We start from the raw sequence: 56,402 nt of genomic DNA, 5'->3' as shown, positions 1-56,402 counted from the left end.
AGTGCGGGGAACCGGGCGGCACCCCACAACTGCGCCGCACGCAGCCACCGGCCCTCCCGTTCCGCGGCACGCGCCGCCCGCGCCCACACGGGAACCCACGCCCGGGCCCTCGTGCCCCACATCTCGTCGATCCCGTGGCGCGCCTCGGCGACCGTCGCGGCCGGTATGCCCCAGGCCGTGAACTGCCGGGCCCGCTCGGCGAACACGGCCTGCGCGTCGACCTCGAAGGTGAACATGCCCTCTAGAATGTGAGCAATCCTCAGTTACCCGCAACTCGCATTGGACCGGCCGCGTCAGCCATGTCGACACCTCGCAAAAGGCCACGTCAACAGCGATCCCGGGAGACGTACGACGCGATCCTCGAAGCGGCTGCTCAGCTTTTCGAACGGGACGGCTACGCGAGGACGACCACGAACCACATCGCCGAACGGGCAGGCGTGTCCATCGGCTCGCTCTACCAGTACTTCCCGAACAAGGACGCCCTGCTGTACGCGCTCGGCGAGCGCCATGTGCACCACCTCGCCGTCGAACTCGCCCACGTACTGGCGGAGTTGCGACGCAGCGCCCCGCCCCTGGAGGACACCGTCCGCACGGTCGTCACCGCCCTGGCCGCACTGCACCTGCGCGACCCCCGCACCCACCGCCTCCTCTACGACCAGGCACCACGCCCGGCCGCGGCGGCCGGACAACTCCGCGAGAACCAGCGCGCCCTGGCCGCCGAGGTCGAGCACCATCTGCACCGCCTGACCGCCGGCGGCCCCGACCGGCGGCTGACCGCCCTGCTGCTCGTCCAGGCCGTGGAGGCACAGCTGCACGGGGCGCTGCTGGATCCGCCGGACGGGCGCGACCCGCGGGACGTCGTCGAGGGGATCGTCGGCTTCTGCCTGCGGGCGGTCGGTCCGTGCCCGGCACCGGCTCAACCAGCCTGACGCGGCCTCCTCGGCTCCGCTCCTGAGCGACGGGGCACCGGGGCCGCCGAGCGCAGGAGGCGGAGCAGACGGGTGTGGCGCGGGACGCGGTGCCGGACGGTCTTCTCGACCGCCTCGCAGTCCGCCCACGCGGCGTCGGCGGCCGCCGGGTCGGGGGCGCGGCCCGCGTACTCGACCTCGTTGACCAGGGTGGCGAGGGCGGCCAGACGCGCGCCTACGGTGCCGCCCAGATGCTCCGTGCCGAAGGCGGCGATCTCCTGCGCCGTGTGCGCTCCCGTGGCGGCCAGGCCGATCTCGGTGAGGCGTTCGGCGATCTGCTGCCAGGCCCCGAGGACCCTGCGCCGCACGTCCGGGTCGTCGCGGCGGCCGCGGCGCCGGCTGTACGGCAGCCACAGCGCGTACAGCACACAGGCCGTGGCGAGCAGGAGCAGCGCGAGCGGAACCGTGAGCCACGGGGGCGGCAGCACCGGGCCGGCCGCGCCCCCCGCGGTGGGGGCCGCCTCGTCCGGCGCGTGCGGCGGCGTCGTCGGCCGCGCCGGTTCGGTGGACTCCCGGTCCGCCGGCTGACGTTCCTCGGGCTTCTCCGCCGCCACGGCGGAGGAGCCGCCCTGCGCGGCCTCGCCGGGAGTCGGGTGGAACGGCACCCAGCCGACACCGGTGAACCGCACCTCTGGCCAGGCCAGCACGTCCCGTCCCCGGACCTGCCAGGTGCCGGCGCCGGTCCGCGTGCCCGGGCGGAACCCGACGGCCACCCGCGTGGGCAGGCCCAGGGTGCGCGCCAGTACCGCGAACGAGGCGGCGAACTGCTCCGACGTGCCGCTTCCTCCGTCCGCCAGGAAGAACTCCAGGCTCCGGTAGGTGTGGCCGGGCAGTGCACCGGGGTCGAGCCGGTAGGTCGCGCGCAGCCAGTCCGCCAGTCGCACGGCCCGCTCGTACGGGTCGGTGGCACCCTGGGTCACCCGTTCGGCGATCCTCCTGAAGGACCGCACGGAGGGGATCGGCTGCCCGGCCGCGTCGATGTCCGGGAGGTCCACCCGTGCCGGGTCGTCGGCGGCGGCCGCGTGGCGCAGCCGCCCGGCGTCGTACACCGGGAGCTGGGAGGTCGCGGCGTAGGTGAAGCCGCGCGGGACCTCTTCTCCCGTGGAGAGCATTCCGCTGTCCGGGTCGACCGAGAGGGCGGTGCCTTCGGGCGCGCGCACGGACGAGGGGCGGTCGGCGGCGGGGAGCCAGATGCCGGGCAACGACCGCACGGTGAAACGCTGTTCGAGCGTCCTGGTGCGGTCCGGGCCGGCGTCCTTCTCCGCCGGGACGCGGCCACCGGTGCGGGTCAGCCCGGCGCCGCTGCTCCAGGTCGTCCCGTCGTACCGGTCGAGGACCGCGAGCCGGTAGTTCCTGGGTGCCGCGCCCGACGTCCGTACGGTGAAGACCTCCTCGTCGCCGTCGCGCGTCCAGGCCGCGACCTGGTCCAGCGGGCTGGTGGACTCCGGCCGCACGATCGGCGCGGTGACCGTGTCCCGCGGGTCGTAGGGGGCGCCGAGACCGGGAAGGTGCGGGCCGAGCAACGCCGCGACGAGGCCGAGCGCGGCCACCGCCGGCAGCCGGAGCGCCATGGCGCGCAACGGGAGCCGGGCCCGGGAACGGACCAGTGCCAGCAGTGCGGCGGCCCCGGCCAGCGTGCCCACGGCCGGGTACGAGGATCCCGGGCCGTCCGCGCCGAGCACCAGCGGGAAGCCGAGGGCGAGGACCGCGGGGAGGGCCGGGAGCAGCGGGGCGCGGGTGCGCAGGGCGAGTTCGGCGCTGACGGCGGCGGCCGTCCAGACGACGGCGTGCGGCAGCACCAGCAGCTCGGGCTCGCCCGGCGCGGGCGCGATGGTGGAGAGCAGCGTGTGCGGGGCGTCGAGCAGCGCGGACCAGGCGGCGCGCAGCGCGGGCCCGCCGGGCAGGCCGTCGCTCACCTCGTGGAAGAGCGTCGCGCTGACGACGACGGCCCAGGCGACGACGGTCAGCAGCACCGACGGCCAGAGCGGCGTGGCGGGGCGGCGGCCGAGCAGCCCCGACAGCACCGCCGACAGGACGATCGGGACGAACACGGCCACCGCCAGCACCGGAAGCAGGTCGGACGGCCGGAAGACGGGGACGAACCCGTACCCCACGGCGCCGGACAGAGCGGCCACCGGCAGCAGCGACCACAGCCGTCGGGCGCGGTCCGGGTCCGGTACGTGCCGCCGGCCGGACGCGGCGGCCGCGGGGGCGGTGCGGACGGGGGCGATGACGCTCAACGCACGGCCTCCCGGCGCCATCCGGCGAGCAGTTCCTCCAGCGACATGACGCGCGTCTGCGGTACGTCGGAGCCGGGGCCCGCCACTTCGCGGGTGACCGTGCCCGTGGCGTCGGCGCCGACGCGCAGCATGCTCACCCGGTCGAAGTGGTGCCGTACCCGGCCGACGGCACCCAGCCCCCGGGGGTCGCCGGTGCCGGTGACGACGACCAGCGTCCCGCCCCCGCGCCGGCTCTCCAGGCCGTCGAAGGCGGCGGCCACGGACGTCAGGTCCGAGCGGCGCACGACGGCCAGCGCGTCCAGCAGCGCCTCGCCGTCGCTGCCCGAGCCGTCGGTGTGCAGGAGCGGTCCCGCCTCGCCGGCCAGGTGCACGGGGAAGTGGGAGCGGGCGGCCGCGTACGCGACGGAGGCCGCGCAGTCCACGGCCAGCTCGAAGTCGTCCTCCGTGGCGTAGGCCCGCCGCCGGGTGTCCAGCACGATCGTGGTGTGCGGCAGCGACACATCGACCATCTGACGGACCATCAGCGTGCCGGTGCGGGCCGTCGACCGCCAGTGGACCCGTCGCAGGTCGTCGCCGAGCACGTACTCGCGCAGCGCGTGGAAGGTCAGCGAGCCGTCGTCGGCGGCGTCGGAGGCCGGCCCCTCCACATGGTGCGCCTGCCCGGACGGCAGCACGGGCAGCGGGCAGATCCGGGGCCGGACGAGCAGCGTGTCCGAAGTGCCGTACGGGCGCATGCGCCGGGCGAGCCCGAACGGGTCGGTGCGTTCCAGCCGCAGCGGCCCCACCGGCACGCGGCCGCGGCGTGCGGTGGGCAGCGCGTACCGCAGTTCGTGCGCGGCGCCCGGCCGCAACGCCGGTACGTCGACGGGGATGTCCAGCTCGCCGCACCGTTCCACGGCACGCAGACCCCGCCGGGTACGGCCCCCGGTGTTGGTCAGGGTGACCACCCCCTCGGCGGGATCGCCCCGGCTCACCCTGCCCGGCGCGATCCGCCGCTCGGCGCCCAGCACGGGTGCGGGCAGCGCCCACAGGACGGCGACCGCGACGGCGAGCAGACAGGTCACGCCGAGCGCCGCGGCCTCGCCGTACCCGAGCGCGTAGCCGACGGCGGTCAGCACGGCGCCCCCGGCCAGCGTGCCCCACCCGGTGGCCGACAACATCAGCGGCGTGCCCCGCTGTTCAGCTCCACCGTGGCCAGCACTTCGTCGATCACGTCCGTGCCGGTACGGCCGCTCAGCTCGGCCTCCGGGGTGAGGATCAGCCGGTGCGCGAGGACGGGCCCGGCCAGCGCCTTGACGTCCTCGGGGAACGCGTACGGCCGGGACTGCGCGGCGGCCCGCACCCGGACCGCGCGCAGCAGGGCGACGGAGCCGCGCGGCGAGGCACCGAGGCGTACCTCGGGAAGCGAACGGGTAGCCGCCACCACCCGCACCAGGTAGTCGTACAGCGCGTCGGCCACCTGCACCTCGGCGGCGGCCTTCACGAGCTCCGCGATCTCCCGGGCGGTGGCGACCGGGGCCAGCGACTCGGGCGTGGCGCCGGTGTCCGACCCGGCTCCGGTGAGGACCGCGACCTCGGAGGCGTGATCCGGGTAGCCGACGGTGATCCGCATCAGGAAGCGGTCGAGCTGCGCCTCGGGCAGCGGGTAGGTGCCGCCCATGTCCACCGAGTTCTGGGTGGCGAGCACCATGAACGGACGGGGCACCGGGTGAGTGGTGCCGTCGGCGGTGACCCGGCGCTCCTCCATCACCTCCAGCAGCGCGGACTGGGTCTTGGGGGAGGCGCGGTTGATCTCGTCGCCGAGCACGATGTTGGCGAAGACCGGGCCGGGGAGGAACTCGAAGACGCCGGTGTTCTGCCGGTAGACGGTGACGCCGGTGATGTCGGAGGGCAGCAGGTCGGGGGTGAACTGCACCCGCGCGAAGTCGGCCTCGATGGAGGCGGCCAGACAGCGGGCGAGGGTGGTCTTGCCGGTGCCGGGCACGTCCTCGATGAGCAGATGCCCTTCGGCGAACAGGCAGGTCAGGGCCAGCTCGATGGTGTCGCGCTTGCCCTTGACGACACGCTCGACGTTGTCGGCGAGGGCGTGGAAGCACTGGGCGAGGCGGGCGGTGTCGTCCTGGTGGGGGGAGTTCATGTGCAGTCCCAGACGTCGGAGTTGTCGCGGGAGTCGAAGAAGTGGTCGGAGACGTATCCGTTGATGCCCTCGTAGGTGACGCGGGCCCAGATATCGGTGTCCACCGAAGGGGGCTTGGTGCCCTTGGTCTTGCAGTGGACGGTGACCGGGCCCTCCCACATCCCGGGCATGGAACCCGCCCGGCCACCGTGGGTGTGGCTGGGCTCGTTGCGGATGATGAGCCGGTCGGGGTTGTTCATGTTGTTCTTGACGGGCAGCTCCTGGCGAGGCGGGACCAGGTTCAGCGTCCCGAACACCGCCGCGCCCGTCCCGGCGGCGTTGCTCGCGGTCACCGACACCGAGTAGGGGTAGCCGTTCTCCAACTTTCCGTACGCGTAAGCCGGTTCCGTGGTCCGCGCCGTCCCGTCCGGTCCACTGACCATGTACGTCACCGAGCCACCGCCCTCGGGCGCCTGCCAGCTCACCGTGCCGCCATGACCGCCCTGCGCGGGAGTGGCGGTGAGCCCCCGCGGAGCCCCCGGCGCGACACACGGCCGCGCGAACGCCGACGGCGCCGACTCCTTGTCCGGCCTTCCCCCGCCGTACTCCGCGACCACGGTGAAGCTGTACTGCTCCTCGCACGAGCCGCCCCTGACCTCGAAGGCGAACGGGCCGTCGGGGCCGACCCCGTCCGGGGCGACGGTCTGGCCCGGTGCCGCCCCCTTGAGGACATAGCGCTTCGGGGCCGCCCCCAACGCCTTGGCGAAGGTGATGCGGATGGCGCCCGACCGTGACTCCGCCTGCGGTGAGCCCGGCGCCCCGGGCTCGGGTTCCGGCCGCGTCGGCCCGGGCGGCCCGGACGTCTCTCCCGACCCACCGCCGGACGGTCCGCCGGAGGGGGCGCCCGGTGCCGGACCCGTCGCGCCCGGGGCGCCCGCCCGAGGCGGGGCCTCGGCGGCGGGGCCGCCCGTCGGGACGCTGTCCTCGACCGGCTCGTCCCCCGGCCCGCGCGCGGAGGGCGCGTCCGTGCCGTACTTGCCGATGTGCCTGACCTCGCCGTCGGCGTCGATCACCGCCGCGCCGGCCCCGTCCGGGTCGTTCACCCACAACAGGCCGTCGCGTACGAAGAGTTCGAGCTCACCCGGCCCGTCGGTGACCCGCACCGGTGCGGCGGACGCCGAGAGGGCGGTGTCGTACACCAGCAGCCCGCCGGTGGACTCGTCGGGTATGTAGACCCGCTTGCCCAGCAGTTGGGGCGCTCCCGCCTCGTGCCCTCGCATCGGCACGCGGACGCGCAGGGTGTGCCCGCTGCGGACGTCGACCACCACCAGGTCCCCGCTGTCGGAGGCCAGCACCGGCACCGCGGAGCCGTCGGTGCCCGCCGGCACCAGGACGCCGGCCGGGTCCGCCCCGGCGATCGCGTCGCCGAGGTCGAAGGTGCCGCGCACGCCCTTCGCCGTCAGCACCTTCATCGCGGCGGCGGTCCGGTCGGTCACCACGGGGCGGCCGTCGGCCACGGTCAGCGTCAGTTCGTGGCCCGCTTCGGCCACCTTGACCGCCGTACCCTTCCGGCCCCCGGCGAACGGCACCACCGTGCCGCTGCCCGGCAGTGGCACCCACAGCGTGCCTTCGCCGTCCACCACGGCGGGCCCCGGCCGCCCGCCCAGTTCCACGGGCGGGCTCTCGGCCGTCGTCAGCGCCGGGTCGATCCGCTGGACGGTGCCCCTCGCGGGGTCGACGACATACGCGTACGCGCCGCCGGAGACCAGTTGCAGCCCGGCCGCACCGTGGTCCGCGGACTGCGCGGCGGTCAGCTGGGCGGTGTCGATCCGCACGACCCGGCCGGTCCGCTCGTCCAGCACCAGGGTGGTGTCGCCGTCCTGCGCGACCGAGACCGGGTGGCCCGCCGTCCCGGCCGGCAGTACGGCCCGCCCGTCCACGGCACCGGTCAGACCGTGCGCGTGCACGACCTCGCCCTTCTCGCCGGCGGCCAGCCAGGCGCCGATGTCGGCGAGCCGGGGCCGGGCGTCCGACGCACCGGCCCCGACGGCGAGCGAGGTACCGACGAGCGCGCCGACCGCGCAGACCGCGACGTAGCCGGTGACGCGGTTGCCGGTCGGCCGCAGTCTCTCCCAGGCGGCCGCGAGCAGTGCCGCCGCGTAACGCTGTCGGAACCCCGGCATCACTCGTCCCCCTTGAGGCGCACAACTGCTCCCAGGTTCAGGGTAGTTGGGATCAACGAGGGTGTCAGCGAGGAGACGGGACCTGCCAGGCGGCTCGCCGGAGCGCCTGCTGCCTGACGTGCCACACTCCCTCCAGCCGCGTCAGCGTCGTCCCGGGCTGCTGTCGCAGGAAGGCCGTCCGCGCCGCCGCGAGCGCGGCACGCAGACCGCTCTCGGCGTCGCAGCGCCGGTCCGCCGCGGCGGCCGCGCGCTGCCGGCGGTCGAGGGAGGCGGGGTCCGTTGCCTGGTCGGCCTCGTCCTGGAGCGACTGGATCAGGGCCGCGGGGTGCTGCGCCCGGTGCCAGTCCCCGGCCATCTACTTCAACCTGTGGGACGACTGGAACGGCGTCGCCGTCGTCAGCGGCGGCGTCTTCGCGGACTGCGCCTGGGACGAGGCCCGCGAGCTGGCCAACGCCTTCCTGGCCAGGACGAACGACAGTTCGCGGACCTATCTCTGGGACGCGTGGTACGGCTACCGCCCGATCACGAACCGGACCGCCTTCGACAGGTACGGCTTCTCGGAGACGAAGATCCAGACCCGGCCCTCGCTGTCTCCCGTCAGCGGCGGCACGAGGTGGCAGTGAGGGAGGCCACGGTCCGGCCCGGCGCTCAGCCGGGGACGTCGGGCTCGTACTCGTCCCGCCCCCACTCGGAGGAACCCAGCGGATAGTCGTACGAGGGCCGTCCCACGTTCCCGGTCGTCCGGAAGGGCCGGCCGCGGTCGTCGAGGCGTACGGTGCCGTGCTGGTCACCGCTGGACCACTCCAGCTCCAGGTACCAGCTCACGTTGTGCGCCCGCGCGTCCGCGAAGACGTAGAAGACCTCGGGATCCGACTCGCTCACCTTGTACGGGAAGTCCCGCTGACCGGCCTTGGGGGAGAGCGCGGGCCGCCCGGCGTCGAGGTCCACCTTGAATGCCGTGGTCTCCACGCCGCCACCGCACCCGACGCCCATCTCGTAGTCGTTCCAGGCGAGCGGCGCGCTCTTCTCCACCACCCGCACATGCAGTGCGTCCAGGACGACGGTGGCTTTCCCGGTGCCCTGCACGGTCAGCGCGAGCATCTGCTGCCCGGCTGGGACCCCGCCGAGCGCGGTGACCCACCCGCGCGCGTCCTGCTCGCTCGGCGGCGGAGGCATGCGCTCGGGATCCCGGTCGACCAGATAGTGCTGGCCGCACGGGTCTTCCCACTTGTACGGATTCACGGCGACGTTGGGCGCGCCGGCCCCGTCCGGGGCACCGCCGCCCTGGCCCGCCCCGGCACCGCTGCTCCGGGAGGCGGAGGCGGGAGCGGTGGGCGTGCCGTCGCGTGAGGCGGACGGCGAGGCCGACTTCCTTTTCGCGTCGGGCGACTTGGAGGCGCTGGGGCTCGCTTCGACGGAACGGGCGGAGCCGACGGACCGGGACGCGGCCCCCACGGACTCCGTGCCGCCCCGGTCGTCATCCCCCTCGCCGGGTACGAGATGCACCGCGAGCGCGGCCGACACGAGGACGGCGGCCACGGCGGCCCCGGCGAGAACGGCGGTACGCCGCCGAGCCCAGGGAGCCTTCGAAATCGGCCGCCCACCCTCGGAACCGGCCTCGCCCGCGGCGCCTTCGTCCGCCGGTCCCTCGTCCGACGCCGTTTCGGCCCCGGCCTCGTCCGCCCGGGCCCCGGTCTCCGCCGCGGCGGCTCCGCCCGCCTTCTCCCCGCGCCGGGCATCCGCGAGCACCCACCGCCGGTGCAGTTCCACCAGTTCCTCGGGCGTCGCCCTGCACACCCGGGCGAACCGTTCCACGGGCGCGTAGTCCGTCGGTACGGCGTCCCCGTTGACGTACCGGTGAAGCGTGGACGTGCTCGTGTGCAGCCGCTTCCCGAGTACCCCGTAACTGAGCCCGGACCGCTCCTTCAACTGCCCCAGCAGGTCCGCGAACTCGTCCCCCGCCACCGTTCCTCCCTCTCCCCGCGTCCCGGACCCCCGTTCCAGGGGAACCTCATTCCCCCAGGTCAGAGCCAGTGTGAGCGTTCCAGCATCCCGGATGCCCCGGCAGTCGTGGCGGGCGGGACGGATCACCGCACAAGCTTGGGCCATCCAAGCACGCCGCTCCCGGCACGCCGCTTCCGGCACCCGGTCGTACGGCCCGTGCCCACACCCGTACCGCACAAGGGGGATCACATGTCCACTCGCACCCACCGCACCCGCCTGCTCGCCGCCGCCGCACTCACGGCCGTCACGCTGACGTTGACGGCGTGCAACAACGGAGAGGGCGTCAAGGACGAGGGGGCTCCGGCAGGTTCGGCGTCCACGGCCTCCACCTCGCCCTCGCCCAAGGCGAGCGGCGGTACCTCCACCGGGAAGGGCGCGACCGACGCGGGCGGCTCGACCGGCGGCGCGGCGGGGTCGAGCGGCACGAGCGGCTCTACGGGCGCGTCGGGTTCCACCGGATCGTCGGGTTCCACGGGTTCCACGGGTGGCGATGACTCGGGGCCCACCAGGACCGCTTGCTCCCCCGCCTCCACCAGGACGACGGCCACGGAGGTCTCGCGCCCCCTCAACCACCTTCTGCTCACCGTCACCAACACCGGCTCGAAGAACTGCAACCTCGTCGGCTATCCGGCGGTCCGGTTCGGCGAGGCCCAGTCCGTACCGCCGGCCTTCGAGGACTCCAAGCCGCAGGCGGTCGTCACGCTGGCCCCCGGCGAGTCGGGCTATGCGAGCGTCCTCCTCTCGGCCGCCGACGGCAGCGGCTCCAACGGCTACACGGCCAAGTCCCTGGAGGTCTACCTCGACCAGAGCGCGAGCGCCGCCGCCCGCCCGTCCCTCCCCGCGAAGGGCGTGCACGTCGACGACTCGATCCGGGTCTCGTACTGGCAGTCGACCATGGCCGACGCCCTGGCCTGGTGAGGCACCGGCGGCCTCACGGCGTGCGGGAGGGCCGGCCGGCGATCCAGTACGTGCGGGTGTTGGTGAACTCCCGGATGCCCGCACCGGCCAGTTCCCGTCCGTAGCCGCTGCGCTTCGTGCCGCCGAAGGGCAGGCGCGGGTCGGAGGCGACGACGGCGTTGACGAACACCGCACCGGTGGTGACGCGGCGAGCGAGCGCGACGCCCCGTGCGGTGTCGGCCGTCCATACGCTCAGGCCCAGCCCGAAGGACGTGGCGTCGGCCAGCCGGGCGGCGTCGTCGTCATCGCGCGCCACGGCGAGGGCGGCCAAGGGTCCGAAGGTCTCCTCGTCGAAGGCGGCCATTCCGGGAGCGGTGTCGGCCAGGACGGTGGGCGGGAAGAAGTAGCCGTCGCCGGGCAGCGGCTTCCCGCCGGTCAGCAGGCGGGCGCCGGCCGCCACCGATTCCTCCACCTGGCGGGCGATCACCGCTCTCAGGTCGTCCCGGGCGAGCGGGCCCACCTGAGTGGCCGCCTGCCGCGGGTCGCCGACCCGCAGTCGCTCGACGCCCCGGACGAACGCCTCGGTGAAGGGCCCGGCGACCGCCTCGCTCAGGATGAACCGCTTGGCGCACACACAGCTCTGCCCGGAGTTGGTGAAGCGCGCCCGCACCGCGGCCCGGGCGGCCGCTTCGATGTCGGCGTCGTCGAGGACCACGAAGGCGTCCGAACCGCCCAGTTCCAGCACGGACTTCTTGGCCGCTCGTCCGGCCGCGGCGCCGACCGCCGCCCCGGCCCGGTTGCTGCCGGTCAGGGTGACGGCGGCGACGCGGTCGTCCTCGATGAGACGTGCGGTGACGTCGGGGACGTCGGCGTCGGCGACGACCAGGGCGGTCACCAGGCGCTCGGGGAATCCCGCCGCCAGGAAGAGCGCCTCCAGCGCGAGGGCGCTGCCGGTGACGTTCGAGGCGTGCTTGAGCAGGACGCCGTTGCCCGCCACCAGGGACGGGACGGCGAAGCGCATGACCTGCCAGACGGGGAAGTTCCACGGCATCACGGCGAGGACCAGTCCGGCGGGCTCATGGGCGACCCAGGCCTCGGCCCCGTCGACGCGCACGTGCTCGTCGGCGAGGATGCCGGGCCCGCGTTGCGCGTAGTACTCGGCGGTCACGGCGGACTTCTCCACCTCGGCTTCGGCCTCCGCCACCGGCTTGCCCATCTCCGTCGCGGCCAGCTGCGCGAGCCGGGACTTGTGCTCGCGCAGGGTGCGGGCCAGGCGCAGGGCACGCTCGGCCCGTTCGGCGACCGGGACCGCGCCCCATGCGCGGGAGGCGGCGTGGGCGCGCTCGACAGCGGCCTCGATCCGTCCGGCGTCCCAGGCCGCGTAGGAGGCCAGCGCCTGGCCGGTCGAGGGGTCGACGGTCTGGACGGTGCCGCTCATGAGGTGGGTGCCCCTCCCTTGTCGTGCTCCGACAGGTGCGCGAAGGTCTCGCCGGTGGCGGTGATCGTGCGGGTGACGTCCCGGCCGCCGTAGACCCAGTAGATCCGCATGACGCCCTCGCCCCGGTTGAGGAACCGGTGCGGGACGCCGGCCGGTACCCAGGTGGCCTGGCCCGCCTCCAGGTCGAAGAACTCGCCGTCGATCTCGGCCGTCGCCTCGCCTTCGAGGATCAGGACCGACTCCTCGACGTTGTGGCTGTGCAGGGGCAGGCCGGTGCCGGGCTGGAACACGGTCTGACCCGTGGTGATGAGCGCCGTCTCGGAGTTCCACCTGCCGACGTAGGGGAGGGTGGCCACCCCGCCGCCGCGGTCGAAACGTTCGACCTCGTCGGGGCGGATGAGCAGGCTGGGTACGGCGGGACGGTCGGTGCACATGGCGAAGGCGCCCTTCAGGAGTGGTGGAACAGACGGCGGGAGAGGGTGTTCACCTGGCTGCCGGGTACGACGAACCTGGCCGCTGCCTCGCGCCAGACCCTGAAGTGGGGTGCGGCGCGGTGCGCTTCGACCGCGGCCTCGTCGTCGTAGACCTCGTGGAAGACGAAGTGGTGGTCGTCGGCCAGGTCGCAGACGACGTCGAAGTAGCGGCAGCCCGGCTCGTCGGTGAAGGACCGCTCGGCGTTCTCCCCGATGGCCGCGAGGAAGTCGTCCCGGCGGCCCGGTTCGACCTGGAGGGACACGGTCAGAGTGATCACGCGGACGGCTCCTGGGGGGAGGGGACGGGGGCGGGCAGCGCGGTGCCCGTGGTGCGGGCGATGCGGGTGAGGGAGGCCCAGGTGTCGTCGGCGAGCCCGATGCCTTCGGTGCGCAGGCGTTCGGCGGTGCGGGTCTCCGGCTCGCCGGGGACGAGGATCTCGCCGGTGCCCGGGGCGGGCGGCGTGGACTTCGTCTCCTCGATCAGCCTCTCCATCCGCCGGCCGAAGTCGGCGGGTTCGGCCATCGCCCCGATGTCGACGCAGATCAGCAGGTGCCCCACGCCGCTGCGGCCGGTGGCCCGGTAGGGGCCGACGACCTCCGACCCGAAGTGGCTGCCGGTGAGGACGCCCGCGAGGACGTCGAACATGAAGGAGATCGCGTAGCCCTTGTGGCCGGCCATGGGCAGGATGAGCCCCTCGACGGCCCGTCCCGGGTCGGTGGTCGGCGCTCCCTCGGCGTCGGCCGCCCAGCCTTCGGGGATCGGCTCGCCGCGCTCCTTGGCGTGGTAGATCTTCCCGCGCGCCACGGCCGTGTTGGCGATGTCCATGACGACCGTGCCGTGGCGCCCGCCGGGTGCGGCGATCGACCAGGGATTCGTCCCCACGCGCTTCTCCCGGCCGCCCCAGGGCGCCATCGCGGGACTGGCGTTGGTGGCCAGCAGCGCCACACAGCCCTGCTCGGCGGCTTTGCGGGTGAAGTAGGCGGCCGTGCCGAAGTGGCCGGAGTTGCGGACCGCGACCGCGCTGACTCCGTGCCGGCGGGCGCGCTCGACGCCCCAGCCCACGGCGCGGTCGGTGAGCACCTGGCCCAGCCCGTCATGGCCGTCCACGACGAGCACGGCCCCGTTGTCGCTCACGATCTCCGGGGCGGCCACGGCCGCGGTGGCCCCGCTCGCGATACGGCTGAGGTACCAGGGCAGGCGGAGCATCCCGTGCGAGGCGTGTCCCCACAGCTCCGCCGTCACCAAGGTGTCCGCGAGCAGACGGGCGTGAGCGGTCGGAACGCCGTGGGCCTCGGTGGCCGCGGCGGCGAACTCCAGCAGGTCGGCGGCGGCGACGGTATGCGGCATACGGCGGCCTCTCGACGGCAGGCGATGATGTATCCACTCCTGTATACAGCAATTCCCTGCCGGAAGACCAGACCCCGCGGTGCGGCGGGCGGGCGCCCGAGAGTGCGCGGGTCAGCCGGTGACGTCCAGCTGGACGCTCGCCCCGAGCGCGGGATCCTGGCTGGTCAGGCTGTCGATGAGGGCCTGAAGGGTCTGGGCGAGGTGATGACGGCAGGCCGCCTCCGCGGCCTGCGCGTCTGCCTGGGAGATCGCCTTGAGCATGGCGCGGTGCTCGTCGAGCGAGGTCAGCATGCGGCGCGGGCCGCTGTGCGACAGATGGCGCAGCCGGACCGTCTCGCTGCGCAGGTCGCGGATGGTGCGGGCGAGGTAGGGATTGCGGCAGGCCGCGATGACCGCCTGGTCGAAGCTCTCGCTGATGTCGTAGAACTCGGTGTACGAACGGGCCTGCCGGGCCGCGTCCAGCGCGCGGAACGACTCCTCGAAGTCCTCCAGCCGCTCCAGGAGTTCGTGGAACGGGGCCGCCACCCGCTCGTCCGTCGTACCCGCGACGGCGACCGAGGCGGCGGCCCGGGGCTCCAGCAGCATCCGGAAGTCGAACAGGGCGCGCACCCCGCCCAGGGAGATGGGGGCCACCCGCGCCACCTCCCCCGGCACGAAGTCGACCAGTCCCTCCCGGGCCAGCCGGCGAATGGCCTCCCGCACCGGCGTGCGCGAGGCCCCCATCTCCTCGCCCAGCTGCACCTCGCCGAGCCTGGCCCCCGGCCGCAGGGTCAGCGACTCGATGGCACCCTTGAGCTGCTCGTACACGGCTTGGCTCTTACCCGTGGCCCGGACCATCGTGCTCTGTGCCCCTCTCTCCGCACACCGTTCTGTATACAGAGTAGCCGGGGACCGGCGGACGCCCCTTCTCAGCGCAGCGCGCTCTTCTGCCGCCACTCGGCCCACGACAGGTTCCACGCGCCGAAGCCGTTCCCGGGCGCGACCACGCCCTTGGTGTCCTTGCCGGTGATCTCGAACGGGTCGCCCGGCCGCACCTGCCCGTAGAACCAGGCCGCGTTCGCGTCGCTCATCCCTATGCAGCCGGAGCTCTGGTTGGCGTTGCCGAAGTAGCGGGCGTTCCACGGGGCGGCGTGGGCGTACATGCCCGACCAGGTCAGCCGCATCGAGTAGTCGACCATCTTGTCGTAGGCGTCGCCCAGGCCCACGGTCTCGGAGTTCATGTTGATCGTGCCCTCCTTGGCCATCAGCACGGCGGTTCCGCGCCAGGAGCGCTTGTCACCGCCGGGCGTGCCGCCGGAGACCGGTATGCGCCGTACCGTCTCGCCGTCGCGGACGAGGGTGAGCCGGTGGCTGTCGAGGTCGACCTTGACGATCTGCCGGGCACCGATGGTGAAGGTGGTCCTGTAGTCGCGTACGAACCAGCCGCCTCCCCCGCCCGAGTCGGTGCCGTTCAGCTCGGCGTTCAGCGTGACCTTGGTTCCGGGCTTCCAGTACGCCTTGGGCCGCCAGTCGACCCGGTCCCGACCCGTGTAGTCGCGGATCCAGCCCCAGGAGCCCTCGGTGCCGTTCGAGGTGGTGATCCTGAGCTGCTTCTCGACCTCGGCCCGGTTCTTCACCGGACGGTCGAAGACCAGGGAGACCGGCTGGGCGACGCCGACGGTGGAGCCGGTGCCCGGTCGCCAGTCGACCTTGTTGACCTGGTCCGCCTCGGCCGTGGTGAAGGCGGCCTCGGTGCTCTTGGCGGTTCCGCCCCGCGTCCGGGTCGCCGCCGTCACCGCGTACGACGCGCCGGGTACGGCCTTGCGGTCGGAGACCCACGACCGGCCGTCGGCGGCGACCTCGCCGGCGAGCCGGTGGCCCTCGCCGTCGGTGACGGTCACCGAGGTGAGTCTGCCGCCGGAGGCCGTGACCTTCACGGGCTCGCCCGCCGGGACCCGTTCTCCCGCGGGTGTGACGGTGACCGTGACAGGGCGGTCCTCGGCGCTCGGCTTCCCGTCGGTGTCCGGGGTGGTGGGGGAGCCGCTCGACGAGCAGGCGGCGAGCGGCGTCAGCAGGGCGGCCAGGGCGGCGGCCACGACGGCGGCCCGGACGCGGGCATGGGCGAGTACACGGGTGCGCGACAACGGGACCTCCGGGAAGGACGGAAAGGGTGGGTGAGTCGGCGATGTCGTGACTGTAGAGCCGGAAAACCCGAGGTCAGCCGCTATGGGGCAAGGTGACGGCGTCTGGTGCGGAATAGTCATGGTCCGGTCACATTCGCCGGACGGAGCCGTCATGGGCCGCTGTGAGCCTCCTTTGTGTCCCCGCGACAGGGCCGGGGAGAAGGAGAGGCTCAGACTGTGTCAGCGCTGCTCGTGCCGCCCAGCCGCGTGCCCCAGGCACGGAACCGGGACGTGGTCCTGCGAACCATCCCCGCGGAGACCTACCGCGCCTTCCTCGCGTCCCCCGCCGGCGCCGTACTCGGCGCCGGATTCCTCCAACTCCCCTCCTGGGCCGAGGTCAAGGAGGGCTGGCGCGCCCAACTGCTCGGCTGGGGAGCGGATCCGCAGGCGGGCGAACTGACGGGCGTGGCCCTGGTGCTGCTACCGGGATTCATTCGTAGTGCATCGGCCTTCAGGCCGGTGGCAAAGCGAATCCGGACCTGGCGACCCGGAGCGTCGCCGAATCGTTCCAGCGGAGCTGGATTCGGCTGATCCGTCCCGGACTGTCAGTGGCCGGTGTTAGCGTCCGGATCATGCAGCTTCGGTATGCCTTCCGTCTCGACCCGACGCCGGGCCAGCGCATCGCGCTGGCCCGGGCGTTCGGGTGCGCGCGGGTGGTGTACAACGACGCGATCACTGCGCGGGAGCGGGCGCGGGCGGCGGGGGAAGCGTTTCCCGCCGCGGCAGCGCTGTCGAAGACGCTGGTCACCGAGGCGAAGAAGACCCCTGAGCGGCACTGGCTGGGTGAGGTGTCCGCGGTGGTGTTGCAGCAGTCCCTGCGGGATGCCGAGATGGCCTATCGCAACTTCTTCGCCTCCCTGAAGGGGCAGCGCAAGGGCCCGAGGCTGGGCGCGCCGCGTCTGAAGTCCCGCAAGGATTCGAGGCAGTCGGTCCGGTTCACCGCGAACGCCCGCTGGTCCATCACCGCCTCGGGGCGGCTGAACCTGCCGAAGATCGGCGAGGTGCGGGTGAAGTGGTCCCGCACCCTGCCCGCGGTGCCGTCCAGTGTCACCGTGGTCAAGGACGCGGCCGGGCGGTACTTCGCGTCCTTCGCCGTCGACACCGACCCGGCCGCCGACGCCGCCCGAATGCCCGACAGTGACCAGAGCGTGGGCATCGACCTGGGATTGGCCCACTTCGCGGTCCTGTCCGACGGCACGAAGATCGACTCCCCGCGGTTCCTGCGCCGCGCGGAGAAGAAACTCAAGAGGGCCCAGCGGGAGCTGTCCCGCAAGCAGAAGGGATCGAAGAACCGCGAGAAGGCCCGCCTGAAGGTGGCCCGCGCGCATGCCCAGGTCGCCGACGCGCGCCGCGAGTTCCACCACCAGCTTTCCGCACAGCTGATCCGCGAGAACCAAGCGGTCGCCGTGGAGGATCTGGCAGTCAATGGACTCGCGCGCACCCGGCTGGCCAAGAGTGTGCACGATGCGGGCTGGGCGCAGTTCGTGGGCATGCTGGAATACAAGGCGCAGCGGTATGGGCGTACCTTCCTGAAGGTCGGCCGGTTCGAGCCCACCAGCCAGGTGTGCTCCACATGCGGCCACCCAGACGGGCCCAAACCCCTCCATGTGCGGGAGTGGACCTGCGCGGCCTGCGGCACCGTCCACGACCGGGACCACAACGCCGCACTCAACGTCAAACAGGCCGCCGGACTGGCGGTTACAGCCTGTGGAGCGCAGGTAAGACCAGAACCCGTTCTGGCACAGCGCACAGAAGCAGGAAGCCACGGAAGCCCGCCCGATGCCCGCGCCGCGTAGCGGCACAGCAAGGAGCGGGCAGGCCAGAATCTCCCGACTTCAGGAGGGAGAGCGAGTCAATGCCTGCCCCAGTCTTCTCAACGCACGGGGCAGGTTCGGCGCGATGATGTGGGCGCCGGTCCTCAACAACGTCGTCATGACCGTCTTCGGCTGCACCTGGCCCTCGCCTTGGGCGGCGGGGACACACCCACTGCGGGGAACACGCTCACCCCGACCGAGACCGCCGTGCTCGGCTGGGGCACGACCGCCGGAATCGCCGCCCAGGCCCTCGCCCTCGTCCCCGCGCTGCGCGCGGACCGCTTCCGCTGGCGGCCCCGCTTCGACTGGCGCGGCAGCGGACTGACCCGCCCCCTGCGCGCGGCCGGCTGGCTGGTGCTGCTGGTCCTGGCCAACCAGGCCGCCTACTGGGTCACCACCCGGCTGGCCACCACCGCGGGCCTCGACGGCGGCCCCGGCTACGGCGCGTACAACAACGCCTATGCCCTGTGGGTCGTACCGCACGGCATCGTCACGGTCTCCGTGGTGACCGCGCTGCTGCCCCGGATGAGCGCGGCCGCCGCCGACGGGGACACCGCCGCCCTGCGGCGCGACGTCTCGCACGCCCTGCCTTCGACCGCGACCACGAGATGCTGCTCTTCTTCCGTTCGCCCGACGGAGGGCTGACCCCAGTGATCCGCACGACCCGGCCCGAGGGCGGGTTCGGTGAGGGATCCGGCGTGTCGGGTTCCGGGGAGCGGAACTCCGGTGAGACGGACGGTCCGGTGCCGACGGAGAAGGTCGTCATGGCGTTGCTCGACGGCCCGGGGGAGGCAGACCGTGCCGCCGGTCTGGGCACCGCCCTGCCCACTGCCCGCGCCGGCCGGACCGCCGAGGTCGAGCGCGCCGCGGGCGGCGCGGTGACGGTCCGGCTGCCGCTGGCCCTCAAGGGCCTGGACAGCACCGCACTGCGCCAGCTGACCTGCACGATCGCCTACAGCCAGGACGCCGACGGCCAGGTCGCCGTGGAACTGACGGGGCAGGACGGCACGTCGAGGTCCGGCACCTGCGGACTCGCCCTCGGCGACGCCGGGAACACACCCGCCCCGACCGAGCCCTCCGCACAGCCCGCGCCGTCCGGCACGAGCGGCTGAGAACAGGTCGCCGATCACGGGCCATTCGAGTGGCAGGGGCCACTCGTGGTGCGGCACGGCGATGAGTTTCGCGGGCGGGCCGGGTCCATGGATGCGACGGTCGCCGAAGCCCGTCCGGCACGGACCACCGGTCCGTACCGGCACCGATCGCCCGCACCCGAGGGAGAACGCCATGACCGCCACCTACACCTTCGACGTGTTTTCCAGCCTCGACGGCTACGGCGCCGCCGGTGGCGACTGGACCGGCTACTGGGGCAAGCAGGGCCCCGAACTGCTCGACCGCCGCCTCGCCCTGTACGACACGGAGCAGCGGATGGTCTTCGGGGCCAACACCTTTCGGGCGTTCACGCGGATGCTGGCGTCGAGCACCGAGGACTCCGACGTACGCGACCCCTGGGTCACCCGGATGAGGAACCTGCCGACGACGGTGGTGTCGACGACCCTGGAAGGCCCCCTCGACTGGCCGAACGCGACCGTCGTCAGCGGTGACGCCGTCGACGTCGTCGCCCGGCTCAAGGAGGAGTCCGAGGTGCCGTTGCGCTCGCACGGCAGCCTGTCGATGAACCGGTCGCTGATGGCCGCCGGCCTGGTCGACCGTCTGCAGGTGACGCTCTTCCCCGTCATCACCGGACAGACCGGAGTGGACCCGGTCTTCCACGGCGCGGCCGACTTCGACCTGGAACTGGTGGAGAACCGGACGCTCGACGGCCGCGTCCAGGAGCTCGTCTACCGCCCCGTCCTCCACTGAGGGAGTCCAGCCGTGGACCTTCAGGAAGGTCAGGGGTGGCGTGGAAGACCGCCGCCGAATCGTCGGCCGGGGCTCAGTGAACCGGGAAGCCGAAGGAGCGGCCCTGCTCCTTGAGCCGGGGGAGGAGCCGGCGCAGGGCCTCCACGGTCTGGGAGCGGTCGCCTCCCGCGTCGTGGAAGAGGAGCGTCGGCCCGTTCGGCAGCTCCTGCTCGACGGTCGCGACGATGGCGTCCGTGCCCGGCAGCTCGAAGTCCTTGGTGTCCACGTTCCAGCCCAGCGGGCGCATGCCCCGGGAGGCCGCGAGCGTGCGGCTGTAGGGGGTGAAGGCCCCGCCGGGCGCCCGGTAGTACATCGGCCGTACGCCCCCGGACGCCTCGGTGATCATGCGCTCGGCGTCGAGGATCTGCTGCGACTGGTACGCCTGGGACTGCTTGTCCATGGTGGTGTCGTGCGACACCGAGTGGTCGCACAGCCGGTGCCCGGCCGCGACCACCTTCTTCACGAGGTCCGGGTGGGCCTGGGCCTGCGTCCCCACCATGCAGAACGTGGCCTTCACCCCGTACTCCCGCAGCACGTCGAGCACTTGCGGGGTCCACACCGGGTCGGGTCCGTCGTCGATGGTGATGTTGACGCCGCGCGCCCCCGCGTCCGAAGCGTGCACGATGCTCACGTCGACCGGCTTGACGGCACCGCCGGGCGTGGCCGACGCGGTCGCCTTCGGCGACGGGCCGACCACGGCACCGGCCTGCGCGGTCCACACCGCGGCGCCGGCAGCGAGCACCGTCACCCCGAGCGCCGCCCCGACCACCTTGCCGTACCAGCCACGCCCGCCACCGTGCCGTGCCATGTCCGCCCCGCCTTCGCGCAGTTCCGCACCGATCCCCGGCCGCCGTGCGACCAACTGGCAGGACGAGGAACGGCGGTCACCGGATGCGCCCGTTACCGATCACGGACAATCCCGGGGGAGTTCGCGGACAACTCGGCGTGCGGCCGCCGGAAGCAGGCCGGTCAGGTGGGCCCGTCCGGGCTCCGGGAGAAGGCCGTGTCGCCGGCCGTCGCCACGATCGCGTCCCTGACCAGCAGGACGCGTGGCGGGGTGCCCTCCGCCTTGTCTCCGGGGTCGTCCAGGGCGGCGGTGCGCCATTCCTCCGCTCCGGTGCGGCTGTCGAGTGCCAGCAGGCGGCCGAAGCGGTTGGAGAAGTAGACCCGCTTGTACGTCGCCGACACCGCGGGCGCGGACAGGTTCTCCATGTCCGTCATCCTCTGCCAGAGTTCCTTGCCGCTGTCCGCCGACACCGCGGTGACCGACCCGTTGGACCGGACGAAGTAGACGACGCCGTCCACGAGGGTGGCCGCGCCGGTCAGCGGACGTGCCAGCGGTATCCGTCTGACCTGCCCGGTCTCCGGGACCACACGCAGCAGCGCGTTGTACGGCCGCTCGTACCCGGCTTCGTACACGTCCTTCGCCGTCTGCGGGGCGAGGAACAGGGGTTGCCCGTCCACGGCGCCGAGAGCTTGCGCCTTCCGGGGCAGGGTGGCGGTCTCGGTCGTGCTGCCGGGTTTGAGCCTCATCAGGGCGATCGGAGCCTGGCCGAGCTCGATGCCGGCCGAGCACTGGGCGTACGGGACGCCTCCCAGCTCCGACGGGACGCAGATCTCGTCCAGGGAGGGCGCCCGCCACAGTTCCCTGCCGGTGGGGCCGTAGGCGACGAACGACGAGGACTCGGGAGCCAGGGTGAGCAGTCCGCCGTCGAACAGGACCGGGTTCGCGGCCTTGTCGATGTCGCGCTGCCACCGCCGCTGTCCGGTACCGGCGTCGAGGGCCACCACACGCCTGACCGTGTCGTCCGGATCCTCGAACACGTAGACCAGTCCGTCGCGGACGCCGATCGGCCGCACCCCCTGCGGACGGGTGCCGGCCCGCCACAGGACGCGGCCGGAGGCCGGGTCGACCCTGGCGACCGTGAAGCCCGTACCGCCGCAGAACAGGGCGCCTTTGTCCGTCACGCATCCGAGGTTCCCGTAGTCGAGCGGGACACCCTTCACGTCGTGCCGCAGGGCCGTGCGCCACGGCCGCCAGCCGTCGGGCAGGGACGCGGTGCGGGCGGTGGTCGTGGCGGTGGCGTTGGCGGTGGTGGTGGTCGTGTCCGGGCCGGACACGAAGACGCCCAGCCCGACGCTCAGCCCCACGACGGCCAGCGCCGCGCCGAGGCCGGTGAGCGACATCCGGGCACGGCGTCCCTTGCCGGCGCTGGTGCCGGTCGTGCCGCCCGCCGGGGTGGTGACCGCGTCCAGGGGAGCGGGGCGGGGCCGGGGTCTCGCGGGCCCCGCGGCCTTCGGGGGCGCGGCGGTGTCGGAGTCCGGCAGCGCCTGGAACATGCGATGCAGATCCGCGAGTTCCGGCCGCGCCGCCGGGTCCTTGTCGAGGCAGCGCTCGACCATGCGCAGGAGCCCTTCGGGCACCCCGGCGAGGTCCGGGGACTCGTACATCACCTGGTAGCCGGTCAGGTACGGGCTGTCGGCGTCGAACGGTCCGGTGCCGACGGCCGCGAACACCATCAGCGAGCCGAGCGAGAACACGTCCGAGGCCGGGGTGACGTCCCGGGGAGAGGCGAGCTGTTCCGGCGACATGAAGGGCGGAGTGCCGATCACCCGCCCGGTCATGGTGAGGCTCTGGTTGTCGGCGGCGCGCGATATGCCGAAGTCGATGACGCGCGGCCCGTCCTCGGTCATCAGGACGTTGGCCGGCTTGAGGTCCCGGTGCACCAGGCCCGCCCGGTGGATGTCGCGCAGCGCCTCGGTGAGGCCCAGGCCCAGCGCGCGCAGCTGCCGCCCGCTCAGCGGGCCGTCCTTCTTCACGACTTCGGCGAGGCTGAGCCCCGGCACGTAGAGCGTCGCCATCCACGGCCGTTCGGCGTCCGGGTCGGCGTCCACGACAGGCGCGGTGAAGGCGCCGCTCACCCTGCGCGCTGCCGCGATCTCCTGCCGGAAGCGCGTTCGGAACTCCTCCTCCTGCGCGTACGACCCGTGCACGAGCTTGACCGCGACCCGCCGCCCCGAGGCGGAGACTCCCAGATAGACGACCCCCATGCCGCCCGCCCCGAGCCGACCGAGCAGGGTGTACCCGCCTATGGACTCCGGGTCCCCGGTGCTCAGGGACGTCATCACCGATCATCCTTCCCAGCGCCTGCCTGCCTCACGGGGATCAGCGTAGGGCCTGCCGTCCCGGAAACGGAGCCGCTCCTACCCCGAATCGGCGTCCTCCGGGGACGGTCGTGCCGGGCGAACCGGGCGGCTGCCGTCTCGGCCCGGCAGGGCTGCCGGGCCGACGGGTGTGGCGTATGTGACTGGATGCCAGTTTTCGGTCCAGAGTTAACGTTTTCTGGACGGAATTACCTGCCACTCTTTACAGATGTAGTCGACACTGATCGAAAATGATCGGAAGGGTGAGGTCCGTTTCATTGCTCGGTGCGGCTGAGCACACCGCTCACGTTGAGAACCTCGTGACATCCCTGCGCCCTGCGGCCGGTGGCCGGAGTGCCCGGCTTGGCACAGGTCACCTCGATGGTCACGGTGTCGTTCGCGGGGATCTTGATGGGGGTGACCCAGTGGTAGTCCTGGTTGCGGAACGTCTCCAGGGCGATCGTGGTGATCTTGCGGTCGCCGAAGCTGATCGTCATCACCCCTTCGTCACCCTGGAAGTTGGCGACGACGATGTCCGTCACACCGAAGACGCTCTTGTCGGGCACCTTGTAGGTACCGGGCTTGGTCTCCCCGGCGGCGGTCTTCAGGTCGATGGTCGCCGAGCTCTGCTGACCGCCCCCGGCCGAGGTGCCGTCACCGCCCCCTCCGGGACCCTGGCCCTGCCCCTCGCCCGAGCCCTGGCCGTCGGGCGAGGCACTCGCGCCGCCGGAACCGTTGCCGGGTGTCTTCCCCTCGCCGCCCTGCTCTCCGGCGGGCGTGGGACGCGGCTGGACCGCCTCGTTGGCCGCCTCCTTCGCGGCGCTGCGCACCGCCGGGCGGACCAGCGCGAACCAGGCGAGCAGCAGCGCGAGCAGCACCGCGAGCACGGCGAGCAGCCACTTCGGGAAGATGGGGATCTGGACGAACTCCGCGTCCAGCGGCGGCCGGCCGGCGCTCTCGTCCGCGCGGGCCTCGTCCTGGTCACCGGTCTCGGTGGTGGCCAGCGTGAACGGCCACACCACCGGGGAGCCGAACCACACGGGCTTGCCCGTACGGACCCGCAGCCCGACCTCGACCGACTCGCCGGGCTCCAGCTTCGGCTCGGCCGGGTTGAAGGCGAACGCCAGCTCTTCGCCCGCCTGACCGGGGGAGAAGCCCACCTGCACCGGGGTGTTGCCCTCGTTGCGCACCGCCAGCCGATACCGGCCCCGCAGCCAGCCGCGCCGACGGCGCGGCTGCAGCTCGGTGCGCAGCTCGTGGAACTCCTCCACGTGCACGGTGGTCTCGGGAACCCGTACCGCGTCGGGATGCTCGGTCGGCAGGACCCGTACCGCGAGGGGCAGCTCGCCGGCCCGGATCTCCGGGGAGCGCGGCGGCTCCAGACGGATCGTCACCGTCTCGGAGGTGCCGGGGTAGAGGGAGACCCGCGCGGGTTCCACGGTGGTCCAGGAAGCACAGTCCCCGACGACCTCAAGGCTGTAGGCCTCGACGATGTCGCTGTCGTTGCGGACGGTCAGACTGGTCGTGGCGGTGCCGCCCGGGGCCACTGTCACGACCGGGATGTCGAGTCCGGGCGCACCGGGACCGGAAGAGGCTGGAGAAGGCGTCACACCACCACGGTAGAAACGCCCGCAGGGGTGCGCAGAGAGGTGCGAGGGCAACACCCGGGCAGTCGTGGTGCCCGCGCGGCCACCGCCAACCCGCCCGTGCAAGTGGGTGGTTGATGTCACCCGACGGCCCCCGCGCGCCGCCTTCCGGTGTTCGTCCCGCCCCAGCGATCCTCCCCCACGAACTCATGAACAGGTAGCCCCCATGTCCTGCGCAGAGGAGAACACCCCGGCCATGTCTGCCTCCACGTCTCACGTGCCCGCCGCCGTCGGTTCCGGGCACCGGGTCTCGCCCACCGGATGGCCGGAGCGGGTGACCGTGGCCGTCTACGCCGCCGATCCGATCCTGCGCGTCGGCGTCGTCCAGCAGTTACGCCAGCGTCCCGAGGTCGACCTGCTCGCCGAGGCCGACGCGGAGGGCGCCCAGGTGTCGCTGGTCGTCGTGGACCACGTCGAGGACGACGTGACCGCCCTGCTGCACCGGCTGCGGCTCAACTCCGCCACCCGCGTCGGCCTCGTGGTCGGCACCCTCGGCTCCGGCGCGCTGCAACGCGTCATCGAGTGCGGCGTCCCGGCGGTGCTGCGGCGCGCCGACGCCGACCAGGACCGGCTCGTCCACCTGGTCCTCGCGACGGCCAACGGCGAGGGGGTGCTCCCCGGCGACCTGCTCGGCAAACTGCTCTCCCACGTCGGCAGCCTCCAGCGCTCGGCGCTGGATCCACAGGGCCTGTCCCTGTCCACGCTGACCACCCGGGAGGCGGACATGCTGCGGCTGGTGTCGGAGGGCCTGGACACCGCGGAGATAGCCCGCAAGACCGCGTACTCCGAACGGACCGTGAAGAACGTCCTGCACGAGATCATCAACCGCCTCCAACTGCGCAACCGGGCCCATGCGGTGGGCTACGCGCTGCGGAACGGGCTCATCTGAACGACGGTCGGGTACGCCGGTGCTGCCCGAAAGCACACCGCACGCTTCCCCCGGGTACGGCCCCGCCGCCCTGCCGCGTCGTGCGCGGTCGTCGCAGGGTGGCAGGGGCACATCCACGTGCCGCACCAGACCGCGAGGGGGACCTCCATGGGAACCGCTGGCCGAGGCGGGCGGTACCGCCCCGGGAGACTCGGCATGTCGTTGCTGCTGCTGATCCCGCTGCTCGGGGTGACGGCGGCCTCCGGGCAGAGCGGCGCCGAGTCCGCGCCGCGGGCCGCGGCCGTGGGCAGCACGGACACCCGGATCGCCTACGCCGGCACCCGGCACCGCAGTCTCGGCAAGGTGGCCACCACGACCTCCAGCACCCCGCTGTTCGGCGAGGGCCCGGCCCACCAGGACGTCCAGCCGTCCGCTCTCGGCGACCAGATGGTCTTCGCGAGCCTGCGCGACGAGGCGACCGAGCAGATCTACCTCCGGTCCGCCGACGGTTCCGTACGGCGTCTGACCAGCGGCATGGACGCCGCCCACCCCAGGCTGACCCCGGACGGTGCCTCCGTGGTGTTCGACGCGGCCGAGTCCGGCCCGGGCAGCGCCGCGCAACGCGACCTGTGGCTGGTGCGCACCGACGGCACCGGCCTGACCCGGCTCACCGACACCCCCGCGAACGAGGAGGGCCCGACCGTCTCGCCCGACGGGCAGCGGCTGGCGTACGCGAGCGACAGCGATGCGGCGGCCGGGGAGCAGATCTACGTACGGCCCCTGAACGGCGGCACCGCCACCCGCGTCACCTCCCCCGCGAACGGAACGGCCGGCGAACCGGTGTGGAACCCGGTGAACGACGACGAGAACCGGGACTGGATCGCGTACACCGCCACGACCACCGTCGACGGGCAGAGCACGCCCCGGCTGCGGGTGGCGAACGCGAACGGCACCGGTGACGAGCCGCTGCTCGGGGGCGACCGGGCACAGTGGCGTGCCCACGGGGCAGCGTGGCTGCCCGACGGGGACCAGGTGCTGTTCCTGAGCCCCGAGATCACGTGTGAGTGCGAGGGCGACTGGGACCATGTGTTCAAGGCGACCGCCCACGACGCCGACCAGGTCCCCCCGCTCGTGCTGAACGAGGACCGCGAGGTCACCTCGGTCACCTGGTCCGGTTCGCTCGACGGCGGCGGCGCGGTGGTCGAGCGCACCTCGGCGCCGGCCCCGGACAAGGAGCACTCCGGCGCGCACGTGGTGACGCTCCAGGACGTCCGGGCGGACGGGTCCGACCCCCGCGATCTGGGGCTGCCGATCCTCAACGAGGATCCGCAGGCCGACACCAACACCGATCCCGCCAAGGACCCGCTGTTCCGGCCCGCGGCCGAGTACGACCCGTGGACCGAGCGGCAGAAATACACGCCCGACGGCCGCCGGATCGTGCTGACCCGCTTCGAGGACGGCTCCCAGGGCCGGATCGAGCGGATCTGGATCGCGGACGCCGACGGAACGAACGCCCGGCCCATGCCGCTCGCGGGACGCGGCGCGACGGACTGGGACACCGACCCGACGTTCTCCCCGGACGGCAAGTACCTCGCCTTCACCCGGACTTCGCCGGGCGGCGTCGGCGGGCCCAGCCGCATCCTCGTCGCGGACGCGGCCACCGGCGCGATCACCGGGCGGATCACCCCGCCGGCCGGGCAGCAGACGGGCGGCGACGCCCAGCCCACCTGGTCCTCCGACGGCACCACCCTCGCGTTCACCCGCAACACGGTGATCGACGGCAACGGCGGCAACAAGCACATCTGGACCGTGCCCGTCGACCGCCTGGACCAGCAGCGCGACCTGAGCGCCACGAACTGCCCCGGCGCCTGCGAGGTCATCGACGACAGCCCGGCGTTCTCGCCGGACGGCACCACCATCGCCTTCAACCGCAAGAGCGGCGGCGGCCAGGTGGACCAGGGCGGCGGCATCCTGCTCACCTCCCTCACGGGCGACGACTGCCGGGTGCTGACGCCCGCCACCGTCCTCGACCTGCCCGGGGCCTGCGGCCGGCAGCTGCCGGACCCCTCGGCCACCGGCCCGTTCCAGCCGCGTGACGCCGCCTGGACGGCCGACGGCGAGAGCCTGGTGATCAGCTCGCGGGCCGAGGCGGCGGTCAACAGCCCGGAGAAGCTGGGCGTGCTGGACGTCGACTCCGGCGACCTCACCCCGCTCACCGGCTCGCTGCCGGGCCGGCAGAAGGAGCCCAGCGTCCAGCAGTCCGTGAACCTCGCGGTCGACGCGCCCGGCACCACCCCCGAGGTCACGGTCGGCGAGTCCACCACCGTCCGGGTCGGCCTGGTGAACAACGGCCCCGCAGCCTCCCCGGGCACCACCCTGACCATCGCCCCGCCGGCCGGCGCGCAGGTCACCGAGGTGACCCACCCCGGCGGCACCTGCGACGCGGCCACCCTCCAGTGCGACGTCGGCGTGGTGCGGCCCGGCAGCACCGTCACGGTGAACGTCACCCTCACCGGCCTCACCGCCGGTGACCAGCCCGTCGACTGGTCGGTCACCGGCACGGTCATCGATCCGGAGCCCAGCGACAACGCCGGCCGGACCGTGGTCCCGGTGCGCGAGGCGACACCGCCGCCGACCCCGAACCCGCCGACCCCGACCCCGACGCCCACCGTGCCCGCCGAGCCGCCCGCGCCCGACGCCGGACCCGGCGTGCAGGTCACCGCCCAGCCCAACCCGGGCTACGTCGGCGGACGCGTCGTGGTCACCTACACCGTCCGCAACGGCCGCAACGCACTCGCGACCGGGCTGCGGCTGCGCATCGGCCTGCCCCAGGGCATCCCGAACAACGGGCGGCCGCAGGGCTGCGACAGCTCCTGGGTGTGCGCGCTGCCGGACCTGAAGCCGCGCGCGAGCACCGTCGTGCGGGTCGTCCTCAGCCCGGACAAGGCGCTGACCGGCCGAGTCACGGGTGAGCTCACCACGACCGGCACCGACGCCGACAAGGGCGACAACACCGCACGGCAGCGGCTGCGCATCCTCCAGCCGCGCATCGTCGCGGTGCCGGACATCGGCAAGCCCGGCTTCGTCACCTCCGTGCGCGGCAAGGACTTCCCGCCGGGAGTGCCGGTGCGGTTCACCTGGAAGCCGGGGATCACCGCGGCGGCGGCGCCGACCGTTCCGCTGCCGGACGGCACCTTCATCGGCCAGCTGCTCATCCTCGCCAAGGACCAGACCGGGCCGCGCGTCATCACCGCCAAGGGCCGCGGGTTCTCGCCGGTGACGACCGACTTCCTGGTGGTCAGCGGCACCTTCCAGCCGCCCGACGAGGTGACCCGCCGGTGATCCACGAAGTCGACGAGGGCCTGCGCCGGCTGCTCGGCGAGTCCGGCCTGGAGGCGTCGGGCGTCGAGGTGGCCTTCGACGCCCCCACCCGGGACTGGGCGGCGCGCCGCAGCGCCCCCACCGTCTGCGTCTTCCTCTACGACATCCGGGAGGACGCCACCCGGCGCGGCAGCGGCGCCGGGGAGGTCTACGACGCCGACGGGCATCTGGTGGCGCGGCGCACCCCGCCGCGCTGGTTCGAGCTGACGTACCTGGTCACGGCGTGGGCGAGCCGCCCGCAGGACGAACACCGGCTGCTCGCGCAGGTGCTGGCGACCCTGATCAGCGCCGACACCCTGCCCGCCCGGCTGCTCACCGGCACGCTCGCCGACCTCGGACTGACGGTGGGACTGGACGCCGGCGGAGTCGGACTCGACGCTCCGGCCGCCGCCGACGTGTGGTCGGCGCTCGGCGGCGAGCTGAAGGCGTCCCTCCAGGTCCGGGCGCGGGCGCCGCTCGCCGGTGTGACCACCGAGACCGCGCCGCCGGTCACCGAGGGCCTCGTCGTACGCTCCGCCACCCGGAGCGAGGGCGGAGAGACGACACCGGGCCGCCGCCTGCGCTACACGGAGGCCACCGACCCGGGCCCGGACGGCGGCTTCGCGGGCCCGCGCGAACGGGGCCCCGCCCCCGCCCGTCGCCGTCGCAGGGGAGACCGCCAGCCGTGACGCACACCGTCGAACCCGACACGACATCCCAGGACGTCGGCGCTCCGGCCGAGGTCCGGCCCGACGCGGAACCCGTCCTCGCCGACGTGGAACACCTCTGGGCCCGGCTCCAGTTGGTCGAGGACCGGGTGCGGCACGCCGTCGCCGTGCGGCGCGCCGCCGACCCCGACCCCGACGACCCGTACCGCGGCCAGTACCTCACCCCCGACGCGGTCGCCCGCATCCTGGACGAGCCGGGCGGACTGGGCGTGCCCGCCCACGAGCCGTGGCAGCCGGCGGCCGGTTCCGTGCTCGACGGACTCGCCCGGCGGTTCGGCCTCTCCCCGCTGGACCTGGACCTGCTCCTGGTCGCGCTGGCACCGGACCTCGACGCACGGTTCGAGCGGCTCTACGGCTTCCTCAACGACGACCTGACCCGCCGCCGGCCCACGGTCGGGCTCGCCCTGGAGCTGTGCGGGCTGCCCGGGGCGGCGTCCGCCCGGTTCCGGATCGCTCCCGGCGCGCCGCTGGTCGCGGGCGGCCTGGTGGAGGTCACCGAACCCGAACGGCCGCCGCTGTCACGGGTGTTGGCGGTGCCGGACCGGGTCACCGGTCACCTGCTGGGCAGCGCCCGCCCCGACGCCCGGCTCGCCGGAGTGCTCGGTGCCGTCCGCGAGGACCCGACCGCCGAGGAGGCGGACGTCCGGCGGACGGCGGCCGCGGCCGGCACCGGCGTCGGCCTCGTCCATCTGCGCACCCGGGGCGGCGACGCGGCGGGGCTGGCCACCGCGGCCCTGCACGCGGCCGGGCTGCGCCCGCTCGTCCTGGACGCGGCGGCGCTCGCCCGGCGCGCGGGCGACATACCGGAACTCGCCCGGGTCGCCGCCCTCGAAGCCCGCCTCACCGGCGCCGGAGTCGTCCTCGGCCCTCTGGAGGCGCTCCCCGGCGAACCCGCCGAACGCGCCCGCACGCTCGGGGCGTTGTGCGCGGCGCTGCGGGGCATCGCCCTGATCACGCACGGCACGGTCGGCTGGGCCCCGGAGTGGGCGGCCGACACGCCCGTCGCCCTGACCGTCGCGGCGCCGTCGCCCGAGCGGCAGGCCGCGCGCTGGCGGCACGCCCTCGAACGGGCCGCCGCCGACAACCGCGACGACGGCCTCGCGATCGGCGAGGTCGAGGCGCTCGCCGAGGCGGTCGCCGCGCATCGCCTGGACTCCGGGCAGGTGCGCCGCGCAGCCGACGTGGCGGTGCGCACGGCCGCCCTCGCGGGCCGTCCGGTCGGCCCCGACGACCTGCGCACCGCCGTACGGGCCCAGAACGGCGCGGGGCTCGACCGGCTAGCCCGCCGGGTGGAGCCGGGCGTCGGCTGGGACGACCTGGTGCTGCCGCCGGCCACGCACCGGCGGCTGCGCGAACTGGCGCTGCGGGCCCGCCATCGCGAGCAGGTGCTCGGGCAGTGGGGGATGCGGCCCGGCGGCGGCCGGGGGCGCGGTGTGATCGCGCTGTTCGCCGGCGAGTCGGGCACCGGCAAGACCATGTCCGCCGAGGTCGTCGCCGCCGACCTGGGCATGGACCTGTATGTCGTGGATCTGTCCACAGTTGTGGACAAGTACATCGGGGAGACCGAGAAGAACCTGGAGCGGATCTTCACCGAGGCCTCCGCGGTCAACGCGGTACTGCTCTTCGACGAGGCCGACGCGATCTTCGGCAAGCGCTCGGCGGTGAAGGACGCGCACGACCGGCACGCCAACATCGAGTCGGCGTATCTGCTCCAGCGCATGGAGTCGTTCGACGGGATCGCGGTCCTGACCACCAACCTGCGGGCCAACCTCGACGAGGCGTTCACCCGACGGCTCGACGTGGTCGCCGACTTCCCGGTGCCCGACTCCGGCCAGCGCCTCGCCCTGTGGGAGCGCTGCCTGGGCGGCCGGCTGCCCCGCGCCGACGACCTGGACCTCGCCTTCTGCGCCGACCGCTTCGAACTCGCCGGCGGCTCCATCCGCGCCTGCGCGGTGACCGCGGCCTACCTCGCCGCGGAGGCCGGCGGTCCGCTCACCATGCGGCAGTTGGTGACGGCGGTCGCCCAGGAGTACCGGAAGCTGGGGCGGCTGGTGCTGGAGGGGGAGTTCGGGGTGTATCTGGCGGAGGTCACCGGCGCGTGAGGGGCGGGCCGTGCGCCAGGTCGATTACTCGGCCGAGGCTGCGTGACGAGCCACTGGTTCAGACGCAGCGGCAACCGCACAGAAGGTGCACCAGGGACTTCGCAAGGAAGGACTCATTGCACCGAGCCCGGCCTCGGCTCGTTTGTCGCCGAGCGACCTGAGAAGTCCGCCGCCGCAGAGGACGCGTAGACGACAGGGGGCGTCAGCGTTGGTTCAGCGCGCGCCGAGCTCCGTTGATCACGTTGTGGGCGTCGGCCCCGTATGCCGCGGACTCCTGGAGCGTCCCCCATACCCGCATGTAGTTGGCGATGCTGTCCGCGTCATCCAGCCACAGCTCCGCATGCCAGTCCTCAGTGATCACAAGCCTGTCGTCCAGGACGCAGAAGCCGTTTGCGGTGGGGATCTTGAGTGATGCCCCGAGGGGGATGATCCCGAGTTCCACGGTGTCCATCCCGATGGTGCCTGCCAGGCGGTCGAGTTGGGCGGCGAGGACGGAGGGCGGGCAAACAAGTGCGTGAAGCGCGGCCTCCCAGACAAGCGCGTGGATCTTCCTGCCCGGCTGATACAGCCATTCTTGGCGTTTCATCCGCGCGCGGACCGCGGCATCGGTATCACGCACCGAGCTCTGGAGTTCCGCATAGCGCAGGAATATGTGCCGTGCGTAGCCGGCCGTCTGCAACATGCCTGGGACGACGGCCTCTTCCCATGCGTAGATGACCGCCGACCGGGCGACCTCCACGTTCCAGCTGTCCTGTACCGGCCGGTGTCCTGCGGCTAGTTGGCGGCGCCACGAGCGGATGTGAGACTCGAAGCCCTTGAGCCGCGCGTCCAGTTCATCGAAGGCGCGGGGCTGATCGACACCATCCGCCCAGGCCCGCAGGTCTTCGGTCGTCGCGGTCTGCCGGCCGTTCTCCAGCTTGTAGATCTTGGAATGTGGCCAGCTGAGCCGCTGAGCGAGTTGCGGACCGGTGAGCCGACCTCCAGGGGCCGAAAGCCGCAGTTCACGGAGACGGGCTCCAAGAGCTTCCCTCGCCTGCTGAAAGTCTGTGCTCACCGGTTCCGCTCACTGGCTGTTCGCGGCCAACTGCCCCGCGAACTGGTCGTATGGGATGGCGTGATGCACCGCCGCGTCGCGTACCTGGCAGTACCGCAGGACCTCTACGGGCTCTGTGATCACCTCGACATCGAGCAGGTTGTCGGCTTCGTCGAAGTGGAGCACAGCGACCAGGCGACTGTCGAAGATCCAGAAATCCTCGGCAGGCAGGTGCAGCCGTTCTGCCTCCTCCCGCCACAGGTTGCGCGCATCCTCACCCGTGGCGGCATTGCACTTCGCATAGTCGAGCAGGAAGAGTTGTCCTGTGGTCGGCGGGTCGTCGACAACGCGGACACGGCCGACGTACTTGCCCCCTGACGTCTGGTGGCGGATGTTCATGCACCACTCGCTGTCGAGATCCATGATGGTTGTGCCGGACTCGACGAACGCCGTGTAAGAAGGGTCCTCTCGGTCCGACGCGTAACCGCCTCGTGTCTCCAGATGCCATGCCGAGTGTTCGAAGGTCTCGAAGAGCCGCCTGAACTCATCCAGGCCAATCGACTTGGGCACGCGAGTGACCTCCTTGGGGCCATGGTTGACCAGTAGTTCGCGCGGGACGACCACTGCTGCGTCTCCCGGTCCGAAGTGCTGTAGCCGGGCGAGGTCTTGGGGGTCGGCGAGCGGTGTCCCCTGTACGACGATCTCACCTGTGTCCAGGTCTTCGTGCACGGCAGGGCAGTTTCCGTTCTTGCTGTCTGTGCCGTTGAAGCGAAGTCGTCGCGCCATGGCTGTCTCCCTCATTGCACGGGGTCGTGTGACTCAAGCATCACCAGGCCTGATGTCCCGTACTACAAAGTGCACCCCATCGCGTGAGACCACATAAGAACATTCAGCCAGACAGCAAGAACATTTGAGAACATCACGTAGCGTGTGTCAACCGTGCCTCTCTAGCCTCCAGTTCATGGCTACGACGGAACCGCGGGATGTCTCCCCACAAACGTCAGCGGCGCACGGCGCCCTGGTCGTCGACACGAAAACAAACAGCATCGGCTACGTCATGGGGACCGAGGGCCCCCACCTCCAGCTCCGGCCCCCCGGCGGTGGACGCGCGTGGGATGCGGACCCCAGCGAAGTCCGACACGCCACGGACACCGAGGTACTCCGTGCACGGGTGACCGAGCTGAACCGGGCGGGACGAATCGGATGACTGCGCCCCACACCGAGAGCCTCCTCCTGTCAGCCGAGTGCGCGCTCACCGTTCGGCCCGGCTATAGGCACCTGCACCGCCAGTGACGCCGGACCAAGGACATTCCGCTGCCCCACGCCGTCGGCATCTGGCTCGTCCGCCGTTGCGGCTGCCCCCACCACGCTGACAACCGCCGACAGCCTGCGGCCGCCCCGAAGCCCACCAGCACGGCACGACACCTCCCAGAAAGGGAACGTCCATGACCGTCCTGCTCGACACCTCTTCCAGCACCCGCACCAGGGATCCGAAGGAACTCCTCAACACCGTCCAGCCGCACATCAGGCACCTGACCGTGAACGTCCTCGACAGTGGTATGAGCCTGTGGGACCGAGAGGTCGCCCTGCTGCTGCGCGACCACACCATGGTCCGCGACATGGCCGAACGCGTCCTCGGCAACGCCGTCATGTACACCATCGGCTGTATGGAGCATCCCGAAGTGCACCTGGGCGTCGGCAAGCTCGTCGACGTCGGCGTGCACCAGCTCATCCTCGACACGCCAGTGTGGTGGGCCCTCTGCGACGCCTACAACGAGGGCCGCTACAAGCACCACGCGCCGTTCGTCGAGCGCCGCCGCGACGGCCTGTGCCTGCGTACCGCGGACTTCCTCAAGTCCATCGGCTTCGCCATCGACGAGGAACTGTGGGCCATCGACGGCACGGACTGCTCGCCGTGCGACAACAAGGTCCCCGACAGCCACTGAGCCGCCCTACGCTGGGCCTGTCCTCAACCCACGTGAGGGCAGCGCCGCCCTTCCCTCGCAGAGGAACGCGTACCGTGCCCGTACCGCACGACATCCCCGCCGAGACCGCACTGTGGGACGCCTACGCCGAGTCCGCCTTCAAGGACGACGCCGAGCCGGTGTTCCACTGGACGCAGTACACCGGGCACGGTCCCGGCCCCGAACTGCTCGGCGATCCACGCAGCGTGCTGGAGATCGGCTGCGGCACCGGTCGTGCCCTCGCCTGCCTCGCCCAGCGCGGCATCACCGCGCATGGCGTCGACCTCTCCCCGGTCATGGTGAAGAGGAGCACCGAACGGTGGGGCGAGACCGGCGCCGCCTTCGCTTGCGGGGAGGTCCTGGAGTGGCTGGCCGCCTGCGAGGACACCTACGACGCCGTCTACTCGGTCTTCGGTGCGGCCTGGTTCGCCGACCCTGGCCGTCTCTTCCCGCTCGTGCAGGCACGGCTGAACCCGGGCGGTGTGTTCGTGTTCTCCCAGCCCCCGGCGATCCCGGGCGCGTACGGCCCGCAGGGTATGTACAAGGGCGGCTTCGCAGGCAAGGCCATGTTCACCTACCGCTACAGCTACCGCCCCACGGTCTGGGAGCGCCTGCTGACCCGGGCCGGTTTCGCCTCGGTCGAGGCGCGCGTGCTCGCCGCCCCGAAGCCCGGCCACATCGGGACACTGATCGTCCGCGCGGAGGTCTCGGCGCACCCCGTGTGACACCGCCGACGCGGTCTTCCAGGCGCAGACGGCCGCTTCCCCCTGGCGGATGGGCGCGGCGAGGGGTGTGCCGGCCGCGCGCAGCACCTCGTGCACTCAGGGATCCGGCTGCTCCACGGCGGGTGCGGGGCGGGCGCGGCGGGCGATCATCGCGGTCACCTCGGCGTTGCCCGCGTCGCTGGCGGATGTCTCCCGTCGGGCGGCGGCCCGGTCGCGCACCGGCTGCCGGGTCTCGGTCCGCTCCGTGCGGGGCCTGGACGTCTGCACCCGCTGCCTCCTCGTCACCGAACCCTGCTGCGTCCCTCGAACGCACCCCTGCTACGACCGGCAAGTCGACCGCGCGGGCGAACGGGGCGTCCAGGTCCGTGCGGGCAGTGCGCGGGCAGAAAGGATGCGCACGACCGGCACACCGACATCGAGTCGGCGTATCTGCTCCAGCGCATGGAGTCGTTCGACGGGATCGCGGTGCTGACCACCAACCTGCGGGCCAACCTGGACGAGGCGTTCACCCGACGCCGCGACCGTGGTGGCCGACTTCCTGGTGCCCGGCTCCGGCCGGCGCCTGGCCCTGTGGGAGCGCTGCCTGGGCGACCGGCTGCCGCGCGCCGGCGACCTGGACCTCGTCAAGACGCAACAACCTGCAACCGAGTTGGCAGCGGAGGGGACCGTGAATCTAGAGTTCGTCGGAATCGATCCGGAGACGCAGGGCGGCGGCTCGCCGACGGTTTGGGTCGAGGGGGAGACAGCGGACCTGGTGCTCCAGGGCATCAGGGCCGAGGATGCGCTGGAGGCACTGATCAGTGGAACGAAGTGGGTTGCCGGACACGACACGGGAATTCCCGCGCACGAGACGGTCATCCGCATCCCGGCCCGTATGGTGCCGATCTTGAGAAGGGCTTGCGATGTCGCAGAACGACGTGCCGGACTTTGCTGAACTGCTGCGCTCAGCCAACCGTTCAGCCGTCCATCTGGAGATGCGCGACGTCTACGGCGTCAAGGACGAGGCCGCCGACTTCGCCGCGTTCCTCAAGACCGGAGTACATCCCGATCTCGACCCCGGCTCCCCCGGCTGGTCCGGGTGGGTCCCCCTCGTCCGCGAAACCGTCAGCAGGGGTGTGAAGATGCGGCGGGCGCGGATCGTCTCCGAGCCGGTCACCGACTACATCCGCTTCGAACACGCCGGGACGGTCGTCAACATCGCGGTGGGGGAGGAGGTCCGTTGGCTTCCCCGCCGCCTCGCCTCCGACATCGCGCTTCCGGGGAACGACCTGTGGCTGATCGACGGCGAGCGTGTGATGTTTCACTGGTTCACCGGAGACGGCGACTGGGCCGGGCACGAGTTCAACGAAGACCCCGCCGTGGTGAAGATGGTCGCCACCGGGTTCGAGGCGGTGTGGCAGCGCGCCATCCCGCACGAGCAGTACGCCGTCTGACCTGGCTCGGCAATGCCCGCATCCCCCTCATCCAGTCCCCTCTACGACGGGGCACCGGCCTCAGCGAGAAGGCCCTCGGATGTGGGTATCCGCGCATGGTGCACCGCGTGCGGAGTCGAGGGATCAGGCGCCCGACGTCCTACGGCCTTGTGTTGGCGTGAGGGGACTTCACTGACTCGATGAAGCGGGTGAAGGCTCCGGCCGGGAAGGTGAGGGTTGCCCGGGCCGGGGTCTTTGAGTCGCGGATGGCTATGTGGGTGGTGGAGTGCGCAATTTCTACGCAGGAGTTGCCGTCCCCGGCGCCGGAGTAGGACGACTTCCGCCAATTGCTGGGGATGTTCATGGGGTGCCTCACAGCTCGTTGGCCAGCTTGTGGATGAGGTCGCGCGACCGCTCGGGTTCGAGTGACGCCGCTTCTACTCTACGGAAGAGTGTTCGAATAACGCCCAGCTGGGCCTCGGAGTCGATGAACGCTGCGGAGTGCGGCGCGTCGCGAACGGCGGTGTCCAGTCTGGGTACGGCTCCGCCGGCCAGCATCATGGCTGTCCAGGATCCGCCGAAGCCGTCCAGGTCGAAGGGGATGACCCGCACGGTGATGTGGTCCGCTTCGGAGGCGTCGAGAAGGGCAGCGAGCTGGGTTCGGGAGGCGGCGCGGTCGCCGATGCGGATACGCAGCGCCGCCTCGTGGATCACCGCTTCGTACGGTGTGGGGTCCGGGCCTTCGAGAATTGCCTTGCGCTGCATGCGGTGGCTTACCCGCAACTCCAGTTCACTGCTGGGTAGTTCGGGAATTCGGTCGGAGAAGATCGAGCGGGCGTAGCCCTCTGTCTGGAGCGGGCCGGGGATGTGCAGGAACTGGATCTCTTGCAGGAACGTGGCGTGGTGCTCCAACTCGGCCAGGTCGAGGAAGGGGGTCGGCAGTGCGCCTCGGAACTCCTCCCACCAACCCTTGGTCCGGCTTGTCGCCATGGCTGCCAGCGCCGAGATCAGTTCCTCATCGGTGCAGGCGTAATTGGCGGCGAGGCGGCGAAGACGTTCCTCGCTCACACCGGTGAGGCCTGACTCGATGTGATTGATCTGGGAGGAGCTCACTCCAAGTGAAGCTGCCGCTTCTCGGCCTGTGAGGCCTGCCGCGTCACGAAGTCTTCGTAGTTCGACGCCCAGGCGAAGCTGACGTGCTGTTGGTTCGGGCCTCAACCCCGCCATGTGCTGCTCCCCGGCTCAACGCGCTTGCAGGCGCGACTCGTTCCGGGTCAGATTACGCGATCGGCTTGCACGACGTATAAATTGAGGTCTACCTTCAGTGACGCGACGCACACGCTGCGGAACACCGGGACCCCGGAAGCGCACCGCCCCGTCCTGCCACGACGGCTGCGGCACTGCCACCGCCCGCTCAACCTCAACTCCCCACTATTCAAATGGAGTTCACTGTGCTCGAAACGGAACCCTGGGAGTACACGCTCTACATCCCGAACGACGTCCGAGCCGTCACCGTCTCCCGCCGCACCCTCCGGCTGATCCTCACCATGCACGGCCTCATCGGCCTCATGGACACCGCCGAGCTGCTCGCGACCGAGCTGGTCGCCAATGCCGTACGGCATACCAAGGGGCCCGCCGCGCTACGGGTCCGGTGGGCGGCCGGTGTGCTGCGGATCGGGGCGTGGGACGCGGATCCCGAGCCACCGCGGCCGCCGGGGGATCTGGAGGTGCTCGGGGCGGCGGAGGAGGGGCGGGGGCTGGCGTTGGTGCGGGCGTGTGCCGATCTATGGGGGTGGCAGCCGCTGACGAGGGAGGGGAACCGCGGGAAGTATGTGTGGTGTGAGCTGGCCGCGGCCTAGCCAGACCGGCACCCCGCTGCCCCGGGCCTTGGCAGATCAACCCGTACGCACCTCCGCGCCAGAGCCCGTACGCCGACAAGGCGTGACTACTTCGAGTTGTTGCGGATGGTCTTCTCCGGGACGTTCCCCAGGAAAACGCCGATGGCCTTGGCCGAGTACCGGCCCTTCATCTGGCTGAACACGGCCTCCAGGGCCGGTCCGAACTTCGGACGCGCTCCGGGGGTGCCACCGCCCCGCACGGCGTCCCGCCACTCGGCGAACGCGGGGGTCAGGGCGCCGAGCAGCAGTTGCTCGCCGGCCGCGTCCAGCGGGCCTCCGAGGGTCCGCGTAGCCGCCTTCGCCTTCTTGGGCGCCGACGACGAGGCCGCCTCGCTCTCGTCCGCCTGCTGGTTCCTGAAACCGGCGGTGCGGCGGTTCACCGTGTCCGTGAGGCGGTTCGAGGCGACGCCGAGATGTCCGGCGATACTGAACGTCGACACGTCTTCCTCGTCGTGCAGCCTGACGATCTCCTCCAACAGGGGCTGCGGGTAGTTCAGCGCGGCGTTGGTCTTGTTCTGCTTACGCGCCTCCAGGACCTGTTTGAACTCCGGCCCCATGGCGTCGTCCAGCCTCTTGCGCAGCGCCTCGTGCTGCTTGTCGTTGATGTTCTTCGTCCGGCCCCGCTTGACCCCGCGCCGCACCGCCTCCGAGTCGGAGGCCTCGCTCGCCAGGCCCTTGATGCCGCTCAGGTCCAGGTCGGCGAACGTACTGGTCAGCGTGCCGTCGCTCTCCTCGACCACATCGGAGTCGGAGGGCGTCTCATGGCCGCCGGTGCCGTGCTCGGCGTGGGTGTAGGCGGTCCTGCCGTCCCGCGTCGTCACCTCCTTGGCCGTGACCCGCTTCTGCTTCCCGCCGCCCGGGCCCGTCTGCGCGTCGGCGGGGGCGCGTTCCGACGAGTACGCGGAGACGCGGGTGCCCTGCGTCTGGGCCTTCGTGGTGATCTGCTCGGACATCCAGTTGCCCTCGCCCTGTCCGCCGGGCGGCTGGGTCACGTGCGGCAGGTGCTGTCCGATGGTGGCGGGCGACTCCTGGAAGAACGGGCCGAACCCGTCGTTGAAGCCCAGCGGGAAGCCACGCTGCCGGTAGTGCTCCAGCATCGCCCAGCACGCCTTGCAGGGCCGCTTCACACCGCGGACCACGATCTTCTCGCCCCGCTCCGCCTCGGACAGGCCGGCCGAGTCCAGCGCGAGCATCAACTTCTGCTCGGCGTGCATCGACTCCTTGCCGTCCGGGTTCTCCTTCGGCCCCGTGGAGTGCTTGAGCAGGATCACCGCGCCCTTGTACTTGTCCGAGGTGAGCATCTCGCGCAGCTCGGCCAGCTCAGCCTCACCCGCGGGCTGCGCCTGCAACTGATAGACAGGACCCTTGCGTTGCATCGCCTCGGCGGTGTCGCTGGCCCGCTGGCCCCGGTAGACCTGCTGGATCTTCAGCCTGGCACGCCGGTTGACGGCGACCACGTCGTCCGCCTCCTTGCCCGGCCGGCCCGTGCGCAGCTCCTTCTCCGACGGCTCGCGGTTCATCAGGTGGGTCAGGTCCAGCCCCTGTACGCCGTCCGGATGCCCCGCGGACTGGGCCTGGAGCCACTCCATCAACAGCGTGACGGAACGGTTCCGGTTGGTCGCGAACACCAGCCGCCCGTTGATCAGCATGCCCTGGACCTCGGACTCCCGGGGCGGGCCCGCCTTCTTCTTCGCGGTCCCGGCCGTCTCGGCCTTCGCCCTGCCCTTGCCCTTCGCGCCCTTGCCGGCGGGTGCGGACGACGACTCGGCCATGACGGCGTCGCCGTCCGCGTCCACGGCGGGCGCCTCGCCCTGCGCGGTCTGAGCGTTCTGCATCGCGACGTCGTGCAGATAGCGGATGCAGTTGAAGAGCCGGATGGAGATGTGCCGCAGGGTCTGTTCGGTCCGCTCGCCCTTCTGGTCGCGGGGGTACCTGACCACCGCGTCCTTGGTGGAGCGCCCCTCCTGCTGCAGCCGCGGCTCGCAGGTGCAGGCCCGTACGTCCTGGATGAGCTGCTGGAGGACATCGCCGTCCTCCAGGGTCTCGGCGATGTCGGACTCGTCGTCGCCGAGGTACTCCTCCTCCATGTCGCCGGAGTGCGTCCGCTGCACCGCGACCGCTCCCGGCGCGGGGGCCGAGCGCTGCCGCGCGGCACCGGGCTCCGCCGCGCGCTGCACGGGCGCCGGCCCGCTCATCACCCGCCGTGCCTGCTTCTCCGCCGCCACCTCCCAGCGGTCACCGGGATCGGAGACCGCGAGGCCCCGCTCGTCGACCGTGCCGCCGACCGGACCTTCCTGCTGCTGCAGGTAGTGGCCCAACTCATGGGCCAGGGTGTGCTTGTCACCGCCGCCGGCACCGATGACCACATTCCGGCCGGAGGTCAGCGCACGGGCGCCCACCTCGGCGGTGGAGGCACGGGCGAGCCGCCCGGTGTGCATCCGCACGCCGGAGAAGTCCGCACCGTCGAAGCGGGCCTCCATCTCCGTCCGCAGCCCCTCGGCCATCGGTTTCCCGGGACGCCGCAGCACCTCGTGGACCAGGGAGGAGCGCTGCACGGGGGCGGCCCCGTGCCCGCAGCCGGGGCCGTGTTCGTGAGTCTCCTCCTGCTGCTGCCGTGCTCTCTGCACGATCCGCGACACCGCCGCGTTGCCCAGCGACCGCTGTAGCGCTGCTGCCTGCCGCGGGCTCGGCGGCGCCTGGGGCACCGGTCCGGCGGGCCCGGCCTCCCGGCGCGGTACCGGCCGGGAAGGCTCGGTCGTGCTCTGTGGCCGAGCCCGGTCAGCGGCGGAATCACGCAAGGGACGGCCTCCCTGGTCCAGGAACGTCGGCGGCGGGGCATGGGTGCACCAAAGCTGTCATGCGACCGTCTCAGCCCCGCCCGCGTCCCTTCCACGGCGGCGCGGACCGAAGCGGGGCGGTCCGGCTGCCCGAAAGGGAAGGCCCGGCTGCCCTCCGGGCAGTGCCAGGACGGTCCCGTTCGGGCGTCCGTAAAGGCAGCGGTCCTGCCCCTGATCATGCCCCCGCGTCCCTGTCGCCCCCGCGGACCCCCGCGCAGACTCGACCTGGACACAGGTGACTGACCCGTAGGACGCGAAGGAGCGAGTATGCCGACGTACCTCACCCCGGGCGTGTACGTGGAGGAGGTGCAGTCCGGTGCCCGACCGATCGAAGGGGTCGGCACCGCCGTCGCCGCGTTCGTAGGGTTCGCCGAGAGCGGGCCGTTCCACGCACCGACACTGGTCACCAGCTGGGACCAGTACACCCAGACGTTCGGCGGCTTCACCGAGGGCGCCTACCTGCCCCTCTCGGTCCACGGCTACTTCGCCAACGGCGGCGGCGCCGCGTACATCGTGCGGATCGGCGGCCGGGCCGAGGACGCCTCCGCCCCGTCGGCCGACGGCGGCCGGCGCGCGCCCAGGGCGGCGGAGCCGGTGGCCCTCGGCGGCTTCCTCGTCGCCGCCAGGCAGGGCGTCACCGGCGTGTCGGTCGAGGTCGCCGACGCGGACGGCGAGAACCCGCCGGAGGACCGCTTCAAGGTCCTGGTCCGCCAGGGCGAGCAGGTCGTGGAGACCTACGATGCCTCCACCCGCAAGAACGTCAAGGGATACCTGGTCAACCAGGCCCGCGCCTCCAAGCTGATCCAGGTCACCGAGCAGCAGGGCGCCGCCCAGACCAGGCCCGCCGCCCAGACCCTGGCCGTCCCCGACGCCCCGGCCGCGCCCGCGCCGAGCGGCTCGGGTGAGGTGGCCCGCCTCAACCCGGCGGAGTACGTCGGCGACGCCGCCGCCCGCACCGGGTTCGGCGGCCTGGAGACCATCGACGAGATCACCATGGTCGCCGTGCCGGACCTGATGAGCGCCTACCAGCGCGGCGACATCGACGCCGAGGGCGTACGCACCGTGCAGCTCGCGGTGATCTCGCACTGCGAGCAGATGGGCGACCGCGTCGCCGTCCTGGACGCCCCGCCCGGCCTGGGCGCCCAGCAGGTGCGCGCCTGGCGCAACGACGAGGCCGGCTACGACTCCCGGTACGCCACCCTCTACTACCCCTGGGTCCGCGTCTTCGACCCGGCCACCGGACGCAACACCACCGTCCCGCCGAGCGGCCACATCGCCGGCGTGTGGGCGCGCAGCGACGGCGAGCGCGGTGTGCACAAGGCGCCGGCCAACGAGGTCATCCGCGGCGCGGTCGACCTGGAGCTGCGGCTCAGCAAGGGCGAGCAGGACCTGCTCAACCCGATCGGCGTCAACTGCGTACGGGCCTTCCCCGGCCGCGGCATCCGCATCTGGGGCGCCCGCACCCTGTCCTCCGACCCGGCCTGGCGCTACCTGAACGTGCGCCGCCTGTTCAACTACCTCGAAGAGTCCATCCTGTTGGGCACCCAGTGGGTGGTCTTCGAGCCGAACGACGACCGGCTGTGGTCCAGCATCCGGCGCAACGTCACCGCGTTCCTCACCGAGGAGTGGCGCCGGGGCGCGCTGTTCGGCCGTACGGCCGAGGAGGCGTTCTACGTCAAGTGCGACCGCGACAACAACCCGCCGGAGTCCATCGACCAGGGCCGCGTCATCTGCGAGATCGGCGTCTCGCCGGTCAAGCCCGCCGAGTTCGTGGTGTTCCGGCTGGCCCAGTTCTCCGACAGCACCAGCCTCATCGACGAGTGACCCCGGGTCAGCACAAACAACAGCTCCGCAAGGGAAGGTGACACACAGTCATGGCAACGGGCGATGCTCTTTCCACCCATGTCTTCGGCGTGCAGCTCGGCGGCTACCTGGTCGAGTCGATCCAGGAGATCAGCGGGCTGACCGTCGAGGAGGAGGTCGTCGAGGTACGCCAGGTCAGCGCGGAGGGCAAGCAGATCATCCGCAAGCAGCCCGGCGCCCGGCAGGCCGGTGAGATCACGATCACCCGGGGACTCGACCAGAGCAGTGAGTTCACCAACTGGATCAAGGAGACCCTGAACAACGGGGCCGTGAACTCCGCGCGGCAGAACCTCACCATCGAGATCAAGGACACCGAGGGCAACACGGTCCGCCGTATCCAGCTGATGCAGGGCTGGGCCTCCAAGTGGGAGGGCCCCTCCCTGAAGGCGGGCGAGTCCGCCGCGGCCACCGAGTCCGTGACGATCGTGTTCGAAGAGATCATCGTCGAATGAGGCGCCGTACCGTGACGGCGGGCAACCTGGAGGAGATCCTCCAGGCCACCGCGCCCGCCCCGGCGCCGGAGCAGACGGCGGCACCCCCCGCCCCCGCCGCTCCGGCGCCGCCCCGGGAGGAGAACGGGCTGCGCACCGAGTTCGAGTTCGAGCTGCCGCGCGGCTACGTGGACGAGGCGGGCACGGTGCACCGGCACGGCGCGATGCGCCTGGCCACCGCCCGTGACGAGCTGCGTCCGCAGATCGACCTCAGGGTCAAGGAGAACCCGGCGTATCTGAGCGTGGTGCTGCTGAGCCAGGTGATCACCCGGATCGGCACCGTCACCGATGTGCACGCCGGGGTCGTGGAGCGGATGTACGCCACCGACGTCGCCTTCCTCCAGGACTTCTACCGCCGGGTCAACAGCGAGGGCCACACCCGCGCCGCGGTGACCTGCCCGCACTGCGAGGGCGGCTTCGAGGTCGACCTCTCGGGTGGGCGCCTGGGGGAATCGTGACGTACGCCCTTCCCCGGCTCCGGGAGGAGATCGCGTACATCGCCTATCACTTCCACTGGCAACGCGAGGAGATCCTCGACCTGACCCACGGCGAACGGCAGCAGTGGGTGGCCGAGATCGCCCGTATCAACACCCGCGTGAACGAAGGCGGTTGAGCACATGGGATGGCGGGACAGGCTGCGCCGCCGGGCCGCGACGCCGTCTGCCGCGGCCCCGGACCGGGAGGCGCCCGGCACTGCGGGTGCCGCCGCGCCCGACGCTCCGGGCCCTTCCGTGCCCGGCGACTGGGACGGGGGCTGGCGCCGCACCGCCGCGCCGGAACTCACCGTGTCCCGCGCCCCGCTGGGCGTCAGCGACGGCCTCGCCTTCCGCGCGGGACTGGCCGCCTGGCAGAACCCGTCGTTCGACAGCGGCCTCGGGCACGCGCTGCTGCCCGCCGCTCCGGCCGGCCTGGTGCGCGGCGTCACCCGCCCGGCGGCTCCGCGGGCCACGTACACCGCCGGGGGGCCGCTGCTGCTGAGGGCCCTGCGGCCGGAGGGGGCGGACGGTGCGGAAGCCGTGGCCTCGGACGGGGCGAGGGCCGACGGGACACCGGCGATCGCCCGGCGGCCGGTTCCGGGGGAGCGGACGTCAGGGTCGACGGGATCCCGTTCGGGTTCGTCCGCCGTAAGGCCTCCCGGCGGCGACGCCGGTGGTGACACCCGTGCGGGGAAGGCGGGTTCGGGCGCCGCGGCTCCTCGGACCCGTGGCCTGACGGCCACGGATTCCCCCGCCGTCCTCTCCGCGTCACCTGCCGCCGTCCAACGGGCCGTCGAGCCGGGCACCAGCCCGGTCGTGGCCCCCGCCGACACCGGCCGCCCGCCGGTCGCCGCCAGGACTCCGCTCGTACGACGGGTGGCGGTCGTGCCGTCCGCGGCCGCGGACGGGACCGCGACCCGACCCGCTGCTGAACCGAACCCAGGGCGCACGTCCGCGACTCGGGGCGCTTCCGGGGGCCGTACGCCTTCGGGCCCGGCAGTCCGACGCGCCGCTACGCAGGCGACCGGGCCGCACCCGGAACCCGCCCGTACTTCCGGCGCCGACGGGCCCCCCGCAGCCGTCCGGCCCAGCCCGTCGGGGCCCCGCCTGACCGTCGCCCGACGCCCGGCCGGACCCGTGCGCCGCGTCACCGCGGTGCGTTCCGCAGCCCCTCCGGCGCCCACGCCCGACGCCTCCGGCACCACCACGCCGGCCGGCCCGAGCACGGACTCCACCGCCCCCGTACAGCGCGCCGCCACGCCCCCGCGCGGTCGCGCTCCGCTCGGCGCCCCGTTGAGTGAACTGCCGTCCACCGCAACGCCGTTGGGGCGCGACGCCCCCGCGCCCGGCGCCGGGTCCGCGCCCGGTCCGACCCTGCCCGTCGTCCAGCGCCAGGGCGACACATCGATGCCGTACGACAGCGGCACGAGCGCCACCAAGGGAACGGCATCCGCGGGCCCGGCCGACGCCCCGCGCCGGACCCCGGCCGCGGACGGCTCGGGCGCCCGCGCGCGCGGTGGCCTGGGCGCTCCGCTGCCCGAGCTGCCGGCGAGCGCCGCCCTGCCCGGTTCCGCCGCGTCCCCCGCTCCTCGTGCCTCCCATACGGGACCCGGCCCGGACGTCCAGCGCGCTCCGGGAGCGGACGCCCCGCTGCTGGGGACGGCGAACGTCCGGCGCAGCCCCCCGGAGCACTCCACCGGCACCGGGGGCACTCCCATGGAGCACGGAAACGGGCCCGCCACGCCGCTGGTGACGCCCTCCCCGGCCCACGCCCCCGACCGCCCGGAGACGGCGAACACCGTAGCCACGGGCGGCGCGGGAGGCTCGGCAGCGGCAGGAGAGGCGCGACGCCCCGGCTCGGGCGGATCGCGCGCCGACGCGCCGACCTCCGGCAGCTCCCGGGCGGACGGCCCGCGCTCCGGCGGGCGAACGCCCCGACGCCCCGCCGTTCCGGGCCCGGTCGTCGTGGCCAGGGCCGTGGCCCCAGGCACCGCGGACACCCGGCCCACCGCCGTGGCGGACCCGCGCCCCCTCACCGTGACCGGCTCCGCGGCACACTCCGCCACGGCGGCGGCTCCCCGCACCCTCTCGCTGCTGGCCGCCCGCCCGCTCACCCTGAGCACCAGAACCCCGGAAGGGGCGGCGCCGCCCACCGCCGCCCGCTCCGGCAGCCGCCCCGTGGTGGCGGCGCGCTGGCCCGGCGCACCGAGCGGGGCGCCCGCGCACCGGGCCGGCCCGTCGGCCGTCTCCCCGGCCGCCTCCCCCGGCGGTTCCGGGGCACCCGCACGCCCGCTGCCCGCCCCGTCCACGTCCGCGCCCACGTCCGCGCCCGCCCCGGCCGCACCGCGGCTCCAGCGAGCCGCGACCGCGCACTCCGGAGCGGAGGGCACGCGGGGCACGCGGGGCACACCGGGCACACCGGGCCAGGAAGCGGGCGGGCGAACGTCCGGCTCCCCGGCCCCGGTCCAGCGCGTCCCGGTCGTCCGTCCCACGCCGCCCCGCCCCGTGACCGCCGGCGCGGCCACCGCCGTACCGGCGAAGCCCCTGCCGGTGACCGCCCCGCAGGCGCCGCCGCTCGCCGACCGCCCGGCGGGCGTCACGGCACCGGTGGGACCCGTGCCCGTGGTCCGGCCGCGGACGGTCGCGGCGGGCCCGGCCACCCCGGTGCAGCGCGACGCCGCCGCCTTTGCCGGTGCCGACCCGCTCAAGGGCGTACAGGTCAAGGAGGTACCGGCGCGCGGCCGTCAGCGATCGTCGTCCGCGCCCCCCGCCCCCACCTCCGCCGCGACCTCCACCTCGGGCAGGGCAGCCGCACGCCGCCGTCCCGAGCGCGCCCAGGACGACCCCGGCCTCGACCTCGACGACCTCGCGCGCCGCCTGATCGACCCCGTGGCGCGGCTGCTGCGCACCGAGTTGCGGCGCGGTCGCGAACGCACCGGCCGCCCCTACGACGGACGCCGCTGAGGGCGCGCCATGGACGATGACCGACCGGACGACGAACGACTGACTGGCGAGTGACGGACCGATGACCGACAGCATCTTCGCGACGAGCGTGTACTTCCGGCTCGCGATCGGCGGCAACGACCTGGGCGCCTTCCACACGTGCTCCGGCATGGGCGCCGAGGTCGAGATGGAGACGTACGCCGAGGGCGGCAACAACGGCTTCACCTGGCAGCTGCCCAGCCGGGTGACCTGGTCCAACATCACGCTCACCCGGCCCGTCACCGCCGACACGGCGAAGATCGCCCGCTGGCTCGACGAGACGCTGAAGCGGGTGGAGCCCAAGGACGGCGAGATCGTGGCGCTGAAACCGGACCTGACGCCGATCATCAGTTGGCAGGTGTCCGGGATCGTCCCGGTGCGCTGGCAGGGTCCGTCCTTCGACCCCGCCGACTCCCAGGCGGCGGTGGAGACCCTGGAGATCGCCCACCAGGGCCTGCGCCCGTCCTGACCCGCCCGCACGCATACCGCCCTCGATCACCGCCCTCGACAGCCGTCCCAGGAAAGGAGGTCCCGCCGTGTCCCCAGCACGCTCCAGCCGGGCCAGGGCCCAGCTGACCCTGAAGGAGCCCCCCACCTCCGTGGGCGCCAAGCCCGGCGGGACCATCGCGCGGCTGAACCTCCAGTTCAACCCCTCCACCCTGGAGCTGAGCAAGAGCACCGAGTGGCGGCGCACCCCGTCCCGGATGGCGGGGCAGTCGGCGCTGCCGGAGTTCGTCGGCAGCGGCCCGCGCACGCTCAGCCTGGAGGTGTTCCTGGACGCCACCGCCACCCACGACAACTCCGTGGAGCTGGCGGTGGAGAAGCTGATGAAGGGGTGCGTGCCGACCCCGGCCAGCCTGGGCCGCAAGAAGCCGGCCAGCCCGTGGGTGCGGTTCGAGTGGGGCACGGCGCGGACGACGTCGTTCGACGGGGTGCTCTCCAGCCTGTCGGTGAGCTACACGCTGTTCGACGTGGACGGCAAACCGCTGCGGGCCACCTGCGCGCTGTCCATCGAGGAGGCGAGCGTCGACCCGGCGGGCCAGAACCCGACGTCCGGCGCGCGCACCGCCCGCAGCACGCACACCGTGGTGGCGGGCGACAGCCTGGCCCTGCTGGCCTGGCGGGAGTACGGCGACCCGACGGCCTGGCGGGTCATCGCGGAGGCCAACGACATCGACGACCCGATGGCTCTCGTACCCGGCACCGAACTGGTGGTGCCGGGACTGCGCGACGCGGGCGCTGAGGAGGACCAGTGAGCACATCCGAGGCGCGGGGCGGCCGGTCGTTCGCGGCCGACCCCGTCATCGAGACGCCCGCCGAACTCCCGCGGATCTGGGCCGCCCAGCTGGTGAACTGCGTGGTCGACGAGAACGTGGGCCTGCCGGACGCGGCCGTCCTCACCTTCCGCGACCCCGACCACGAGTTCCTCCAGAAGACCGGCATCACCATCGGCACCCCGCTGAAGGTGTCGGTGGTGACCGTCTCCGGGCAGGCGCGCGAGCGGCTGTTCAGCGGCGAGGTGACCGCCCTGGAGCTGGACCGGGACCGCACGGGCTCGTTCACGGTGGTGCGCGCCTACTCCAAGGCGCACCGCCTCCAGCGGGGCCGCAAGGTCGTGGCCTACCGGAACATGACGGCGGCCGCGATCGTCCGCAAGGTGGCCGCCGGGGCCGGGCTGGCCTGCGGGAAGGTCGAGGCCGAGCCGGTCACCTACCAGCAGCTGTCGCAGGCGAACGTGTCCGACTGGGACTTCCTGCAGTTCCTGGCGGGGGAGAGCGGCGCGCAGGTGCGGGTCGACGACAAGGGGCTGCTCCAGTTCACCAAGCCGCAGAAGGCGTCCGGCGCGCCCGCCCCGTCGACCCCGGCCACCCGCAGCCCGATGGTGCTGGAGTACGGGCGCAACCTGCTGGCGCTGCGGGCCTCCCTGTCGGCCGCGGACGGCGCGCAGCAGGTGGAGGTGCGCGGCTGGGACGTCGCCAACAAGCGGCCGCTGGTGGCCCGCAAGCCGTCGGTGGACAGCGACACGGTGGTGCCGGGACTGAGCCCGGCGTTCGCCGCCCGGTTCGGCAAGTCGTCGAAGCTGACCGTCACGGACACCCCGTACCGCACCCACGCCGAGACGAAGGCGGTCGCGGACGCCACGGCCGCCGAAGTCAGCGCCGGGTTCGGCGAGCTGGAGGCGCTGGTCGAGGGCAACCCCAAGCTGCGGGCGGGCAAGCCCGTGGCGCTCGGCAACGTCGGGCAGGCGTTCTCCGGGAAGTACACGGCGACGGCGGTGCAGCACGTCCTCGAACCGCACGGCGGATACCGGACGACGGTGTGGGTCAGCGCCAGCCCGGACCGCTCCCTGACCGGCCTGGTGACCGGTGCGAACGCGCCCGGCCGCGGCCCCCGCATGCCCGGTCTGGCGATCGGCGTGGTGACCGACGTGCGCGAGGCGGGCGGCGCCGAGTCCGGCGGCGTACGGCTGAAGTTCCCCTGGCTGGACGACACCTACGTCACCGACTGGGTGCGCAGCGTGCAGTGGGGCGGCAAGGGCGGTGGCGGCGTGTTCAGCCCCGAGGTCAACGACGAGGTCCTGGTCGGCTTCGAACAGGGCCTGCTGGACAGCCCGTACGTCATCGGCGGGCTCTACAACGGAGTGGACAAGCCCTCGCCGCACAAGGTCCCGCTGATCGACAAGACCACCGGGAAGGTCAACCGGCGTTCCCTCGTGTCGCGTTCGGGGCACCGGGTGGAGCTGCTGGACGCGCGGGCGCCGGGCCTGTCCGGACTCAGGCTCGTGAGCGCGGACGAGCGCCTCGAAGTACGCGTCGACCAACGGCGGGGCCAGATCGAGCTGACGGTGTACTCCGGGAAGGGCGTACGGCCTCTCAGCTCCGTCCTGCTCGACAAGAAGGGCATCACCCTGGACGCGGGCCGGGGCAACGTGAGCGTGTCGGGCCGCAACGTGGACATCCAGGGCCGGGTCGGGGTGAAGATCGGCGGCCGCAACGTGGACGTCAGCGGCAGCTCGGGCGTCACCGTCGACGGCGGCCTGCTCGGCATCCTCAAGGCCAAGCTCATCCGGATCAACTGACCTCTGTCCAGCCGACGTTCCCCGAGGAGATGCCATGCCGGCTGCAGCCCGTACCGGTGACCCCACCAACCACGGCGGCGTGATCGCCCTGCCGACCGGTCCCGCCGCCCAGGTGGTGCTGCGCGTGCTGATCGGCGGCCGCCCCGCGGCCGTGACCACGGGCCTCCCCGGCCCCCCGGGCAGTGTGCACACCTGCGCGATGCCCCCGCACCTGGCCCTGGGACCGGGCAACGTGGTCATGCCCGACCCGGCCGCGCTCGCCCGGGGCCAGGTCCTCATCGGCGGGCTGCCGGCCGCGAAGATGCGCGACAAGACCACGTGCGGCGCGATGATCTCGGGCGGTGCCCCGAACGTCCTGATCGGGGGCGTGTGATGAGCGACCGGTTCATCGGCCGCGGCTGGGGGTTCCCGCTGCGGGTGGGGCCGACCGGCGGGATCGGCATGGTCGAACGGGAGCGGGAGATCGAGGAGGCCATCCGCCTGGTCCTCGGCACCGCGCCCGGCGAGCGGCCCATGCGCCCCGAGTTCGGCTGCGGCATCCACGACTACGTCTTCGCGCCCGGCGACGGCGCCACCGCCGGACGGATCGCGCAGCAGGTGCGCGAGGCCCTGGAGCGGTGGGAGCCGCGCATCGCGGTCGACGACGTGGTGGTGGCCTTCGACGCGATCGAGGACGGCACCCTCTACATCGACGTGCACTACACCCTGCGTTCCACCAACGACCGGCGCAACCTGGTCTTTCCCTTCTACACGATCCCCTCCGAGGAGGGGGCCGAGGAATGGGGCGCCGCCTGATGGCCCTGCCCTCCCCCAACCTGGACGACCGGCGCTTCCAGCAGCTCGTCGACGAGGCGAAGCGGTATGTGCAGCAGCGGGCCCCGGAGTGGACCGACCACAACGTCTCCGACCCGGGCGTCACCCTGATCGAGACGTTCGCCTACCTCGTGGACCAGCTGCTGTACCGGCTGAACCGGGTCCCCGACAAGAACTACACGGCCTTCCTGGACCTGCTCGGCATCCGTCTGTTCCCGCCGGCGGCGGCCGTGGCCGAGGTCGACTTCTGGCTGTCGGCGCCGCAGCCCGACACGGTGACACTGACCCCGGGCACCGAGGTGGCCACCGCGGGCGGCGAGGCCGACGAGGCCGTGGTGTTCACCACCACCGACGAACTGCGCATCGTGCCCAGCGAGTTGATCCGCCTGGTGACCGCGTCCCGCGCCGGTGAGCAGACCGACCGGACCGGTGAGCTCGCCGAGGGCCGCGACATCCCCGCCTTCCAGGCGGCACCCCGGCCCGGCGACGCGCTGCTGTTCGGCCTGCCGACGGCGGTGCCGCGCTGCGTGGTCGCGGTGAACCTGGACAGCCGCGTGGAGGGCATCGGCGTCGACCCGCGCCAGCCCCCGCTGGTGTGGGAGGCGTGGGACGGCGGCGGCTGGCAGGTGTGCGAGACCGGCGAGGACTCCACCGGCGGCCTGAACCGCCCCGGCGAGGTCATCGTGTACGTACCGGCCGGGCACACCGCGTCGGTGATCGGCGGGACCCGGGCCGGCTGGCTGCGCTGCCGGGTCACCGAGGCGGAGCCGGGCCAGCCGTTCTACTCGGAGTCCCCGACGGTGCGCGAGGCGTCCGTGTTCACCGTGGGCGGCACCATGACCGTCGAGCACGCCGAGAGCGAGAGAGACGTGCCGCTCGGCACCTCGGAGGGCGTCGCCGGGCAGACGTTCCGGCTCGGCCGCCCGCCGGTCCTCCTCGACCGCGAGCCCCCCGTGGTGGAGGTGTCCTCGGCCGAGGGCTGGCAGCGCTGGGACGTGGTCGAGCACTTCGGCCGCTCCGGCCCGGCCGACCGCCATGTCCAGGTCGACGCCACCACCGGCGAGTTCACCTTCCCGCCGGCGCTGCGCGAACCGGACGGCACCCTGCGCCAGTGCGGCGCGGTGCCGCCCAAGGGCGCCCAGATCCGGGTGGCCCGCTACCGCACCGGCGGCGGCCCCGCGGGCAACGTGGCCCGCGGCGCGATCTCCGTACTGCGCAGCTCCGTCCCCTACGTCGCACGGGTCGTCAACCGGGAGTCGGCCGGCGGCGGCGTCGCCGGCGAGACCCTCGCCAACGCCCGGCTGCGGGCGCCGGACGCCTTGCGCATGCAGGAACGCGCCGTCACCGCCGGGGACTACGAGATCATCGCCGGCCAGGCCGCGCCCTCGGTGCGCCGGGTCCGCTGCCTGCCCGCCGCCGAAGGAGCGGGCGCGGTACGGGTGCTGGTGGTCCCGGACGCGGTGGCCGACGAGGGAGACGACCGCCTCCGCTTCGAGCAGCTCATCCCCTCCGACCAGGTCCTGCGGACGATCACCACGAGCCTCGACGAACGCCGTCTGATCGGCACCCGTCTGGTCGTCGAGCCGCCGGTCTACCAGGGCGTCACCGTGGTCGCCAGGCTCGCGGCGGCCCCCGCCGACACCGACCGCGTCCGCGACGCGGCCCTGGCCGCCCTGTTCCGCCACCTCAACCCGCTGGTCGGCGGCCCGGACGGCACCGGCTGGCCCTTCGGACGACCGGTCCAGTACGGCGACGTCTTCGGCGTCCTCCAACGCGCCACCGGCAACGCGCTGATCGAGGAGATCCTGCTGTTCCCGGCCGACCCGATCACCGGGCGGCGCGGCGCGCCGACGGACCGCGTCGACGTGGCCGCGGGCGCGCTGGTCTTCTCGTACCAGCACCAGGTGGTCGTCACGGCCGTGGAGCCGGAGGCGCGGGGATGAGCCGCGCCGCGATACCCGGTCTGCCGAGCCGGCACCCGATCGGTGGGCAACTGCCCGCGCTGTACGCCGACGACGACTTCGCGCAGCGTTTCACCGCCGGACTGGACACCGTCCTCGCCCCGGTGTTCGCGACCCTCGACAACCTGCCCGCCTATCTCGACCCCCGGGTGGCCCCGGCCGACTTCCTGACCTGGCTGGCGTCCTGGGTGGGCGCAGCCGACGACCCGCAGTGGCCGGTGGAGCGGCGCCGCGAGGCGGTCGCCCGCGCCGTGGAGCTGCACCGGTGGCGCGGTACCCGGCGCGGCCTGGCCGAGGCGCTGCGGCTCGCGCTCGGCGTGCACGCCGAGGTCACCGGGGACGGTGGCGCGGTGTGGTCGAGCACTCCCGGCGCCGACCTGCCGCCGGAGCCCTTGGCCGAGGTCCTGGTCCGGGTGTGGCCGGACCACGGGGCCTGGGCGGACCCGGCCAGGGTCCACGAGGTCGTCAGGGCCATGTGCCCGGTGCACACCGTCTGCCGGGTGGAAGTCCTGCCCGGCCCGCCCATCGACGAAGGGAGGTGACGCCATGCGCGCCTGTCCCGCGTGCGGGGCGTCCAACGGCTCCACGGACGACTTCTGCGGCAACTGCGGGGCGTACCTGGGGTGGTCGGACCGTCCGGCGGCTTCGGGTACGCCGTCGGAGCCACCGCCGTCGAGTACGCCCGCGGAGCCCGCAGCCCCCGGCACGTCCTCGGCGCCGTCGGCCCCGGGCGCACCCGGCCCCACGCCCTCGGAGCCGCCGGCCCCGGGCCCACCCGCCGAGCCCCCGGCCGCACCGCGGACCACGCCGCCCGCCGCGGGTTCACACAGCAACGACGGCGGCGGCGACAGCGCAGGCTCCGGGGCCGGTTCCGGTCGAGACGGGACGCCGAGCCCCGTACCCCGGCCCGGCCCCGACGGTGCCGGCTCCGCGCCCTCCGCTCCCGCCTCCCGCCCGACCACCGGCGAGGCGTCCCGCGCCGACGAACCCGCCGCCACAGGCGGGGCGCCCACGGCCCCCGCCCCCCACCCCGCTCCGGCTTCCCCACCCGCTCCGGCCGCTCCGGCCCCCGGGAACTCGCCGGGCCCCCGGCCCCCGGCCGCCCCCACCCGGGACACGTCGGCTCCCGCCCCCATCCAGCCCGTACGCCCCGCGAAGCCGGTGGCGCCCCGCCCGGTCGTGCGCCCCGCGGAGGCCCCCGACGAAGTGGCGGGCGCGCCCTGCCCCTCCTGCGGCACCGCCAACCCGCCCGGCCGCCGGTTCTGCCGACGCTGCGCGACCGCGCTGAACCCCGCCGCGAAGCCCGAACCGCTGCCGTGGTGGCGGACGGTGTGGCCGTTCCGCCGCCGGGTGCGGGCGAGTTCGGGCCGGGCGGTGCGGTTCCTGGTGATCCTGGCCGTGCTGGTGGCGCTGTGCGCCGGCGCCCTCCTGCTGTTCCCCGCCGGACGCGCCCTGTTCGAGGACACCCGGGACAAGCTGGGCAAGGCCAAGACCATCACCCCGGTGGACATCGAGGCGAGCGCCGCATCGCCCCGGCACCCGGCGAAGAACACCACGGACGGCCTGAGCAACAGCTACTGGGGCGCCCCCGCGCCGGGCGCCTCGGTGACGTACACCTTCCGCAAGCCGTTCCGGCTGGTCGACCTGATCATCACCAACGGCCCGTCCAAGGACCCGCAGGACTACACCGGCCAGGCACGCGCACTGCGGATCGACCTGGAGGTGACGACGCAGGACGGCGAGCAGCGGCACAAGGAACTCACCCTCAGCGACAAGCCGGGCCCGCAGACGATCCACACCGCGCTCAGCGACGTGAAGACGGTACGCCTGGTCCTGCGCGAGCCCGTGGGACTGACCCCGGGACGTCAACTGGCCCTGGCGGAGGTGGAGTTCTTCCAGCGCGGCTGACCCGGCCCGGGCCCCGACCCCGGCCCAGACCCGGACCCGTCCTATGACGGCTGACCCGACTGACCCGGCTGGTCCTCCGATCCGCCCGCGGGGCGGCGGGCGCGGCTCCGGCGGTCGTACGCCGCCTGGGCCGCCGCCCGCAGCCGTACGTAGAAGGGGTTGTCCTGGCCGGTCTGCCACATGTGCAGGTAGATCAGCATCTGGTTCAGCACGGTGTCGTACTCGACCAGGGTGCCGGAGGCGTTTCCGGCCGCCTTGCCCCAGCCGACCAGCCGCTCCTTCTGCGCGGCGGTGATCTTGCCCGCCTTCTCGAAGGAACTCGCGTACTGCTCCAGCTTCTGCGGCTGGGCGCCGTAGACCAGCTTCTCCTCCAGCATGCTCTGCTGGAAGTCGTCGAACTCGGCGTTCCCGGCCAGGGCCGCCTTCAGATCGGCGAGCGCCTGCTTGCGCTCCGCCGCCAGCGCCGCGACCTCCGCGTCGGTCGCCCCGGACCGCACCAGCTCCATCACCGGGCTGCTGCCGAACGCCTGATGGGCCGCGACATGGGTCAGCTCATGGGCGATGTGCCCCAGCAGGAAGGAGGTGCCGCCCCTGGCCTGGGTGTCGACGTTGAACGTGAACGCCGGGTCGCCCTCGGCGGCGGCCGGGTCGAGCTTCATGCCGCCCATGCCGCCGCGCGGGTACTGCATCACGGTCACCAGCGGCACCACGGCCATCAGCTCCCCGATGACGGCGCGCGTCTCCTCGGGCAGCGCCCCGTCCTCGCGCAGCGCCCCCAGCTTCTGGACGAAGTCACCCATCATCGTGTGGAACCTGTCCGCGGGGATGGCCTGGGCCGCCTTCTGGGCCTCACCGGCCGGCATGCGCAGGTCGAGGTCCGGGTTCCTCCCCTCGTCCATCACCTGGTCGATCTCGGTCAGCAGGTCCCGGAAGACCGCCTCGGGATCCAACTGCCCCTGCGCCGCCTGGGCCTGTTCGCCGAGCCGCTGGGTGCCCCCGACCCGCGAGCCCGCGTCGCCCTTGTGAGCCACGTAGTCGCCGCACGCCCTGACGATGTCCTTGAGGGCGAGCAGCCGGGCCCCCTGTCTGGCGTCCGGCAGCGCGTAGAACGCCTTGAGCGCCCGGTCCACCTTGGTGATCTCGGAGCGGCCGCGCAGTGCGGTGCCCCCCGTGCCCTGCTTGAACTCGTCCTCGGTCATCATCCGGGACACCGTGACCATCTGGGAGGCGACCGTGTTGCCGGCGGTGCTCTGGAACGCCCCGGGGGTGCGAGGGCCACGGCTGCTCCGCGCGGGCGTCACCTGCGGCGTGCCGTGTGTCTGCCCGGGGACTTCATCGGATTCCTCCGTGGATACCCCGGCCTTCAGGCCGGGGAGGAAACGGACTCCTGCGGAGCAGGGCAAGGGGCCGCGATTCGCCGCCAGGGCGGATCGCGGTGCTCTGACCAGCGGGTTTGATGCTAAGCCTGAGCCTCACTAGTTTGTGAGCGTGACCACGACGTGCGTGAAGCGGGCGTTCAAGTACCGCTTCCATCCGACCGACGCGCAGGCAGCCGAGCTGTCGCGCACGT

At 72.8% G+C, this 56,402-nt stretch carries 51 protein-coding genes and 3 pseudogenes (1 of these 54 running past the window's edge); 31 read left to right on the top strand and 23 right to left on the bottom strand.

The genetic code is table 11. The features are described 5' to 3' along the window. A protein-coding gene (locus ACFU95_RS38160; RefSeq protein WP_383838089.1) for an alpha/beta hydrolase crosses the window boundary here: on the bottom strand, window positions 1-236 show its start. Its footprint begins 913 nt before the window's first position; the window shows 236 of its 1,149 coding nt (coding positions 1-236); it begins with the start codon at window positions 234-236; the stop codon falls past the left edge of the window. 63 nt (window positions 237-299) lie between these two features. Between ACFU95_RS38160 and ACFU95_RS38155 the strand changes: the two genes are divergently transcribed. Further along, a complete protein-coding gene (locus ACFU95_RS38155) occupies window positions 300-929 on the top strand; it encodes a TetR/AcrR family transcriptional regulator (protein ID WP_383838087.1) in 630 nt (209 codons plus the stop codon). On the opposite strand, the gene ACFU95_RS38150 is transcribed toward ACFU95_RS38155, so the two are convergent. From ACFU95_RS38150 to ACFU95_RS38125, 6 genes are all read right to left on the bottom strand, one after another. Then, window positions 917-3,208 carry a DUF3488 and transglutaminase-like domain-containing protein gene (locus tag ACFU95_RS38150; RefSeq protein ID WP_383838084.1) on the bottom strand — a complete coding sequence of 764 codons (2,292 nt, stop codon included), beginning with the start codon at window positions 3,206-3,208 and terminating at the stop codon, window positions 917-919. The two genes, ACFU95_RS38155 and ACFU95_RS38150, sit on opposite strands and share 13 nt — an antisense overlap. Continuing rightward, window positions 3,205-4,368, bottom strand: coding sequence for a DUF58 domain-containing protein (locus ACFU95_RS38145; protein ID WP_383838082.1), 1,164 nt, complete (start codon window positions 4,366-4,368; stop codon window positions 3,205-3,207). The genes ACFU95_RS38150 and ACFU95_RS38145 overlap by 4 nt, the downstream gene beginning before the upstream one ends. After that, entirely contained in the window at window positions 4,368-5,345 is a 978-nt protein-coding gene (locus ACFU95_RS38140; RefSeq protein WP_383838079.1) for an AAA family ATPase, read from the bottom strand. Before ACFU95_RS38140 ends, ACFU95_RS38145 begins: the two co-directional genes overlap by 1 nt. After that, a complete protein-coding gene (locus tag ACFU95_RS38135) occupies window positions 5,342-7,507 on the bottom strand; it encodes a hypothetical protein (RefSeq protein ID WP_383838076.1) in 2,166 nt (721 codons plus the stop codon). The genes ACFU95_RS38140 and ACFU95_RS38135 overlap by 4 nt, the downstream gene beginning before the upstream one ends. Window positions 7,508-7,571: 64 nt before the next feature. Next, complete coding sequence (locus tag ACFU95_RS38130) at window positions 7,572-7,862, bottom strand: hypothetical protein (RefSeq protein ID WP_383838073.1); 291 nt, start codon at window positions 7,860-7,862, stop codon at window positions 7,572-7,574. A 293-nt stretch (window positions 7,863-8,155) separates the two neighbouring features. After that, window positions 8,156-9,472, bottom strand: a complete 1,317-nt coding sequence (locus ACFU95_RS38125) for a helix-turn-helix domain-containing protein (RefSeq protein ID WP_383838070.1) — start codon at window positions 9,470-9,472, stop codon at window positions 8,156-8,158. A 228-nt stretch (window positions 9,473-9,700) separates the two neighbouring features. Here ACFU95_RS38125 and ACFU95_RS38120 point away from each other — a divergent pair, with 228 nt between their 5' ends. Then, a complete protein-coding gene (locus ACFU95_RS38120) occupies window positions 9,701-10,429 on the top strand; it encodes a DUF4232 domain-containing protein (RefSeq protein ID WP_383838067.1) in 729 nt (242 codons plus the stop codon). Between the two features lie 13 nt (window positions 10,430-10,442). Here the strand turns inward: ACFU95_RS38120 and ACFU95_RS38115 are convergent, their stop codons facing one another. The 6 genes from ACFU95_RS38115 to ACFU95_RS38090 form a co-directional block, all read right to left on the bottom strand. Continuing rightward, window positions 10,443-11,846 carry an aldehyde dehydrogenase family protein gene (locus ACFU95_RS38115; protein ID WP_383838064.1) on the bottom strand — a complete coding sequence of 468 codons (1,404 nt, stop codon included), beginning with the start codon at window positions 11,844-11,846 and terminating at the stop codon, window positions 10,443-10,445. Further along, on the bottom strand, window positions 11,843-12,280 hold the full coding sequence (locus ACFU95_RS38110) for a cupin domain-containing protein (protein ID WP_383838061.1): 438 nt from the start codon (window positions 12,278-12,280) through the stop codon (window positions 11,843-11,845). The genes ACFU95_RS38115 and ACFU95_RS38110 overlap by 4 nt, the downstream gene beginning before the upstream one ends. Before the next feature lie 14 nt (window positions 12,281-12,294). Continuing rightward, entirely contained in the window at window positions 12,295-12,597 is a 303-nt protein-coding gene (locus ACFU95_RS38105) for a putative quinol monooxygenase (protein ID WP_383838058.1), read from the bottom strand. Beyond that, window positions 12,594-13,667, bottom strand: coding sequence for an Ldh family oxidoreductase (locus ACFU95_RS38100; protein ID WP_383838055.1), 1,074 nt, complete (start codon window positions 13,665-13,667; stop codon window positions 12,594-12,596). Before ACFU95_RS38100 ends, ACFU95_RS38105 begins: the two co-directional genes overlap by 4 nt. A gap of 111 nt (window positions 13,668-13,778) precedes the next feature. Further along, window positions 13,779-14,474 carry a GntR family transcriptional regulator gene (locus tag ACFU95_RS38095; protein ID WP_383838052.1) on the bottom strand — a complete coding sequence of 232 codons (696 nt, stop codon included), beginning with the start codon at window positions 14,472-14,474 and terminating at the stop codon, window positions 13,779-13,781. Between the two features lie 101 nt (window positions 14,475-14,575). After that, on the bottom strand, window positions 14,576-15,790 hold the full coding sequence (locus tag ACFU95_RS38090) for an Ig-like domain-containing protein (protein ID WP_383838049.1): 1,215 nt from the start codon (window positions 15,788-15,790) through the stop codon (window positions 14,576-14,578). 216 nt (window positions 15,791-16,006) lie between these two features. Here ACFU95_RS38090 and ACFU95_RS38085 point away from each other — a divergent pair. The 5 genes and pseudogenes from ACFU95_RS38085 to ACFU95_RS38065 form a co-directional block, all read left to right on the top strand. Further along, window positions 16,007-16,261, top strand: a pseudogene (locus ACFU95_RS38085) (peptidoglycan bridge formation protein FemAB); the annotation flags it as partial. Window positions 16,262-16,401: 140 nt separating this feature from the next. Next, on the top strand, window positions 16,402-17,625 hold the full coding sequence (locus ACFU95_RS38080; RefSeq protein ID WP_383838046.1) for an RNA-guided endonuclease InsQ/TnpB family protein: 1,224 nt from the start codon (window positions 16,402-16,404) through the stop codon (window positions 17,623-17,625). A gap of 73 nt (window positions 17,626-17,698) precedes the next feature. After that, window positions 17,699-18,243 (top strand): annotated as a pseudogene (locus ACFU95_RS38075) (lipid II flippase MurJ); the annotation flags it as partial. 50 nt (window positions 18,244-18,293) lie between these two features. Next, entirely contained in the window at window positions 18,294-18,755 is a 462-nt protein-coding gene (locus tag ACFU95_RS38070; protein WP_383838043.1) for a hypothetical protein, read from the top strand. Window positions 18,756-18,927: 172 nt separating this feature from the next. Beyond that, entirely contained in the window at window positions 18,928-19,503 is a 576-nt protein-coding gene (locus ACFU95_RS38065) for a dihydrofolate reductase family protein (RefSeq protein WP_383838040.1), read from the top strand. Between the two features lie 73 nt (window positions 19,504-19,576). Here the strand turns inward: ACFU95_RS38065 and ACFU95_RS38060 are convergent, their stop codons facing one another. The 3 genes from ACFU95_RS38060 to ACFU95_RS38050 form a co-directional block, all read right to left on the bottom strand. Further along, window positions 19,577-20,350 (bottom strand): polysaccharide deacetylase family protein, encoded by a 774-nt coding sequence (locus ACFU95_RS38060; protein ID WP_383838038.1) that lies wholly within the window; start codon window positions 20,348-20,350, stop codon window positions 19,577-19,579. 161 nt (window positions 20,351-20,511) lie between these two features. Further along, window positions 20,512-22,668 carry a protein kinase gene (locus ACFU95_RS38055; protein WP_383838035.1) on the bottom strand — a complete coding sequence of 719 codons (2,157 nt, stop codon included), beginning with the start codon at window positions 22,666-22,668 and terminating at the stop codon, window positions 20,512-20,514. A 293-nt stretch (window positions 22,669-22,961) separates the two neighbouring features. Continuing rightward, on the bottom strand, window positions 22,962-24,296 hold the full coding sequence (locus ACFU95_RS38050; RefSeq protein ID WP_383838032.1) for a hydrolytic protein: 1,335 nt from the start codon (window positions 24,294-24,296) through the stop codon (window positions 22,962-22,964). A 232-nt stretch (window positions 24,297-24,528) separates the two neighbouring features. On the opposite strand from ACFU95_RS38050, the gene ACFU95_RS38045 reads away from it, so the two are divergent. From ACFU95_RS38045 to ACFU95_RS38030, 4 genes are all read left to right on the top strand, one after another. Continuing rightward, the gene (locus tag ACFU95_RS38045) at window positions 24,529-25,221 is read left to right on the top strand and encodes a LuxR C-terminal-related transcriptional regulator (protein ID WP_383838029.1); all 693 of its coding nucleotides are present in this window, start codon (window positions 24,529-24,531) and stop codon (window positions 25,219-25,221) included. Window positions 25,222-25,416: 195 nt separating this feature from the next. Continuing rightward, window positions 25,417-28,542: a hypothetical protein gene (locus tag ACFU95_RS38040; protein WP_383838026.1), complete on the top strand. Its 3,126-nt coding sequence runs from the start codon at window positions 25,417-25,419 to the stop codon at window positions 28,540-28,542. Further along, the gene (locus ACFU95_RS38035) at window positions 28,539-29,249 is read left to right on the top strand and encodes a DUF4255 domain-containing protein (RefSeq protein WP_383838023.1); all 711 of its coding nucleotides are present in this window, start codon (window positions 28,539-28,541) and stop codon (window positions 29,247-29,249) included. The genes ACFU95_RS38040 and ACFU95_RS38035 overlap by 4 nt, the downstream gene beginning before the upstream one ends. 86 nt (window positions 29,250-29,335) lie before the next feature. Next, complete coding sequence (locus ACFU95_RS38030) at window positions 29,336-31,390, top strand: AAA family ATPase (RefSeq protein WP_383838123.1); 2,055 nt, start codon at window positions 29,336-29,338, stop codon at window positions 31,388-31,390. A 202-nt stretch (window positions 31,391-31,592) separates the two neighbouring features. On the opposite strand, the gene ACFU95_RS38025 is transcribed toward ACFU95_RS38030, so the two are convergent. Both ACFU95_RS38025 and ACFU95_RS38020 read right to left on the bottom strand, forming a co-directional pair. After that, complete coding sequence (locus ACFU95_RS38025; protein WP_383838021.1) at window positions 31,593-32,444, bottom strand: helix-turn-helix domain-containing protein; 852 nt, start codon at window positions 32,442-32,444, stop codon at window positions 31,593-31,595. A gap of 9 nt (window positions 32,445-32,453) precedes the next feature. Further along, entirely contained in the window at window positions 32,454-33,209 is a 756-nt protein-coding gene (locus tag ACFU95_RS38020; protein WP_383838018.1) for a DUF6879 family protein, read from the bottom strand. A 659-nt stretch (window positions 33,210-33,868) separates the two neighbouring features. On the opposite strand from ACFU95_RS38020, the gene ACFU95_RS38015 reads away from it, so the two are divergent. Next, complete coding sequence (locus ACFU95_RS38015; RefSeq protein ID WP_383838015.1) at window positions 33,869-34,369, top strand: hypothetical protein; 501 nt, start codon at window positions 33,869-33,871, stop codon at window positions 34,367-34,369. Between the two features lie 74 nt (window positions 34,370-34,443). Next, a complete protein-coding gene (locus ACFU95_RS38010) occupies window positions 34,444-35,112 on the top strand; it encodes a class I SAM-dependent DNA methyltransferase (RefSeq protein ID WP_383838012.1) in 669 nt (222 codons plus the stop codon). 96 nt (window positions 35,113-35,208) lie between these two features. Here the strand turns inward: ACFU95_RS38010 and ACFU95_RS38005 are convergent, their stop codons facing one another. Further along, window positions 35,209-35,379 carry a hypothetical protein gene (locus ACFU95_RS38005; protein ID WP_383838132.1) on the bottom strand — a complete coding sequence of 57 codons (171 nt, stop codon included), beginning with the start codon at window positions 35,377-35,379 and terminating at the stop codon, window positions 35,209-35,211. A 120-nt stretch (window positions 35,380-35,499) separates the two neighbouring features. On the opposite strand from ACFU95_RS38005, the pseudogene ACFU95_RS38000 reads away from it, so the two are divergent. The 3 genes and pseudogenes from ACFU95_RS38000 to ACFU95_RS37990 all read left to right on the top strand — a co-directional run. Then, a pseudogene (locus ACFU95_RS38000) lies at window positions 35,500-35,734 on the top strand (ATP-binding protein); the annotation flags it as partial. A gap of 45 nt (window positions 35,735-35,779) precedes the next feature. Beyond that, window positions 35,780-36,046 (top strand): hypothetical protein, encoded by a 267-nt coding sequence (locus ACFU95_RS37995; RefSeq protein WP_383838121.1) that lies wholly within the window; start codon window positions 35,780-35,782, stop codon window positions 36,044-36,046. After that, window positions 36,015-36,545, top strand: coding sequence for a DUF6879 family protein (locus ACFU95_RS37990; RefSeq protein ID WP_383838009.1), 531 nt, complete (start codon window positions 36,015-36,017; stop codon window positions 36,543-36,545). The genes ACFU95_RS37995 and ACFU95_RS37990 overlap by 32 nt, the downstream gene beginning before the upstream one ends. Before the next feature lie 139 nt (window positions 36,546-36,684). On the opposite strand, the gene ACFU95_RS37985 is transcribed toward ACFU95_RS37990, so the two are convergent. Beyond that, window positions 36,685-36,888 carry a DUF397 domain-containing protein gene (locus tag ACFU95_RS37985; protein ID WP_383838006.1) on the bottom strand — a complete coding sequence of 68 codons (204 nt, stop codon included), beginning with the start codon at window positions 36,886-36,888 and terminating at the stop codon, window positions 36,685-36,687. An 8-nt stretch (window positions 36,889-36,896) separates the two neighbouring features. Then, a complete protein-coding gene (locus tag ACFU95_RS37980; protein ID WP_383838003.1) occupies window positions 36,897-37,751 on the bottom strand; it encodes a helix-turn-helix domain-containing protein in 855 nt (284 codons plus the stop codon). 212 nt (window positions 37,752-37,963) lie between these two features. Between ACFU95_RS37980 and ACFU95_RS37975 the strand changes: the two genes are divergently transcribed. Continuing rightward, complete coding sequence (locus ACFU95_RS37975; RefSeq protein WP_383838000.1) at window positions 37,964-38,383, top strand: ATP-binding protein; 420 nt, start codon at window positions 37,964-37,966, stop codon at window positions 38,381-38,383. Window positions 38,384-38,469: 86 nt separating this feature from the next. Here ACFU95_RS37975 and ACFU95_RS37970 read toward each other — a convergent pair whose 3' ends face one another. Beyond that, on the bottom strand, window positions 38,470-41,049 hold the full coding sequence (locus tag ACFU95_RS37970; RefSeq protein WP_383837997.1) for a DUF4157 domain-containing protein: 2,580 nt from the start codon (window positions 41,047-41,049) through the stop codon (window positions 38,470-38,472). Between the two features lie 477 nt (window positions 41,050-41,526). Between ACFU95_RS37970 and ACFU95_RS37965 the strand changes: the two genes are divergently transcribed. From ACFU95_RS37965 to ACFU95_RS37905, 13 genes are all read left to right on the top strand, one after another. Next, complete coding sequence (locus ACFU95_RS37965) at window positions 41,527-43,083, top strand: phage tail sheath family protein (protein WP_383837994.1); 1,557 nt, start codon at window positions 41,527-41,529, stop codon at window positions 43,081-43,083. A 50-nt stretch (window positions 43,084-43,133) separates the two neighbouring features. Then, on the top strand, window positions 43,134-43,574 hold the full coding sequence (locus tag ACFU95_RS37960; RefSeq protein WP_215185200.1) for a phage tail protein: 441 nt from the start codon (window positions 43,134-43,136) through the stop codon (window positions 43,572-43,574). Beyond that, window positions 43,571-44,071, top strand: coding sequence for a hypothetical protein (locus tag ACFU95_RS37955; protein ID WP_383837990.1), 501 nt, complete (start codon window positions 43,571-43,573; stop codon window positions 44,069-44,071). The genes ACFU95_RS37960 and ACFU95_RS37955 overlap by 4 nt, the downstream gene beginning before the upstream one ends. Then, on the top strand, window positions 44,068-44,226 hold the full coding sequence (locus tag ACFU95_RS37950) for a DUF6760 family protein (protein ID WP_164992666.1): 159 nt from the start codon (window positions 44,068-44,070) through the stop codon (window positions 44,224-44,226). The genes ACFU95_RS37955 and ACFU95_RS37950 overlap by 4 nt, the downstream gene beginning before the upstream one ends. A gap of 4 nt (window positions 44,227-44,230) precedes the next feature. After that, window positions 44,231-47,053 carry a hypothetical protein gene (locus ACFU95_RS37945; RefSeq protein WP_383837987.1) on the top strand — a complete coding sequence of 941 codons (2,823 nt, stop codon included), beginning with the start codon at window positions 44,231-44,233 and terminating at the stop codon, window positions 47,051-47,053. A gap of 61 nt (window positions 47,054-47,114) precedes the next feature. Continuing rightward, window positions 47,115-47,540: a phage tail protein gene (locus ACFU95_RS37940; protein WP_383837984.1), complete on the top strand. Its 426-nt coding sequence runs from the start codon at window positions 47,115-47,117 to the stop codon at window positions 47,538-47,540. A gap of 67 nt (window positions 47,541-47,607) precedes the next feature. After that, on the top strand, window positions 47,608-48,327 hold the full coding sequence (locus ACFU95_RS37935; protein ID WP_383837981.1) for a LysM peptidoglycan-binding domain-containing protein: 720 nt from the start codon (window positions 47,608-47,610) through the stop codon (window positions 48,325-48,327). Next, window positions 48,324-50,150: a VgrG-related protein gene (locus ACFU95_RS37930; protein WP_383837978.1), complete on the top strand. Its 1,827-nt coding sequence runs from the start codon at window positions 48,324-48,326 to the stop codon at window positions 50,148-50,150. The genes ACFU95_RS37935 and ACFU95_RS37930 overlap by 4 nt, the downstream gene beginning before the upstream one ends. Before the next feature lie 34 nt (window positions 50,151-50,184). Further along, window positions 50,185-50,523: a PAAR domain-containing protein gene (locus ACFU95_RS37925; RefSeq protein ID WP_383837975.1), complete on the top strand. Its 339-nt coding sequence runs from the start codon at window positions 50,185-50,187 to the stop codon at window positions 50,521-50,523. Beyond that, window positions 50,523-50,945 (top strand): GPW/gp25 family protein, encoded by a 423-nt coding sequence (locus tag ACFU95_RS37920; protein ID WP_383837972.1) that lies wholly within the window; start codon window positions 50,523-50,525, stop codon window positions 50,943-50,945. The genes ACFU95_RS37925 and ACFU95_RS37920 overlap by 1 nt, the downstream gene beginning before the upstream one ends. After that, the gene (locus ACFU95_RS37915) at window positions 50,945-52,906 is read left to right on the top strand and encodes a putative baseplate assembly protein (protein WP_383838118.1); all 1,962 of its coding nucleotides are present in this window, start codon (window positions 50,945-50,947) and stop codon (window positions 52,904-52,906) included. The genes ACFU95_RS37920 and ACFU95_RS37915 overlap by 1 nt, the downstream gene beginning before the upstream one ends. Next, a complete protein-coding gene (locus ACFU95_RS37910; RefSeq protein WP_383837970.1) occupies window positions 52,903-53,466 on the top strand; it encodes a phage tail protein in 564 nt (187 codons plus the stop codon). The genes ACFU95_RS37915 and ACFU95_RS37910 overlap by 4 nt, the downstream gene beginning before the upstream one ends. A gap of 4 nt (window positions 53,467-53,470) precedes the next feature. Continuing rightward, a complete protein-coding gene (locus tag ACFU95_RS37905; RefSeq protein ID WP_383837967.1) occupies window positions 53,471-54,832 on the top strand; it encodes an NADase-type glycan-binding domain-containing protein in 1,362 nt (453 codons plus the stop codon). A 41-nt stretch (window positions 54,833-54,873) separates the two neighbouring features. Here the strand turns inward: ACFU95_RS37905 and ACFU95_RS37900 are convergent, their stop codons facing one another. Continuing rightward, window positions 54,874-56,034 carry a hypothetical protein gene (locus ACFU95_RS37900; RefSeq protein WP_383837963.1) on the bottom strand — a complete coding sequence of 387 codons (1,161 nt, stop codon included), beginning with the start codon at window positions 56,032-56,034 and terminating at the stop codon, window positions 54,874-54,876. A gap of 280 nt (window positions 56,035-56,314) precedes the next feature. Between ACFU95_RS37900 and ACFU95_RS37895 the strand changes: the two genes are divergently transcribed. Next, window positions 56,315-56,402, top strand: an 88-nt coding sequence (locus ACFU95_RS37895) for a helix-turn-helix domain-containing protein (protein ID WP_383838115.1), incomplete at its 3' end; no start/stop codon positions are given.

The sequence above is a fragment of the Streptomyces sp. NPDC057623 genome (assembly GCF_042800355.1).
Lineage (GTDB): Bacteria > Actinomycetota > Actinomycetes > Streptomycetales > Streptomycetaceae > Streptomyces.
Note: the sequence above shows the minus strand (reverse complement) of the source record. Positions and strands in the feature narration are given on the sequence as shown.

What these genes read in the sequence shown, in the direction of transcription:
- ACFU95_RS38155 (WP_383838087.1), top strand. Translation starts at nt 300, where the DNA reads ATGTCGACACCTCGCAAAAGGCCACGTCAACAGCGATCCCGGGAGACG.
- ACFU95_RS38145 (WP_383838082.1), bottom strand. Translation starts at nt 4,368, where the DNA reads ATGTTGTCGGCCACCGGGTGGGGCACGCTGGCCGGGGGCGCCGTGCTG.
- ACFU95_RS38140 (WP_383838079.1), bottom strand. Translation starts at nt 5,345, where the DNA reads ATGAACTCCCCCCACCAGGACGACACCGCCCGCCTCGCCCAGTGCTTC.
- ACFU95_RS38135 (WP_383838076.1), bottom strand. Translation starts at nt 7,507, where the DNA reads ATGCCGGGGTTCCGACAGCGTTACGCGGCGGCACTGCTCGCGGCCGCC.
- ACFU95_RS38130 (WP_383838073.1), bottom strand. Translation starts at nt 7,862, where the DNA reads ATGGCCGGGGACTGGCACCGGGCGCAGCACCCCGCGGCCCTGATCCAG.
- ACFU95_RS38120 (WP_383838067.1), top strand. Translation starts at nt 9,701, where the DNA reads ATGTCCACTCGCACCCACCGCACCCGCCTGCTCGCCGCCGCCGCACTC.
- ACFU95_RS38115 (WP_383838064.1), bottom strand. Translation starts at nt 11,846, where the DNA reads ATGAGCGGCACCGTCCAGACCGTCGACCCCTCGACCGGCCAGGCGCTG.
- ACFU95_RS38110 (WP_383838061.1), bottom strand. Translation starts at nt 12,280, where the DNA reads ATGTGCACCGACCGTCCCGCCGTACCCAGCCTGCTCATCCGCCCCGAC.
- ACFU95_RS38100 (WP_383838055.1), bottom strand. Translation starts at nt 13,667, where the DNA reads ATGCCGCATACCGTCGCCGCCGCCGACCTGCTGGAGTTCGCCGCCGCG.
- ACFU95_RS38080 (WP_383838046.1), top strand. Translation starts at nt 16,402, where the DNA reads ATGCAGCTTCGGTATGCCTTCCGTCTCGACCCGACGCCGGGCCAGCGC.
- ACFU95_RS38065 (WP_383838040.1), top strand. Translation starts at nt 18,928, where the DNA reads ATGACCGCCACCTACACCTTCGACGTGTTTTCCAGCCTCGACGGCTAC.
- ACFU95_RS38060 (WP_383838038.1), bottom strand. Translation starts at nt 20,350, where the DNA reads ATGGCACGGCACGGTGGCGGGCGTGGCTGGTACGGCAAGGTGGTCGGG.
- ACFU95_RS38055 (WP_383838035.1), bottom strand. Translation starts at nt 22,668, where the DNA reads ATGACGTCCCTGAGCACCGGGGACCCGGAGTCCATAGGCGGGTACACC.
- ACFU95_RS38045 (WP_383838029.1), top strand. Translation starts at nt 24,529, where the DNA reads ATGTCTGCCTCCACGTCTCACGTGCCCGCCGCCGTCGGTTCCGGGCAC.
- ACFU95_RS38040 (WP_383838026.1), top strand. Translation starts at nt 25,417, where the DNA reads ATGTCGTTGCTGCTGCTGATCCCGCTGCTCGGGGTGACGGCGGCCTCC.
- ACFU95_RS38020 (WP_383838018.1), bottom strand. Translation starts at nt 33,209, where the DNA reads ATGGCGCGACGACTTCGCTTCAACGGCACAGACAGCAAGAACGGAAAC.
- ACFU95_RS38015 (WP_383838015.1), top strand. Translation starts at nt 33,869, where the DNA reads ATGACCGTCCTGCTCGACACCTCTTCCAGCACCCGCACCAGGGATCCG.
- ACFU95_RS37990 (WP_383838009.1), top strand. Translation starts at nt 36,015, where the DNA reads ATGTCGCAGAACGACGTGCCGGACTTTGCTGAACTGCTGCGCTCAGCC.
- ACFU95_RS37985 (WP_383838006.1), bottom strand. Translation starts at nt 36,888, where the DNA reads ATGAACATCCCCAGCAATTGGCGGAAGTCGTCCTACTCCGGCGCCGGG.
- ACFU95_RS37980 (WP_383838003.1), bottom strand. Translation starts at nt 37,751, where the DNA reads ATGGCGGGGTTGAGGCCCGAACCAACAGCACGTCAGCTTCGCCTGGGC.
- ACFU95_RS37975 (WP_383838000.1), top strand. Translation starts at nt 37,964, where the DNA reads ATGGAGTTCACTGTGCTCGAAACGGAACCCTGGGAGTACACGCTCTAC.
- ACFU95_RS37965 (WP_383837994.1), top strand. Translation starts at nt 41,527, where the DNA reads ATGCCGACGTACCTCACCCCGGGCGTGTACGTGGAGGAGGTGCAGTCC.
- ACFU95_RS37960 (WP_215185200.1), top strand. Translation starts at nt 43,134, where the DNA reads ATGGCAACGGGCGATGCTCTTTCCACCCATGTCTTCGGCGTGCAGCTC.
- ACFU95_RS37955 (WP_383837990.1), top strand. Translation starts at nt 43,571, where the DNA reads ATGAGGCGCCGTACCGTGACGGCGGGCAACCTGGAGGAGATCCTCCAG.
- ACFU95_RS37945 (WP_383837987.1), top strand. Translation starts at nt 44,231, where the DNA reads ATGGGATGGCGGGACAGGCTGCGCCGCCGGGCCGCGACGCCGTCTGCC.
- ACFU95_RS37940 (WP_383837984.1), top strand. Translation starts at nt 47,115, where the DNA reads ATGACCGACAGCATCTTCGCGACGAGCGTGTACTTCCGGCTCGCGATC.
- ACFU95_RS37925 (WP_383837975.1), top strand. Translation starts at nt 50,185, where the DNA reads ATGCCGGCTGCAGCCCGTACCGGTGACCCCACCAACCACGGCGGCGTG.
- ACFU95_RS37920 (WP_383837972.1), top strand. Translation starts at nt 50,523, where the DNA reads ATGAGCGACCGGTTCATCGGCCGCGGCTGGGGGTTCCCGCTGCGGGTG.
- ACFU95_RS37915 (WP_383838118.1), top strand. Translation starts at nt 50,945, where the DNA reads ATGGCCCTGCCCTCCCCCAACCTGGACGACCGGCGCTTCCAGCAGCTC.
- ACFU95_RS37910 (WP_383837970.1), top strand. Translation starts at nt 52,903, where the DNA reads ATGAGCCGCGCCGCGATACCCGGTCTGCCGAGCCGGCACCCGATCGGT.
- ACFU95_RS37905 (WP_383837967.1), top strand. Translation starts at nt 53,471, where the DNA reads ATGCGCGCCTGTCCCGCGTGCGGGGCGTCCAACGGCTCCACGGACGAC.
- ACFU95_RS37900 (WP_383837963.1), bottom strand. Translation starts at nt 56,034, where the DNA reads ATGATGACCGAGGACGAGTTCAAGCAGGGCACGGGGGGCACCGCACTG.